The 53,931-nt window shown below is 70.8% G+C and carries 58 protein-coding genes (2 of these 58 running past the window's edge); 37 read left to right on the top strand and 21 right to left on the bottom strand.

Going from position 1 to position 53,931, the window contains the following annotated elements; genetic code table 11:
* Window positions 1-260, bottom strand: the start of a protein-coding gene (locus ACFHPP_RS18685; protein WP_437164740.1) for an exopolysaccharide biosynthesis polyprenyl glycosylphosphotransferase. 1,108 nt of this gene lie to the left of the window's left edge; 260 of the gene's 1,368 nt are visible here — the first part of the coding sequence; the start codon lies at window positions 258-260; the stop codon falls past the left edge of the window.
* Window positions 261-592: 332 nt separating this feature from the next.
* Here ACFHPP_RS18685 and ACFHPP_RS18680 point away from each other — a divergent pair, with 332 nt between their 5' ends.
* From ACFHPP_RS18680 to glf, 14 genes are all read left to right on the top strand, one after another.
* Window positions 593-1,219: an XrtA/PEP-CTERM system exopolysaccharide export protein gene (locus tag ACFHPP_RS18680; protein ID WP_437164739.1), complete on the top strand. Its 627-nt coding sequence runs from the start codon at window positions 593-595 to the stop codon at window positions 1,217-1,219.
* A 3-nt stretch (window positions 1,220-1,222) separates the two neighbouring features.
* Window positions 1,223-2,719, top strand: a complete 1,497-nt coding sequence (locus ACFHPP_RS18675) for an XrtA system polysaccharide chain length determinant (protein ID WP_437164738.1) — start codon at window positions 1,223-1,225, stop codon at window positions 2,717-2,719.
* The gene (locus ACFHPP_RS18670; RefSeq protein ID WP_437164737.1) at window positions 2,716-3,666 is read left to right on the top strand and encodes a hypothetical protein; all 951 of its coding nucleotides are present in this window, start codon (window positions 2,716-2,718) and stop codon (window positions 3,664-3,666) included. The genes ACFHPP_RS18675 and ACFHPP_RS18670 overlap by 4 nt, the downstream gene beginning before the upstream one ends.
* Entirely contained in the window at window positions 3,656-5,452 is a 1,797-nt protein-coding gene (locus ACFHPP_RS18665; protein ID WP_437164736.1) for a TIGR03016 family PEP-CTERM system-associated outer membrane protein, read from the top strand. The genes ACFHPP_RS18670 and ACFHPP_RS18665 overlap by 11 nt, the downstream gene beginning before the upstream one ends.
* A gap of 10 nt (window positions 5,453-5,462) precedes the next feature.
* Window positions 5,463-6,431 (top strand): AAA family ATPase, encoded by a 969-nt coding sequence (locus tag ACFHPP_RS18660; protein WP_437164735.1) that lies wholly within the window; start codon window positions 5,463-5,465, stop codon window positions 6,429-6,431.
* Window positions 6,428-7,342 (top strand): XrtA system polysaccharide deacetylase, encoded by a 915-nt coding sequence (locus tag ACFHPP_RS18655; RefSeq protein WP_437164734.1) that lies wholly within the window; start codon window positions 6,428-6,430, stop codon window positions 7,340-7,342. Before ACFHPP_RS18660 ends, ACFHPP_RS18655 begins: the two co-directional genes overlap by 4 nt.
* Window positions 7,343-7,346: 4 nt before the next feature.
* Window positions 7,347-8,378, top strand: a complete 1,032-nt coding sequence (locus ACFHPP_RS18650; protein ID WP_437164733.1) for a FemAB family XrtA/PEP-CTERM system-associated protein — start codon at window positions 7,347-7,349, stop codon at window positions 8,376-8,378.
* Window positions 8,378-9,616 (top strand): TIGR03087 family PEP-CTERM/XrtA system glycosyltransferase, encoded by a 1,239-nt coding sequence (locus tag ACFHPP_RS18645; RefSeq protein ID WP_437164732.1) that lies wholly within the window; start codon window positions 8,378-8,380, stop codon window positions 9,614-9,616. The genes ACFHPP_RS18650 and ACFHPP_RS18645 overlap by 1 nt, the downstream gene beginning before the upstream one ends.
* The gene (gene xrtA, locus ACFHPP_RS18640) at window positions 9,613-11,097 is read left to right on the top strand and encodes an exosortase A (protein WP_437164731.1); all 1,485 of its coding nucleotides are present in this window, start codon (window positions 9,613-9,615) and stop codon (window positions 11,095-11,097) included. Before ACFHPP_RS18645 ends, xrtA begins: the two co-directional genes overlap by 4 nt.
* Window positions 11,098-11,369: 272 nt before the next feature.
* A complete protein-coding gene (locus ACFHPP_RS18635) occupies window positions 11,370-11,903 on the top strand; it encodes a PEP-CTERM sorting domain-containing protein (protein WP_437164730.1) in 534 nt (177 codons plus the stop codon).
* 171 nt (window positions 11,904-12,074) lie between these two features.
* Window positions 12,075-13,235, top strand: coding sequence for a DegT/DnrJ/EryC1/StrS family aminotransferase (locus ACFHPP_RS18630; protein ID WP_437164729.1), 1,161 nt, complete (start codon window positions 12,075-12,077; stop codon window positions 13,233-13,235).
* A gap of 110 nt (window positions 13,236-13,345) precedes the next feature.
* A complete protein-coding gene (locus tag ACFHPP_RS18625) occupies window positions 13,346-14,071 on the top strand; it encodes a DUF1194 domain-containing protein (protein WP_437164728.1) in 726 nt (241 codons plus the stop codon).
* 161 nt (window positions 14,072-14,232) lie between these two features.
* On the top strand, window positions 14,233-15,435 hold the full coding sequence (locus tag ACFHPP_RS18620) for a glycosyltransferase (protein ID WP_437164727.1): 1,203 nt from the start codon (window positions 14,233-14,235) through the stop codon (window positions 15,433-15,435).
* Window positions 15,428-16,612, top strand: coding sequence for a UDP-galactopyranose mutase (glf, locus tag ACFHPP_RS18615; RefSeq protein ID WP_437164726.1), 1,185 nt, complete (start codon window positions 15,428-15,430; stop codon window positions 16,610-16,612). The genes ACFHPP_RS18620 and glf overlap by 8 nt, the downstream gene beginning before the upstream one ends.
* Window positions 16,613-16,634: 22 nt before the next feature.
* Here glf and ACFHPP_RS18610 read toward each other — a convergent pair whose 3' ends face one another.
* From ACFHPP_RS18610 to ACFHPP_RS18600, 3 genes are all read right to left on the bottom strand, one after another.
* Window positions 16,635-17,459, bottom strand: a complete 825-nt coding sequence (locus ACFHPP_RS18610; RefSeq protein WP_437164725.1) for a GNAT family N-acetyltransferase — start codon at window positions 17,457-17,459, stop codon at window positions 16,635-16,637.
* 57 nt (window positions 17,460-17,516) lie between these two features.
* Entirely contained in the window at window positions 17,517-18,026 is a 510-nt protein-coding gene (locus ACFHPP_RS18605; RefSeq protein WP_437164724.1) for a Fur family transcriptional regulator, read from the bottom strand.
* 138 nt (window positions 18,027-18,164) lie between these two features.
* Complete coding sequence (locus tag ACFHPP_RS18600) at window positions 18,165-18,611, bottom strand: MucR family transcriptional regulator (RefSeq protein WP_430668685.1); 447 nt, start codon at window positions 18,609-18,611, stop codon at window positions 18,165-18,167.
* A gap of 153 nt (window positions 18,612-18,764) precedes the next feature.
* Here ACFHPP_RS18600 and ACFHPP_RS18595 point away from each other — a divergent pair, with 153 nt between their 5' ends.
* The gene (locus tag ACFHPP_RS18595) at window positions 18,765-19,022 is read left to right on the top strand and encodes a sulfurtransferase TusA family protein (protein WP_437164723.1); all 258 of its coding nucleotides are present in this window, start codon (window positions 18,765-18,767) and stop codon (window positions 19,020-19,022) included.
* Here the strand turns inward: ACFHPP_RS18595 and ACFHPP_RS18590 are convergent.
* Together ACFHPP_RS18590 and tsaB are read right to left on the bottom strand one after the other, a co-directional pair.
* Window positions 19,019-19,426, bottom strand: a complete 408-nt coding sequence (locus ACFHPP_RS18590) for a GNAT family N-acetyltransferase (RefSeq protein ID WP_437164722.1) — start codon at window positions 19,424-19,426, stop codon at window positions 19,019-19,021. The genes ACFHPP_RS18595 and ACFHPP_RS18590 overlap by 4 nt on opposite strands.
* Window positions 19,426-20,085, bottom strand: a complete 660-nt coding sequence (tsaB, locus tag ACFHPP_RS18585) for a tRNA (adenosine(37)-N6)-threonylcarbamoyltransferase complex dimerization subunit type 1 TsaB (RefSeq protein ID WP_437164721.1) — start codon at window positions 20,083-20,085, stop codon at window positions 19,426-19,428. Before tsaB ends, ACFHPP_RS18590 begins: the two co-directional genes overlap by 1 nt.
* Window positions 20,086-20,145: 60 nt before the next feature.
* Between tsaB and ACFHPP_RS18580 the strand changes: the two genes are divergently transcribed.
* The 5 genes from ACFHPP_RS18580 (at window position 20,146) to ACFHPP_RS18560 (ending at window position 24,915) form a co-directional block, all read left to right on the top strand.
* A complete protein-coding gene (locus ACFHPP_RS18580; protein ID WP_437164720.1) occupies window positions 20,146-21,474 on the top strand; it encodes an aspartate aminotransferase family protein in 1,329 nt (442 codons plus the stop codon).
* A gap of 113 nt (window positions 21,475-21,587) precedes the next feature.
* A complete protein-coding gene (locus ACFHPP_RS18575; protein WP_437164719.1) occupies window positions 21,588-22,574 on the top strand; it encodes a CobW family GTP-binding protein in 987 nt (328 codons plus the stop codon).
* Window positions 22,574-23,581, top strand: coding sequence for a WD40 repeat domain-containing protein (locus ACFHPP_RS18570; RefSeq protein WP_437164718.1), 1,008 nt, complete (start codon window positions 22,574-22,576; stop codon window positions 23,579-23,581). Before ACFHPP_RS18575 ends, ACFHPP_RS18570 begins: the two co-directional genes overlap by 1 nt.
* Window positions 23,582-23,593: 12 nt before the next feature.
* Window positions 23,594-24,421: an aldo/keto reductase gene (locus tag ACFHPP_RS18565; protein ID WP_437164717.1), complete on the top strand. Its 828-nt coding sequence runs from the start codon at window positions 23,594-23,596 to the stop codon at window positions 24,419-24,421.
* 83 nt (window positions 24,422-24,504) lie between these two features.
* On the top strand, window positions 24,505-24,915 hold the full coding sequence (locus tag ACFHPP_RS18560) for a DUF3775 domain-containing protein (protein ID WP_437164716.1): 411 nt from the start codon (window positions 24,505-24,507) through the stop codon (window positions 24,913-24,915).
* A gap of 81 nt (window positions 24,916-24,996) precedes the next feature.
* Here the strand turns inward: ACFHPP_RS18560 and nth are convergent, their stop codons facing one another.
* On the bottom strand, window positions 24,997-25,644 hold the full coding sequence (gene nth, locus ACFHPP_RS18555; RefSeq protein ID WP_437164715.1) for an endonuclease III: 648 nt from the start codon (window positions 25,642-25,644) through the stop codon (window positions 24,997-24,999).
* 113 nt (window positions 25,645-25,757) lie between these two features.
* Here nth and ACFHPP_RS18550 point away from each other — a divergent pair, with 113 nt between their 5' ends.
* A complete protein-coding gene (locus tag ACFHPP_RS18550) occupies window positions 25,758-26,261 on the top strand; it encodes a DUF2244 domain-containing protein (RefSeq protein ID WP_437164714.1) in 504 nt (167 codons plus the stop codon).
* Between the two features lie 8 nt (window positions 26,262-26,269).
* On the opposite strand, the gene ACFHPP_RS18545 is transcribed toward ACFHPP_RS18550, so the two are convergent.
* The 7 genes from ACFHPP_RS18545 to ACFHPP_RS18515 all read right to left on the bottom strand — a co-directional run bounded on the left by ACFHPP_RS18545 (window position 26,270) and on the right by ACFHPP_RS18515 (window position 32,125).
* Complete coding sequence (locus ACFHPP_RS18545) at window positions 26,270-26,722, bottom strand: helix-turn-helix domain-containing protein (protein WP_437164767.1); 453 nt, start codon at window positions 26,720-26,722, stop codon at window positions 26,270-26,272.
* Between the two features lie 191 nt (window positions 26,723-26,913).
* Complete coding sequence (gene lnt, locus ACFHPP_RS18540; RefSeq protein ID WP_437164713.1) at window positions 26,914-28,491, bottom strand: apolipoprotein N-acyltransferase; 1,578 nt, start codon at window positions 28,489-28,491, stop codon at window positions 26,914-26,916.
* 47 nt (window positions 28,492-28,538) lie between these two features.
* Complete coding sequence (gene secB / locus ACFHPP_RS18535) at window positions 28,539-29,051, bottom strand: protein-export chaperone SecB (protein WP_437164712.1); 513 nt, start codon at window positions 29,049-29,051, stop codon at window positions 28,539-28,541.
* Between the two features lie 149 nt (window positions 29,052-29,200).
* Entirely contained in the window at window positions 29,201-29,971 is a 771-nt protein-coding gene (locus tag ACFHPP_RS18530; protein ID WP_437164711.1) for a (Fe-S)-binding protein, read from the bottom strand.
* 10 nt (window positions 29,972-29,981) lie between these two features.
* Complete coding sequence (dnaQ, locus tag ACFHPP_RS18525) at window positions 29,982-30,686, bottom strand: DNA polymerase III subunit epsilon (protein WP_437164710.1); 705 nt, start codon at window positions 30,684-30,686, stop codon at window positions 29,982-29,984.
* Window positions 30,687-30,689: 3 nt separating this feature from the next.
* Entirely contained in the window at window positions 30,690-31,274 is a 585-nt protein-coding gene (gene coaE, locus ACFHPP_RS18520) for a dephospho-CoA kinase (protein ID WP_437164709.1), read from the bottom strand.
* Window positions 31,271-32,125, bottom strand: coding sequence for a shikimate dehydrogenase (locus ACFHPP_RS18515; RefSeq protein WP_437164708.1), 855 nt, complete (start codon window positions 32,123-32,125; stop codon window positions 31,271-31,273). The genes coaE and ACFHPP_RS18515 overlap by 4 nt, the downstream gene beginning before the upstream one ends.
* Window positions 32,126-32,221: 96 nt before the next feature.
* Between ACFHPP_RS18515 and gshB the strand changes: the two genes are divergently transcribed.
* Both gshB and ACFHPP_RS18505 read left to right on the top strand, forming a co-directional pair.
* Window positions 32,222-33,172 (top strand): glutathione synthase, encoded by a 951-nt coding sequence (gshB, locus tag ACFHPP_RS18510; RefSeq protein ID WP_437164707.1) that lies wholly within the window; start codon window positions 32,222-32,224, stop codon window positions 33,170-33,172.
* A gap of 62 nt (window positions 33,173-33,234) precedes the next feature.
* Entirely contained in the window at window positions 33,235-33,822 is a 588-nt protein-coding gene (locus ACFHPP_RS18505; protein WP_437164706.1) for a D-Ala-D-Ala carboxypeptidase family metallohydrolase, read from the top strand.
* 25 nt (window positions 33,823-33,847) lie between these two features.
* Here the strand turns inward: ACFHPP_RS18505 and ACFHPP_RS18500 are convergent, their stop codons facing one another.
* Both ACFHPP_RS18500 and ACFHPP_RS18495 read right to left on the bottom strand, forming a co-directional pair.
* On the bottom strand, window positions 33,848-34,102 hold the full coding sequence (locus ACFHPP_RS18500; RefSeq protein WP_430668667.1) for a GlsB/YeaQ/YmgE family stress response membrane protein: 255 nt from the start codon (window positions 34,100-34,102) through the stop codon (window positions 33,848-33,850).
* Between the two features lie 58 nt (window positions 34,103-34,160).
* Window positions 34,161-34,790, bottom strand: coding sequence for a hypothetical protein (locus tag ACFHPP_RS18495; protein ID WP_437164705.1), 630 nt, complete (start codon window positions 34,788-34,790; stop codon window positions 34,161-34,163).
* Between the two features lie 396 nt (window positions 34,791-35,186).
* Here ACFHPP_RS18495 and hrcA point away from each other — a divergent pair, with 396 nt between their 5' ends.
* The 6 genes from hrcA to ACFHPP_RS18465 all read left to right on the top strand — a co-directional run bounded on the left by hrcA (window position 35,187) and on the right by ACFHPP_RS18465 (window position 39,793).
* Window positions 35,187-36,257 (top strand): heat-inducible transcriptional repressor HrcA, encoded by a 1,071-nt coding sequence (hrcA, locus tag ACFHPP_RS18490; protein WP_437164766.1) that lies wholly within the window; start codon window positions 35,187-35,189, stop codon window positions 36,255-36,257.
* Window positions 36,258-36,308: 51 nt separating this feature from the next.
* Window positions 36,309-37,745 carry a LutB/LldF family L-lactate oxidation iron-sulfur protein gene (locus ACFHPP_RS18485; RefSeq protein ID WP_437164704.1) on the top strand — a complete coding sequence of 479 codons (1,437 nt, stop codon included), beginning with the start codon at window positions 36,309-36,311 and terminating at the stop codon, window positions 37,743-37,745.
* Window positions 37,742-37,987, top strand: a complete 246-nt coding sequence (locus ACFHPP_RS18480) for a hypothetical protein (RefSeq protein ID WP_430668662.1) — start codon at window positions 37,742-37,744, stop codon at window positions 37,985-37,987. The genes ACFHPP_RS18485 and ACFHPP_RS18480 overlap by 4 nt, the downstream gene beginning before the upstream one ends.
* A complete protein-coding gene (locus tag ACFHPP_RS18475; protein WP_437164703.1) occupies window positions 37,984-38,751 on the top strand; it encodes a LutC/YkgG family protein in 768 nt (255 codons plus the stop codon). Before ACFHPP_RS18480 ends, ACFHPP_RS18475 begins: the two co-directional genes overlap by 4 nt.
* A 9-nt stretch (window positions 38,752-38,760) precedes the next feature.
* On the top strand, window positions 38,761-39,297 hold the full coding sequence (locus tag ACFHPP_RS18470) for a Smr/MutS family protein (RefSeq protein WP_437164702.1): 537 nt from the start codon (window positions 38,761-38,763) through the stop codon (window positions 39,295-39,297).
* A gap of 91 nt (window positions 39,298-39,388) precedes the next feature.
* Window positions 39,389-39,793, top strand: coding sequence for a helix-turn-helix domain-containing protein (locus tag ACFHPP_RS18465; RefSeq protein ID WP_437164701.1), 405 nt, complete (start codon window positions 39,389-39,391; stop codon window positions 39,791-39,793).
* Between the two features lie 99 nt (window positions 39,794-39,892).
* Here the strand turns inward: ACFHPP_RS18465 and ACFHPP_RS18460 are convergent, their stop codons facing one another.
* The gene (locus ACFHPP_RS18460) at window positions 39,893-40,945 is read right to left on the bottom strand and encodes an NAD/NADP octopine/nopaline dehydrogenase family protein (protein ID WP_437164700.1); all 1,053 of its coding nucleotides are present in this window, start codon (window positions 40,943-40,945) and stop codon (window positions 39,893-39,895) included.
* 214 nt (window positions 40,946-41,159) lie between these two features.
* Here ACFHPP_RS18460 and ACFHPP_RS18455 point away from each other — a divergent pair, with 214 nt between their 5' ends.
* From ACFHPP_RS18455 to ACFHPP_RS18430, 6 genes are all read left to right on the top strand, one after another.
* Complete coding sequence (locus ACFHPP_RS18455) at window positions 41,160-42,107, top strand: lysophospholipid acyltransferase family protein (RefSeq protein WP_437164699.1); 948 nt, start codon at window positions 41,160-41,162, stop codon at window positions 42,105-42,107.
* Window positions 42,108-42,275: 168 nt separating this feature from the next.
* Window positions 42,276-43,673, top strand: coding sequence for a tRNA (N6-isopentenyl adenosine(37)-C2)-methylthiotransferase MiaB (miaB, locus tag ACFHPP_RS18450; RefSeq protein WP_437164698.1), 1,398 nt, complete (start codon window positions 42,276-42,278; stop codon window positions 43,671-43,673).
* 71 nt (window positions 43,674-43,744) lie between these two features.
* The gene (locus ACFHPP_RS18445) at window positions 43,745-44,737 is read left to right on the top strand and encodes a PhoH family protein (protein WP_437164765.1); all 993 of its coding nucleotides are present in this window, start codon (window positions 43,745-43,747) and stop codon (window positions 44,735-44,737) included.
* A 51-nt stretch (window positions 44,738-44,788) separates the two neighbouring features.
* Window positions 44,789-45,316 (top strand): rRNA maturation RNase YbeY, encoded by a 528-nt coding sequence (gene ybeY, locus ACFHPP_RS18440; protein WP_437164697.1) that lies wholly within the window; start codon window positions 44,789-44,791, stop codon window positions 45,314-45,316.
* Window positions 45,313-46,242, top strand: a complete 930-nt coding sequence (locus ACFHPP_RS18435) for a hemolysin family protein (protein WP_437164696.1) — start codon at window positions 45,313-45,315, stop codon at window positions 46,240-46,242. Before ybeY ends, ACFHPP_RS18435 begins: the two co-directional genes overlap by 4 nt.
* Before the next feature lie 100 nt (window positions 46,243-46,342).
* A complete protein-coding gene (locus tag ACFHPP_RS18430) occupies window positions 46,343-46,960 on the top strand; it encodes an extensin-like domain-containing protein (RefSeq protein WP_437164695.1) in 618 nt (205 codons plus the stop codon).
* Between the two features lie 153 nt (window positions 46,961-47,113).
* Here the strand turns inward: ACFHPP_RS18430 and dnaN are convergent, their stop codons facing one another.
* The 3 genes from dnaN to ACFHPP_RS18415 all read right to left on the bottom strand — a co-directional run bounded on the left by dnaN (window position 47,114) and on the right by ACFHPP_RS18415 (window position 50,461).
* Window positions 47,114-48,241, bottom strand: coding sequence for a DNA polymerase III subunit beta (gene dnaN / locus ACFHPP_RS18425; protein ID WP_437164694.1), 1,128 nt, complete (start codon window positions 48,239-48,241; stop codon window positions 47,114-47,116).
* Window positions 48,242-48,365: 124 nt separating this feature from the next.
* Window positions 48,366-49,406 carry an agmatinase gene (gene speB / locus ACFHPP_RS18420; protein WP_437164693.1) on the bottom strand — a complete coding sequence of 347 codons (1,041 nt, stop codon included), beginning with the start codon at window positions 49,404-49,406 and terminating at the stop codon, window positions 48,366-48,368.
* Between the two features lie 251 nt (window positions 49,407-49,657).
* The gene (locus tag ACFHPP_RS18415; protein ID WP_437164764.1) at window positions 49,658-50,461 is read right to left on the bottom strand and encodes a gamma-glutamyl-gamma-aminobutyrate hydrolase family protein; all 804 of its coding nucleotides are present in this window, start codon (window positions 50,459-50,461) and stop codon (window positions 49,658-49,660) included.
* Between the two features lie 217 nt (window positions 50,462-50,678).
* On the opposite strand from ACFHPP_RS18415, the gene ACFHPP_RS18410 reads away from it, so the two are divergent.
* Both ACFHPP_RS18410 and ACFHPP_RS18405 read left to right on the top strand, forming a co-directional pair.
* A complete protein-coding gene (locus tag ACFHPP_RS18410; protein WP_437164692.1) occupies window positions 50,679-51,662 on the top strand; it encodes a Bug family tripartite tricarboxylate transporter substrate binding protein in 984 nt (327 codons plus the stop codon).
* Window positions 51,663-51,690: 28 nt separating this feature from the next.
* Window positions 51,691-52,440, top strand: coding sequence for an HAD family hydrolase (locus ACFHPP_RS18405; protein WP_437164691.1), 750 nt, complete (start codon window positions 51,691-51,693; stop codon window positions 52,438-52,440).
* Between the two features lie 12 nt (window positions 52,441-52,452).
* Here the strand turns inward: ACFHPP_RS18405 and ACFHPP_RS18400 are convergent, their stop codons facing one another.
* Window positions 52,453-53,931, bottom strand: partial view of a glycoside hydrolase family 65 protein gene (locus tag ACFHPP_RS18400; RefSeq protein ID WP_437164690.1) — the 3' portion only. 933 nt of this gene lie beyond the right edge of the window; only the last 1,479 of its 2,412 coding nucleotides appear in the window; its start codon lies off the right edge, out of view; the stop codon is at window positions 52,453-52,455.

Genomic DNA, 53,931 nt, shown 5'->3' with positions numbered 1-53,931 from the left:
GTGCCGGTCAGGCCGGCGACCAGCGTGGCGCGCAGCCCGGCCAGCGTTCCCGGCTCGTACAGGCCGACGGCGCCCGCCACCAGCATCACCACCGTCGCGGTGGTGGCCGCCAGCAGCGCAGCGGCGGCCAGGCCTTCGGAGGTGCCGAAAGGGCCGGCGCCGGCGAGCAGCGCGAAGACCGCCAGGAACACGGCACCTGCCTCCCAGAGGCACAGCGCAAGGATTTCAGATCGAACCGAATGGCCAAACAGATTTGTCATGGGGAGATGTCCTCGTCGGGAAGCATAATGCGGCAAACGCGGACATCATGTGATCCGAATAATAATCACAAAAGATTGTAAATGAGATGATTTAGGCATAAATTGGACAAAATTTCGCTCTGCAAAAATGTGCCCCGTTTTTCGACCCCGGAATTTGCCTGGATTGCTTCAGGTGTATTTGAATTGATCTAAGCGTGAAATCCTGTACTTGAATTTTAGGTGGCGTTGCGCCGCAGCGTTTTGTATCGATCCCGCTGTCATGTGGCGCGTACCGTCGGGGAAACCTTCCGGATTGACGTGTCCGCAGTTCACTCCAGCCAAGGGCATCCGGCATGAACAGTATCCGCTTCGCAGGGATCGCGGCCTTGTCGCTTCTCGCGACTGGTCTCGCGGCATGCACGGCGCCCGCGCCGAGCCTGCCGCCGCCCGAGGCGGCGCAGCCGACCTCCGGCTACCAGATCGGTGCCGGCGACACGCTTTCGGTCTTCGTCTACCGGGCACCGGAGCTGAGCGCGCCGAACCTGCCCGTCCGTCCGGATGGCCGCATCTCGCTGCCGCTGGTGCCCGACATGCAGGCCGCCGGCCGCACGCCCACCGAACTCGCCCGCGCCATCGAGGGCCAGCTCCGTGAATTCGTGCGGGAGCCGAATGTCACCGTCATGGTGCAGTCCTTCGTCGGCCAGCCCAACCGCCAGATCCGCGTGATCGGCGAGGCGACGCAGCCGCTGGCGATCCCGTATCGGGAAGGCCTCAGCGTGCTCGACGTCATGATCAATGCCCGCGGCCTGACCCGCTTCGCCGCCGGCAACCGCGCCGAGATCGTTCGCCGCCCGCCCGGTGGCGGTGACGCGCAGGTGATCCCGGTGCGCCTCGACGACCTGCTGCGTGGCGGCGACATCAGCCAGGATGTCGCCATGCAACCGGGCGACACCCTCGTCATCCCACAAGGCTGGTTCTGAACCATGAACCTGAATGCGCTTCTGCGCCGCACCCTCGCCGCTGGCGCGCGGCATCGCTGGAAGGCCCTGGCACTCGCCTGGGTGGTGTGTCTGGCCGGCTGGGCGGGGGTCGCGACGATCCCCAACCAGTACGCCTCGACCACCCGCATCTATGCCGACGCGGATGCGATCCTCGGCCTGCTGCTGCGTGGCATCGCCATCGACAGCTCCCCGGCCGGGCAGGTGGAGACCTTGCAGCGCACGCTGCTCAGCCGTCCGAACCTGGAGAAGATCATCGACCGCACGGGCCTCGAGGCCCGCGCACGCACGGTGGAAGCCCGTGAACAGCTGCTGACCAACCTGGCGCGCGACATCCAGATGCGGACCCAGACGCGCAACCTGTTCAGCATCGAATACCGCGACCAGAACCCGCAGATCGCGCATGACGTGGTGCTGACCGCGCTGAACCTGTTCATGGAAGCGGCGACGGTCACCGATCGCCAGCAGATGGACAACGCGCGCGAATTCGTGAACCAGCAGATCGCCTCCTACGAGGTGCAGCTGCGCCAGGCGGAACGACGCCGCGCCGAGTTCCAGACCCAGTACATGGACATCCTGCCCAACGCGGCGCTCGGCGGCATCTCACGGCTCGAGACGGCGCGCGCCCGGGTGGCGCAGGTGCAGGGCCAGCTGGAGGATGCGCGCCGGCGGCGGGAGCTGACGCAGTTGCAGCTCGATACCGCAGCGGCACAGCCGGCCCCGGTCGGCGGCGGCGGCGGCAATCCGCGGCTCCAGGAAGCCCAGCGCGTGCTGGCCGACCTGCAGCTGCGCTTCACCGATGCGCACCCGGATGTCCGCGCGGCGCAGAGCCTGGTGGCCTCGATCCGCGCAACCGGTGGTGGTGGTGGTGGCGGCGCAGTCCGTGCCGCCCCGCGCGAGAGCCAGGCGCTGGAGCTGATGCGGCTGCGGCTGGTCGATGCCGATGCCGAGATCGCCTCGCTCGAGAGGCAGGAGCGCGAGGGCCTGGTCCAGGTGGAACGCCTGGATGACATCGCCCGCAGCGCGCCGCAGGTGCAGGCGCAGTTCCTGAACCTCGACCGTGACTACACGGTGCTGCGCAACAACTACGAGGAACTGCTGACCCGTCGCGAGTCCCTCCAGATCGCCGGCGCGGCCCGCGACAATTCCGAGCGCGTGCGGCTCGAGGTGGTGGACCCGCCGACGGTGCCGACGCAGCCGGTGGCGCCGAACCGCCTGCTGTTCTCGGCCGGCGTGCTGGTGGTGGGCCTCGGCGCCGGCGTCGGCCTGGTGCTTCTGCTGATGCAGTTCGACCGCAGCTTCTACACGGTGGCCGACCTGCGCCGCATCGGCCTGCCGGTGCTAGGTGCCATCACCGCGCCACGTCGCCGCATGGCGGCGCTGTCCGGTCTCGGCTTCGCCGGTGGCGTGGCCATGCTGTTCCTCGCCTTCGGCGCGGTTCTCGCGGGTGCGCCCCGCCTCATCGCAAGGATGTTGGCATGACCGGCCTGACTGCACCCCGAAGCCACCTCGCGGAACGCGCGGTGGCGGCGATGGGGCCGCTGCGTGGCGGCGATACCCTGGCGCCGGATGCGTTCGCGCCCGGCGCCCCCGGCACCCTGGCGCCGAACGGCGGGACGGCGGATTTCACCCTGCCGCCGCGGCCGAACACGGACGCCTTCGGCATCCCGCCGGTGGCGTCGCCCTCCAGCGCGCCGCCGGCCATCGGGATGGACGCGCTGCACAACGCCGGGCTGTCCTTCAACCCGGGCGCGGAGACACGCTCGCGTCTGGCGGAGGAGCTGCTGCTCATCCAGAACCAGGTGCTGCGCGCCATCCCGCCGCTCGAGACGGTGCGCAACAGCGCCGCCTGCCGCCAGCTGGTGATGGTGACCAGCGCGCGTCCGGAGGAAGGCAAGAGCTTCATCGGCCTCAACCTGGCCTGCAGCATCGCCTCGAGCACCGGGCAGGCCGTGGTGCTGGTGGATGTCGACGGCAGCAGCGATGCGCTGACGGACCGTCTCGGCATCGGTGGGGAGGCCGGCCTGCGTTCGCTGGCACAGGACCCGACGCAGCCCATCTCCCTGCTGCTGCGCAGCACGGCGATCCCGGGCCTGTCGGTGCTGCCGCATGGTGCGCGGCTGGCGGGCCAGGGCGCGCCGAGCGGCACCGCGCTGGCCGCGGCCCTGCGCGCCGTGGCGCTGGCCCTGCCGCGGCACGTGGTCGTGCTGGACACGCCCGCGGCCCTTGCTTCCTCCTACGCGCCGACGCTGGCCGCGATGGTCGGCCAGGTGCTGCTGGTGGTGCAGGCGGAGGAAACCCAACGCGACGCGGTGGAAGCCGCGCTCGATGTGCTGGAGGCCTGCCCGGTCCTGCAGCTTGTGCTGAACCGCAGCCGGATCAGCAGCGATGACAGCTTCGGTGAGACCACGGCGGCCAATGATGCGTAACTCCCAGCGCGGCCGCGGGGCCGCACGTGTGTCGCCGGACGGCGCCGCACTGATCCGCTTCGGCCGCGGCGCGAGCCGCCGCGACATCCCGCCGCACACGCCAGGCTACACGCTCGGCCCGCGCAGCTTCATGGCGGTGGCGCTGGCGCTGTCCCTGGCCCCGATGACCGGCGATGCCGCGACGCCGCCGCTGCCGGGCGATACCGGCGTGGGATCGCTGCCTTCGGCGCGCGCCGCCGCCCTGCCGCGTGGCGAGGATGGCCTGCCGCTGGCCCCGGCCGATACCGCGCCGCAGATCCGGCTGGGCAATTTCGGCTTCCCGATCACCGGCGAGCAGCCGACGCTGACGGAACCGGGGTCCGGCCGCGCCTTCACCATCACGCCGAGCATCGAGGTGCAGGCGCTGGCGACGGACAATGTGTTCAACAGCCCCAACCGGAAATCCTCGGACGTCATCACCACGGTGACGCCCGGCGTGGTGATCTCCGCCGACACCGCCCGCCTGCAGGGCGTGCTGAACTACCGCCCGAGCGCGCGCTTCTATGCGAACAACTCGGACGAGAACAGCATCGACCACAACTTCAACGGCGCGGCGCTGGTCACGCTGGTGCCGGGCTTCGCCTACCTGGATCTGCGCGGGCAATCCGCCGTCCGCAGCTCGAGCGGCGGCCGGGCGCCGGAATCCGGCCTGGTGACGGATGACGACGACCGGCTGCAGACCACCAGCTTCCAGGTCTCGCCCTACATCGTGCATCGTTTCGGTGACACCGCGACGATCCAGATCGGCTACGCCTACCTGAACGTCGACCAGTCCGGCAATTCGCTGGTGCAGGGGCCGGACGGGCAGGTCTTCAACGTCGGCCAGTCCTACGAGGCGCACCAGGGCTATGCCGTGGTCCGCACCGGCCCGGCCTTCGGGCGGCTCGCCATGGAAGGCCGGCTGGAGGCGACGGAGTACGTCGGCGACGGCGTGCTGGACGAAGCCTATCGCCGCATCGGCACGGTGGAGGCGCGCTACGCCATCCTGCGCGGCCTGTATGTGCTGGGCGAGGTCGGCTACGAGCAGCAGCGCTACGGCGGCAATCCCGGCGTCGACATCGACGAACCGGTGTGGTCCGTCGGCGTTCGCGTCGATGTCACCGACCGTGGCACCGTCACGGTGCGCTACGGCCGGCGCAACGGCTTCAACTCCGCGTCGCTCGATGCCGCGGTGCAGGTCGGGGTCCGCACGCGGGTTTCGGCCCGCTACAGCGAGGGGCTGAGCAATTCGGCGCTGGAGGCCGGCGACCTGCTGACCACCACGACGCTGGACCAGTTCGGCAACCCCGTCGACCTCGCCACCGGCCTGCCGGCGACGCGGCCGCTGACGGGGTCGTTCCTGGGATCGGAGAACAGCCTGAACCGCGTCAAGACCGCCTCCGCCACCCTGTCCCAGGCCTGGCCCCGCGACCGCTTCGCGCTGACCGTGCGGCGGGAGGAGCGCACGCCGATCTCGGTCGCGGTCGGTGGCAGCAACTTCGCCCAGACCGGCACCTCCGGCAGCATCACCTGGGCCCGCAGCCTGTCGGAAAGCACGGAGGCGGTGGCCTTCGTGCAGTACGGACGCACCAGCAGCGACGTGTTCGGCGATGGCACCGTCTCCAGCATCGGCCTGACCTTCGTTCAACAACTTCGCGAGCGTCTGACCGGCCAGCTTCAATTCGGCCGCAATACCCGGGACAACTCCGGCACCGGCGGCCGCTCGACACAGAACTTCGTGCTCATCGGACTACGCCAGACATTCTAGGAGGCCCGCGATGCTAGACGAGATCTACGGCTTTCGCGCGCATCCCTTCCAGATGACGCCGGACGCCAGGCTGTTCTACGAAAGCTCCGTCCACGCCCGTGCCTACGCCCACCTGCTGTATGGCATCGCGCAGCGCGAAGGCTTCGTGGTGGTGACGGGCGAGGTCGGCGCCGGCAAGACCACGCTGGTCGAGCGCCTGTGCGGGCAGCTCGACCCCACCGGCTTCGCCGTCGCCCGCGTCAGCACCACGCAGGTGGCGGGCGACGACCTGCTGCGCCTGGTGGCGGATGCCTTCGGCGCGGAACCCGAAGGCAACAAGGCCGCCGTGCTGCGCAGCATCAGCGCGGCGCTGCGACATGGCGGGCGGCGCTTCCTGCTCATTGTCGACGAGGCGCAGGCGCTGGCGCCGGCGGCGCTGGAGGAGCTGCGCATGCTGTCCAACGTGACGGAAGGCGGCGCGGCGCCGATGCAGACCATCCTGCTCGGCCAGCCGCAGCTCCGCCGCACGCTGGCGAGCCCGGACCTGGACCAGCTGCGCCAGCGCGTGCTGGCCTGCTACCACCTGGGCGCGCTGTCGCGCGAGGAAACCCACGCCTACATCGAACACCGCATGCGCGCGGTGGGCTGGCAGGACAACCCGCAATGGGACACCGGTGCGCTCGACGTGGTGCACCGGCACAGCGAGGGGATTCCCCGCCGCATCAACCGCCTGTGCTCCCGCGTGCTGCTCGGCGCCGCGCTGGAACGCGCGACGCTGCTGACCGTGCCGCTGGTGGAGGCGACCGCGATCGAGCTGGAGGAGGACCTGGGCGGCGGCATGGCCAACGCCTTCTTCGGCGACACCGGCGCGGAGTCCGGCGTGGTGCTGCGTGATATCGAGAACCGGATCGAGGCGCTGGAGAACCTGACCGCCCGCCGCGAACGGGTGTTCCAGCAGATGGCGGAACTGTTCGGTGGCGGGCGGAGGATGCACCGGTGACAGTCCAGGAACTCGGCCTGCCGCCGCCCAAATCGCGGCTGCGCAATGCCATGACGGTGGATGTCGAGGACTGGTTCCAGGTCCAGGCCTTCGCCGATGCGATCCCGCGCGAGGAATGGGACTGGCTGTCCTGCCGGGTCGAGGCGAACACCGAACAGGTGCTGGAACGCTTCGCCGAGGCCGGCGTGCGCGGCACCTTCTTCACGCTCGGATGGGTGGCGCAGCGCTACCCGGCGCTGGTGCGGCGCATCGTCGCGGCCGGCCACGAACTGGCCAGCCACGGCCATGGCCACGAGCTGGTCAGCCGGATCGGCGCGGAGGCGTTCCGCGCCGACATCCGCCGCGCCCGCGCGCTGCTGGAGGATGCCGGCGGCGTCGCCGTGCATGGCTACCGCGCGCCGACCTTCTCAATCGGCCCGCGCACGCCCTGGGCGCATGCGATCCTGGCCGAGGAAGGCTACCACTACTCCTCCTCCATCTTCCCGGTGCGCCACGACCTGTACGGCGCGCCGGATGCGCCGCGCGGGCCCTACCGCCCGCATCCGGATGGGGTCGTCGAATTGCCGATGACGACGGTGCGCGCCTTCCGCCGCACGCTGCCCTGCTCGGGTGGCGGCTGGTTCCGCCTGGTGCCCTATGCGCTGTTCCGCGCAGGGCTGCAGCGCGTGAACGCGGAGGAAGGCCGGCCCGGCATCTTCTACTTCCACCCGTGGGAGGTGGACCCGGACCAGCCGCGCGTCTTCCAGGCCCGCGCCCTGTCGCGCTTCCGCCACTACACCGGCCTTGCCAGCATGGGCGCCCGGCTCGACCGGCTGCTGCGCGATTTCGCCTGGGGCCGCATGGCGGATGTCTATGCCGCGGAGATCGTGCAGCCGGCCCAGCTTGCCCCGCTGCGCGCGATGGCGAGCTGAGCCCATGCTGCGGATCCGTGAACTCGACGCCGGCGCCGAGCCGGCCTGGGATGCCTTCGTGCAGGCGACGCCGGAGGCCACCTTCTTCCACCTGGCGCCCTGGCGCCACGTCATCGAACGCGCCTTCGGCCATCGCACGCACTACGCCTATGCGGAACAGGATGGCGCCATCGTCGGCGTGCTGCCGCTGGCGCGGATGAAGACGCTGCTGTTCGGCGATGCGCTGATCTCGACCCCCTTCTGCGTCTATGGCGGCCCCGTCGCCGCCACGCCCGAAGCAGCCCAGCTTCTTGAATCGCATGCCCGCGACCTGATGCGCCGCACCGGCGTGCCCAGCCTGGAATTCCGCCGCCGCGACGCCGCCGACGAAGGCTGGGACGAACGGCCGGCGCTGCACTACACCTTCCGCCGCGCCATCACCGGCGATGCCGATGCCGACATGAAGGCGATCCCGCGCAAGCAGCGCGCCATGGTGCGCAAGGGCATCGCCAACGGCCTGACCAGCGTGTCGGACCGTGACACGCGGCGGCTGCACCACGTCTATGCCCGCATGGTGCACGCGCTTGGCACGCCGGTCTTCTCCGAGAAGTATTTTCGGCTGCTGGGCGAGGCATTTCCCGACGCGCATGACGTCACGACGGTGCTGCACGAGGACAAGCCGGTCGCCGCCGTGCTGAACTTCCACTTCCGGGAGGAAGTGCTGCCCTACTACGGCGGCGGAACGCCGGAAGCGCGCGGCCTGGCCGGCAACGATTTCCTGTACTGGGAAGTCATGCGCCGCGCCGGCGCGGAACGTGGCGCGCGGCTGTTCGACTTCGGCCGCAGCAAGGCCAACACCGGCGCCTTCGACTTCAAGCGCAACTGGGGGTTCGAGGCGCAGCCGCTGCACTACTGCTACCAGCTGCGCGAAGGCGCGAAGCTGTCGGAGAACAACCCGTCCAACCCGAAGTTCAAGCTGATGATCGCGGCCTGGCGCAAGCTGCCGCTGCAACTGGCCAACGTCATCGGGCCGCGCATCGTGCGGGGTCTCGGCTGATGGCAAAACGTCTGCTGTTCCTGTGCCACCGCATCCCGTACCCGCCCGACAAGGGCGACAAGATCCGCGCCTGGCACATGCTGGACCGCCTGGCGCAGGATTGGGAGATCGATCTCGGCTGCCTGGTGGATGATCCGGCGGATCTCGACCACCTGCCCACGCTGCGCACGCGCTGCGCCAGCGTCGAGGCGCGGCGCACCGGCACACGGCGCCAGGCCGCGCTGCGCGCCATCCTGCGCTGCCGCCCGGGCCAGCCGCTCAGCCTCGGCTGGTTCCGCGAGGCCGGGCTGTGGGACTGGACGCAGGCGCATCTGGCGGCCGGCACGCATGACGCGGTGTTCGTCTATTCCTCCGCCATGGCGCCCTACGTCATGACGCCGGCCGCCCAGCGCCCCGGCCTGCGCCGGGTGCTCGACATGGTCGACGTGGATTCGGAGAAGTGGCGCGCCTATGCCGCCGACGCGAAGCCGCCGATGCGCCAGGTGTGGGCGCGGGAGGCGCGGACCCTGCTCGCCTTCGAACGCCGCGCCGCCGCCGCCTTCGACCGCACGCTGTTCGTCTCCGCCGCCGAGGCCGCGCAGTTCCGCGCCATGGCGCCGGAAGCCGCCTCGCGCATCGACCATGTCGACAACGGCGTCGATCTTTCCGCCTACGACCCGCAGCAGCCGGGCTCCAGCCCCTACGCGGCCGGCACCCTGCCCATCGTCTTCACCGGCACCATGGACTACCGCCCGAACATCGAGGCCGTCGCCTGGTTCGCGCAGGAGGTGATGCCGCTGCTGCGCGACGCCGCGCCGCAGGCCGAGTTCCACATCGTCGGCGCCAACCCCACCCCGGCCGTCCGCGCGCTGGCGGCGCTGCCCGGCGTGCACGTGTCCGGCGGCGTGCCGCGCATCCAGCCCTGGATCGCCCATGGCGCGGTTTCCGTCGCGCCGCTGCGCATCGCCCGTGGCATCCAGAACAAGGTGCTGGAGGCGATGGCCCTGGCGCGCCCCGTCGTCGCCTCCCCGGAGGCCTTCGAGGGCGTCCGCGCCCTGCCAGGCCGCGACATCCTGGTGGCCGAAGGCGCTGCCGCGATGGCCGACAACGTGCTGGACGTGCTGGCTGGCCGCCACCCCGGCCTCGGCGCCCGTGCCCGCGCGGCGGTGACGGAGGCGCATGACTGGCGCGCCACGCTGCGCCGCCTGGATGCGGTGATGGCGCCGGATGCGGCCGCACCGAGGCGGGCCTTCGCATGAACATGATGCTGCGCAGCCCCAACCGCCCGGCGGTGGCCGCGCAGGGGGCCTGGACGCTGCCGCTGGCCGGCCTCGCGCTGGGCCTGCTCGCGCTCGGCCTGCTGTTCCAGACGGAAGTCACCGCGGCGGTCGCGACCTGGGACCGGTCCGCCGCCTACACGCATTGCTGGCTGGTGCTGCCCATCGCCGCCTGGCTGGCGTGGTCGCGGCGCGAGCGTTTGGCAACGCTGCGACCGCGGCCCAGCCTGCTGCTGGCGCTGCCGGCGCTGGGCGGGGCCGTGGCCTGGCTGGTGGCGGAACGCCTCGGCATCATGGAAGGCCGGCAGCTGGTCCTCATCGGGCTGGTCTGGGTGCTGGTGCTCGCGACCCTCGGCTGGCGCATCGCACTGGCGATGGCCGGGCCGCTCGCCTACCTGGTTTTCCTGGTGCCGTTCGGCGAATTCCTGACCCCGATGCTGCAGGACCTGACCCTGCGGATGATCGAGGTGGGCCTGCGGGTCACCGGCATCCCCCACTACATCGACGGGCTGATCATCGAGATCCCCTCCGGCACCTTCCTGGTGGCCGAGGCCTGCGCCGGGCTGCGCTTCCTGATCGCGGCGCTGGCCTTCGGCGCGCTGTACGCGCTGGTGATGTTCCGCAGCCCCGGCCGGCGGGCCATCGTCATGGTCCTGGCACTGGTGGTGCCGGTGCTGGCGAACGGCCTGCGGGCCCTCGGCATCGTGCTTTACGGCCACTACCTCGGCAGCGCCGAAGCGGCGGCGGCCGATCACCTGGTCTATGGCTGGGGCTTCTTCTCCGTCGTGCTGCTGCTGCTGGTCCTGGCCGGCCTGCCGTTCCGCGAGGACGCCGGCGAGCCGGCCCGTGATACGGATGCGCTGGCTCCGCTGCGGCCCGCGCCGCGCGCCACCGGCGGCGGCGTGGCGGCCGCGGTGGTGGTGGCCGGGCTGGCCGGCATTGGCCCTCTGGCCGCCGCGCAGCTGGATGCCGCCGTCACCGCGCCGCGCGTCATCCCCACCACGCTCGGCGCCGCGGAAGGCTGCACGGCCGAGGGGCTGGCACTGCGCTGCGCGGAGGGCACGGCAACGGCGCGTCTTGTGGTATTCGATCCTGCCGCCAACTGGGGCGTGATCGCCGCCGCCCGGCGTGCCGCGCTGGATGCGGTGGACGATGCGGCGCTGGCCTTCAACGTCAACGCGCCGGGCATGGCCTGGCAGGCGCGGCAGGAACCCGGCCGCCCGGCCCTCACCGCGGTCGCCGCCTGGCGCGACGGCCAACCGGCCGGGGACGGGCTGCGCTCACGCCTCGCCCAGGCGCTGTCCAGCCTGCGCGGCGGCAGTGCGGCGCCGGTGCTCGCGGTTGTCGAGTTCCTGCCCGCCGCTGAAGCCGGCACACCGCCCAGCCAGGCCCTGCGCCGCGTGCTGGCCGCCCAGGCCGAAGGCCTCGCGATGGAAGCGGCAGGACTGTCCAAGGGTCGTTGAAGTCACCGATGCGTAATGGTTGCATCGGTCCACGGAATGTCCACCTCCGCGATCACGACAAGCCTTCATTGCAGTATCAGCGCGCGTCGCGGACCGGTCGGACAATCTTACACGGACTGGAGTATCCTCAGGCAACAGTCTGTTTTTTCGTTTGAAATCAATAGCTTGGTTGCCTGGCACGCCCCTTGCTAAGTTAGGACAGCACCGCCCGATCCCTGTGGCGGCCAAATGGATAAGGACTTACGACCACGAAGAAGGCTCTCCTCGGCGCCGTGGCAGCCGTCGCACTCGCGGCAGCACCCGCCCTCGCCGGGCCGATCGCGCCGGGCAGCACGCTGTCCATCGTTGGCGTCAACACCGTCACCCCGACCTCGATCAGCTTTCCCTCGAACGGCTCCCTGTTCGTCAGCACCGGCACCTTCTCTGGTCTCGGCACCTGCTTCGGCTGCGTGGAACTCAGCAACATCACCCTCGCCCCGACGGTGTCGTCCGGCCAGGTCTTCACGGTCAGCAATGCCGGCCTGACCTCCACCTTCACGCTCAACCCGGGCGCCACGGCGACCACCGTCGGCAGCACGCCCGGCGCGGTTGACATCATCGGCACCGGCACCGTGACGCTGACCGGCTATGACCCGACGCAGGCGAACTTCGTGTTCTCCACCCAGACCGGCTTCTCGTCGCCGGTGACTTCGTTCTCGGCGACGGTCGATGCCGTCGCGGTGCCGGAGCCGGCGTCCCTGGCGCTGTTCGGTGCCGGCCTGCTGGGCCTTGGCCTGGTGCGCCGCGCGCGGGCCAAGAAGGCCTGACCTTCGGCCCCTGGCTGACGTGACTTCAGGGACGCGCGTCCGGCACATCGCCGGGCGCGCGTTTCGCGTTCTGGCGGATCGCGTCCCGGCAAAGCGGCGAAACGCCCGGTGATTGGCCGTGGCCGCGGGCCAGGGCTAAGGAAGGCGCCACGGCACGAACGACGGACCTCCATGAACACCATCTCCCCCGCCAGCCCGCCCATCGCCCTGTTCGACATGAAGGCGCAGCAGGCGCTGATCCGCGCCGAGATCGACCGGCGCCTGGCCTCGGTGCTGGATGGCGGCCGCTTCATCAACGGCCCGGAGGTGGTGGAGCTGGAGCAGAAGCTCGCCGACTTCGCCGGCTGCGCCCATGCCGTCGGCGTCTCCTCCGGCACCGATGCGCTGCAGATCGCCATGATGGGGCAGGGGATCGGACGCGGCGACGCGGTGTTCCTGCCCGCCTTCACCTACACCGCCACCGCGGAGGTGCCGCTGGTGCTGGGGGCCACGCCCATCTTCGTCGATGTCGACCCGCTGAGCTTCAACATCGACCTCGCCGACCTGGCGCGCCGCATCGCGCTGGTCGAGGCCGAGGGAAGGCTGCGGCCGCGCGCCGTCATCGGCGTCGACCTGTTCGGCCTGCCGGCGGATTGGCCGGCGATCGAGGCGCTGTGCGCCACGAAGGGCCTGTTCGCGCTGGACGATGCCGCCCAGGCCTTCGGCGCCTCGCTGGATGGCAAGCGGCTCGGCCGCTGGGGCCACGCCACGGCGCTCAGCTTCTATCCGACCAAGACGCTGGGCTGCTACGGCGATGGCGGCGCGCTGCTGACGGACGACGCCGACCGCGCCGAGCTGTGGCGCAGCCTGCGCACCCATGGCGAGGGCCGCACCCGCTACGAGGTGGAACGCACCGGCATGAACGGGCGGCTCGACACCATGCAGGCCGCCATCCTGCTGGCCAAGCTGCCGCTGCTGGCGGATGAGCTGGCCGCCCGCACCCGCATCGCCGCGCAGTACCACGCCGGTCTCGCCGCACGGGTGCAGGTGCCGGCGATGGAGCCGGGCCATGCCTTTGGCCTGTACTCCATCCTGCTGCCCGACGAGGCCGCCCGCGGCCGGGTGCAGGCGGCCTGCAAGGCGGCCGGGGTGCCGACCGCGATCTACTATCCGAAGTCCCTGCACCGCCAGCCGGCCTATGCCGCCGCGCATGCCGAGGGCATCGCGGCCGGCGCGCCGGGGCTGCCAGTGTCGGAAGCGCTGTGCCAGCGCATCCTGTCGCTGCCCATGCACCCCTACCTGACCGAGGCCGAGGTCGCGCGGGTGGTCGACGCCGTGGCCGGCGCCGCCTGACTGGCCGCCGGGCCAGGCCGGCAAGACCTCGCGCAGATATATTTCTTGGTGCTTGAACCGGGGCTGCACGGTGCGGTTGCATGGTCCGGTCAAGCAGCCGGGAGATCGCGATGCGCCGCAGGTCCCTTCTCGCCGCGGCCGGTGCCGCGGCGGCCTTCCATCCCACCGGCCGCGCCAGGGCCGAGGATCCGGTCGATGTCGCGCTGGTCCTCGCGGTCGATGTCAGCCGCTCCGTCGACGCCGACGAGGCGCGGCTGCAACGCCTGGGCTACCGCACCGCGCTGACCGACGCCCAACTGATCCAGGCGATCCGCGGCGGCATGACGGGCTCCATCGCGCTCGCCTATGTCGAATGGGCCGGCATCGAATACCAGCGCCTGGTGCTGCCCTGGACCCGCATCGGCACGCAGCAGGCGGCCGAAGCCTGGGCCACGGCGCTGGACGAGGCGCCCTTCGCCTCGCTGTCCTGGACCTCCATCTCGGGCGCCATCGACTTCTCCCGCCGCATGCTGGATGGCTGCCCCTACGAGGCGACGCGCAAGGTCATCGACGTCTCCGGTGACGGCGTGAACAACAGCGGCCCGCCGGCGGAGGAAGCCCGCGACCGCGCGGTGGCGGAGGGCATCACCATCAACGGCCTGCCGATCCTGAACGACCGCCCCACCTTCGGCCGCCGGCCGCCCATCCCGCTCGACATCTACTTCCGGGAAAGCGTGATCGGCGGCCCCGGCGCCTTCATGATCGCCGCCGAGGATTTCGGCGATTTCGGCCAGGCTGTCCGCCGCAAGCTGATCCGCGAAATTGCCGGCCTGCCGCAGCAACCCCTGCGCGTATAAGGCAGGAATAAGGCATTACCTGCCGTTCCGCGGGCGGCTGCAACTGCACCGCAGCATACCGCGTTTGGTCTCCATCAGGATTTCCAGCAGGACACGGGCAGCGGCGGATCAGGCCGCGCGACACTGGTCGTTTGCCCGGATGCTGGTCACAGGAGACCAGAATGAAGACGGCTGCACCCCCCACGCGTTCCAGCGGGCGTGATTCCCGGCCCGTGCTGCTCTGCCTGTCCCATCTGCGCTGGGATTTCGTCTTCCAGCGCCCGCAGCACCTGATGACCCGCGCGGCCCGCGACCACGAGGTCATCTTCTTCGAGGAACCGCTGGAGCGTGACGTCGAGGTGCCGCGCCTCGAACTGTCCGCCGAAACCGGCGGCGTGACCCGCGCCATCCCGATCCTGCCGCGCGGCACCGACGCCGTGGCCGCGCAGCGCGCGCTGCTGGACGACCTGCTGGAGGAACGCGCCGGCCGCCGCCTGGTCGCCTGGTTCTACACGCCGATGGCGCTGGCCTTCGCCGACGACCTGCGCCCGGACGTCACGGTCTATGACTGCATGGACGAGCTTTCCGCCTTCCGCGGCGCGCCGCCCGCCATGCTCGACATGGAGCGCCGGCTGCTGGAGCGCGCCGACCTGGTCTTCACCGGCGGCCGCAGCCTGTACGAGGCGAAGCGGGACCGCCACCCGCGCGTCAGCTGCTTCCCCTCCTCGATCGACACGGCGCATTTCGCCCGGGCCCGTGGCGGGATGGCGGAGCCGGAGTCGATGGCCGGCATCGCCCGCCCGCGCATGGGCTTCTTCGGCGTGATCGACGAGCGCATGGACCTCGGCCTGGTCGCCGGCCTGGCGGCGCTGCGGCCCGACCTGCAGCTCGTCATGCTCGGCCCGGTGGTGAAGATCGACCCGGCGAGCCTGCCGCAGGCGCCGAACCTGCACTGGCTCGGTGGCCGTCGCTACGACGAGCTGCCGGCCTACCTGGCGCATTGGGACCTCGGCTTCATGCCCTTCGCCTTGAACGAGAGCACCCGCTTCATCAGCCCGACCAAGACGCCGGAATTCCTGGCGGCCGGCCTGCCGGTGGTCTCCACCCCCGTGGTCGACGTGGTGCGGGACTATGGCGAGGCCGGGCTGGTGGAGGTGGTGTCCTCCGCCGCCGAGATGGCCGAGCAGGCCGACCGCCTGCTGCGCGCGGCCTCCCCCGCCTGGCTGGCGCGCGTCGATGCGCAGCTCGCCACCAATTCCTGGGACCTCACCTGGACCCGCATGGCGGCGCTGATCCGCGGCCAGCGCGTGACGCAACCGGCCGCCTTTCCCGGCGCCGGCGCCGTGCCCGCCACAACCCTGGCTGCCGGAGCCCCGCATGTCTGAACGCATCACCTATGACTGGCTGGTTGTCGGCGCCGGCTTCGCCGGGTCCATCCTGGCGGAACGCCTGGCGGCGGAGCGCGGCGACCGCGTGCTGGTCATCGACCGGCGCGACCACATCGCCGGCAATGCCTTCGACCACCTGGACGAGGCGGGCGTGCTGATCCACCGCTACGGCCCGCACATCTTCCACACCAACAGCGAGGCGGTCTTCGCCCACCTGTCGAAGTTCACCGAATGGCGCCCCTATGAGCACCGCGTGCTGGCGGAGGTGGTCAGACCCACCACCGGCGAGACCATCCAGGTGCCGATGCCGATCAACCTCGACACCATCAACCGCCTGTATGGCCTGGACCTGTCCGAGGACGAGCTGGAGGCCTGGTTCGCCGCCCGCGCCGAGACGGTGCAGCAGGTCCGAACCAGCGAGGATGTGGTGGTCGGCAAGGTCGGCCGCGAATTGTACGAGATGTTCTTCCGTGGCTACACGCGGAAACAGTGGGCGCTGGACCCGAGCGAGCTCGACAAATCCGTCACCGCCCGCGTACCCACGCGCACCAACCGCGACGATCGTTACTTCACCGACAGGTTCCAGGCGATGCCGCTGCAGGGCTATACCGCCATGTTCGCCCGGATGCTCGACCACCCGCTGATCGATGTCCGCACCGGGATGGAATTCGCCGAGGCCCGGCGGCGCTTCAGCTTCCGGCGGGTCATCTGGACCGGCCCGGTGGACGAGTATTTCGGCTTCCGCCACGGCCGCCTGCCCTACCGGTCCCTGCGCTTCCGGCACGAGACCCTGGACCAGGAATGGGCGCTGCCGACCGGCACGGTGAATCACCCGGCGGAGGCGACGCCCTTCACCCGCGTCTCGGAATACAAGCACCTGACCGGGCAGGCGCACCCGAAGACCAGCGTGACCTACGAGTTCCCCGCCGCCGAGGGCGACCCCTACTACCCGATCCCCCGCCCGGAGAACCAGGCGCTGTACAAGCGCTACGAGGCGCTGGCAGATGGCGAGCGCGACACTTGGTTCGTCGGCCGGCTGGCCACCTACCGCTACTACAACATGGACCAGGTGGTCGGGCAGGCGCTCGCGACCTTCGAGCGGATCCAGAAGTCCGTGCTGCCGGCGGCAGCCAACGATGCCGTGGCGGCCGGCCGGGTGGCGGCCGGCGACTGATGCGCCTTCCGGGTGCCGGGGCCTACCCCGGCCCCGCCGTCCTCTCGTAGTGCCGGAAGTATTTGTCGGTCACCAAATCGGTCTTCACCACGATGCAGACATCCGTGGTGTTGAACTGCCGGTCGATCACCGCCCCGTCGCCCACGAACCCGCCGAGCCGCAGATACCCCTTCACCAGCGGCGGCAGGGAGGCGAGAGCCGCGCGCATGTTCAGCGCCGAGGCCGGCAGCCGGTCCATCGCCACGTAGCGGTCCGGCACCGCCCGCGGCCGCAGCGCCGGCGGCGCCAGGTGGTTGCCGTGCAGGTAGCTGAGCTGGGGCGCCAGCGCGTCCAGGTCGGTGCCGGGCAGGGAGGCACAGCCGAACATCAGGTCGATGCGGTGGCGGAAGACGAAGGCGGCGATGCCGCGCCACAGCAATTGCAGCGTGCCCCGGGTGCGATAGGCGCCGGCGACGCAGGACCGTCCAAGCTCCATCACCTCCCCATCGAAGGCCAGCAGCGGGGCGATGTCGTATTCCGCCGCGGAATAGAACCCGCCGATGCGGTCCGCGGCCCGGCGCCGGATCAGCCGGTAGGTGCCCACCACCGCCTCCGGCCCCTGCCCCAGGTCGTGGTCCAGCACCAGCAGATGGTCGGCCACCGCGTCGAAGGCATCGCGATCGCGCATGCCCGCGCGGGTCGCGGCATCGGCGTGGGCGCCCATCTCCTCGTAGAAGACGCGGTAGCGCAGCGCCTGCGCGGCGTCGATCTCCGCCTCCGTCTCCGCCAGGCGCAGGCCGAGATTGCCGGCGCGCAGCTCCTCGAACCCGTCGGCGAGCGGTGCGGCGCGTGGCGGTTCGGTCGGCAACGGGGCGTCTTCCGGCAGGGGTCCGTCCACGCTCATCGGTCGAAGACCCGGGAGGACTCAGCCGCGCGACTTGCCGCCGCGGGGGGTGGGCCCGGGTGGGCGCGACGCCGGCTCCGCGGGCGCGCGGCGGCCGAACAGCTCCAGCCGCTGGCCGACCAGGGTGAAACCCAGCCGGCGGGCGATGGCCTGTGCCAGCTTCTCATGCTCCGGATCCTCGAACTCCATCACGCTGCCGGTGTCGACGTCGATCAGGTGGTGGTGGTGGCCGCGGTCGGTGGGGTCGTAGCGGGCGCGCCCGCCGCCGAAGTCACGACGCTCGACGATGCCCTTTTCCTCGAGCAGCCGGACCGTGCGGTAGACGGTGGCGACGGAGATGCGGGCGTCGAGCGTCACCGCGCGACGATACAGTTCCTCGACATCAGGGTGGTCCTCGGCCTCGCTGAGCACGCGCGCGATCAGCCGGCGCTGGCCCGTCATCTTCAGGCCGCGCTCGATACAGAGCCGCTCGATCCGCGAGGGATCAGGGCGGTCCGCCTCAGTGCGTGTCGGGGCGTGGGAACTCTGCATGCGTCGGCGCGGCACCCTCCGGCGGTCCGGCCCAATGCGGCCGGCCCGCTATCCATAGCCCCGACCGCGCCGGCCCACCACCCATCTGCGCAGAACGGCCTCGCCAGGCGACCTGGACGTCCCGCGCTGCCGCGCGCCTCAGGCTTCCCGCGCTGCCGCGCGAGGCCGCCCCACCGGCCGGGCGCGCGGCTTGGTGCCGAGGCCGATCCTCTTGGCCAGCGTGGAACGGTGCTTGGTGTAGTTCGGCGCAACCATGGGATAGTCGGACGGCAGGCCCCAACGCTCCCGGTACTGGTCGGGCGTCAGGTTGAAGGACGTCTTCAGGTGGCGCTTCAGCATCTTCAGCTTCTTGCCGTCTTCCAGGCAGATCAGATACTCCGGCGTCACCGACTTCTTCACCGGCACCGCCGGCTGCGGCCGCTCCGCCACCTCCACCACAGGCTGGCCCATGCCGGACAGGGTGCGGTACACCTCCTGGATCAGGTTCGGCAGATCGGCCACCGCGACGGAATTGTTGGAGACGTGCGCCGAAACGATCTCCGCGGTAAGGCCAAGAATGTCTGCATTTGCCGAGGTATCGGACATCGATCTGCTCTCATTCGCGTCGTTCGGCCGCCTGTGCCGAATACTCCGCGGACAACCGGACGCTATGTCCTGTGCCGTGACGCTTCCCGCCATCATATTGCCTTGAATCGGCGCATTGCAACAACGATTGGCAAAGAAAAGAGGAATTCCATCATGAACTCCTTGCCCACCGAAGAAGAGACCCACGACAGCGCCCTCGATATCACTACAGAGACTTGTCCGATGACCTTCGTCCGCACCCGCCTGGCGCTGGACCGCATGGCGCCGGGCCAGGTGCTCCGCCTCGCGCTCAAGGGCGATGAGCCGCGCCGCAACGTGCCACGCACGGCCACGGAGCAAGGTCACATCGTGCTTTCGGCGACCGAGGCGGCGGATGGCGTGCAGATGTTACTGATCCGGAAGAAACCCTAGCCGGACAGCGCGCGCCGCAGCACCAGCGCGTCCGTGCCATCGCTGTAGTAGCGGCGGCGCCGGCCGACCTCGGCAAATCCGGCCGCCCCGTACAGCGCCTGCGCCGCCCGGTTCGCTTCCGAAACTTCCAGGAACATCGTGCCCGCGCCGCGCAGCACCGCCGCCGCCATCGCCTCCGCCAGCAGCGCGCCGCCGAGCCCGGCCCGGCGCGCCTCCGGCACCACGGCCAGGGTCAGGATCTCGGCCTCGTCGGCCGCCACCCGCGCCAGCACGAAGCCGGCACCGGGCCGCAGGATGCCGAAGCAGCCGGGCATCTCCAGCATCAGCGTGATGGCCTGCACCCCCCATGCCTCGCCCGGCGGGAAGGCCCGTGCGTGCAGCGCGGCAGCGGCGGCGGCATCCATCACCCGGGCGCCCGCACCGCCGGCGGCTCGACATACAGCGGCGTCGCATCGCGCGGCGGCACCAGGCCCCGCAGCCGCCGCAGCGCCACCTGCCCCGCCGCGGAAGCCAGCGGCAGCAGGGAGTTCGTCAGCACCACATCGGCGCCGCGCCCCACCAGCAACGCCGCGGCCGGCGCGGCCGCATCGCCGACCAGCGCCACCGGCCCGTCCGGCTGCGGCAGATCCTCCAGCGCCATCGGCCGCGGCACGCCAGCGTGCCAGGCGCCGGCGTCCAGGCATTCCTGCACCAGGCGGCCGCGCTTCGTATCCACCGCCGACCACACGGCGCGGGCCTGGCGCAATTCGGCCGGCAGCGCGGCGGCCAGCGCCTCCCCGGTCGTCACCCCCACCAGGCGGGCGCCGGCGCCCAGCGCCAGGCCCTCCGCCAGGGCGATCGCGGCGCGCAGCCCGGTGAAGCCGCCGGGGCCCACCACCACCGCCACCGCATCCAGCCGGCCCCCCGGGAGCAACAGCCGGGCCAGCATGCGCGCGGCCATCGGCGGCAGCGCGGTCGGCTGCGTCCGCGCGCCCTCCGCCACTTCCTCCGCCAGCAGCACGCCATCAGCGAAGGCCGCCACGGAACAGCGCGCCAGCGCGCCGTCGAGCACCAGAAGATTCATGCGGAAGCTTGCCCCCGCGCGCGCCGCTTGCTTGGATTGCCGCGCAAAAGGACCCCACCCATGAACGAGATCAACATTCCACGCCGGAACAACCTCGACGCGTTCTGGATGCCCTATAGCGACAACAAGTATTTCAAATCCACCCCGCGCATGCTCGCGCGCGCCGAGGGCATGTCCTATTTCACCCAGGACGGGCAGGAGATCCTGGACGGCACCGCCGGCCTCTGGTGCTGCAATGCCGGGCATGGGCGGCGGGAGATCGTCGAGGCGATCCAGAAGCAGGCCGCCATCATGGATTTCGCGCCGACCTTCCAGCTCGGCCACCCCATCGCCTTCGAGGCGGCGGCCCGCGTGGCGGAGATGACGCCGGAGGGCATGGACCGCGTCTTCTTCGTCAACTCCGGGTCGGAGGCCGCGGATACCGCGCTGAAGATCGCGCTGGCCTACCACAAGGCGCGCGGCGAGTCGCAGCGGGTGCGGCTGGTCGGGCGGGAGCGCGGCTACCACGGCGTCGGCTTCGGCGGCATGTCGGTGGGCGGCATCGGCCCGAACCGCAAGCAGTTCGGCGCCCAGCTTCCCTATGTGGACCACCTGCCGCACACCCACCTGCCGGCCCAGAACGCTTTTGCGAAGGGCCAGCCGGAGCACGGCGCGCACCTGGCCGATACGCTGGAGAACCTGGTGGCGCTGCATGGCGACACCATCGCCGCCGTCATGGTCGAACCCCTGGCGGGCTCCACCGGCGTCCTGGTGCCGCCGAAGGGCTACCTCGAAAAGCTGCGGCAGCTTTGCACCAAGCACGGCATTCTGCTGATCTTCGACGAGGTCATCACCGGCTTCGGCCGCATCGGCGCCAATTTCGGCGCGGAACGGCTGGGCGTGACGCCGGACATCATGACCATGGCCAAGGGCCTGACCAACGCCGCCGTGCCGATGGGCGCGGTTGCCACCAGCAACGAGGTCTACAGCACCATCGTGGACGGCATGCCGGCCGGGATCGAGCTGTTCCACGGCTACACCTATTCCGGCCATCCGCTCGCCTCGGCGGCGGCCATCGCCACGCTGGACCTGCACCGCGCCGAGGACCTGCCCGGCCGGTCGCGCGCCATGGAGCCGTATTTCGAGGACGCCGCGCATGCCATGCGCGATACCCCTGGCGTGATCGACGTGCGCAGCATGGGCCTGGTCGCCGGGGTGGAGCTGGAACCCCGCGCCGGCAAGCCCGGTGCCCGCGCCATGGAAGTCTTCCGGACCTGCTTCGACCGCGGCGTGCTGGTGCGCGTCACCGGCGACATCGTGGCGCTTTCGCCGCCGCTGATCATCGAGCGGCCGCATGTGGACCGCCTGTTCGGCACGCTGGCGGAGGCGATCGAGGCCGTCCCGGCCTGAAAAGCCCTCTCCCCCATGAAGAATGGGGGCGCGGGCTTTCGGGCTGCCATGGGGCGGGTAGCGGGCGGGCGCGATCCCATATATGCGCCCAACCGCTCCCGGAGTTTTTCGTGATGTCCGATGCCGCTGTTTCCCCTGGCCCCGTCCCCGTCACCGTCCTCACCGGCTACCTCGGCGCCGGCAAGACCACGCTGCTGAACCGCATCCTGTCGGAGAACCACGGCAAGAAATTCGCCGTCGTGATCAACGAGTTCGGCGAGTTGGGCGTGGACAACGACCTCGTGGTGGATGCCGACGAGGAAGTCTTCGAGATGAACAACGGCTGCATCTGCTGCACCGTGCGCGGCGACCTGATCCGCATCATCGGCGGGCTGATGAAGCGCCGCGGACGCTTCGACGGCATCATCGTGGAGACCACCGGCCTCGCCGACCCCGCCCCCGTCGCGCAGACCTTCTTCGCGGACGAGGATGTGAAGCGCGCCACCAGGCTCGACGCCATCGTCACCGTGGTCGACGCCAAGCACCTGTTCGCCCGCCTCGATGACAGCAAGGAGGCGCAGGAACAGGTCGCCTTCGCCGACATCATCGTGCTGAACAAGATGGACCTGGTAACGGCCGAGGAAGCCGATGCGGTGGAACGCCGCATCCGCGGCATCAACCCCTATGCCGAGATCCGCCGCGCGACGAAGTCGGACGTGCCGATCGAGGCGGTGATCGGCCGCGACGCCTTCAACCTGGAGCGCATCCTGGAGCGCGACCCGGAGTTCCTGTCCGGCGAGGACGACCACACCCATGACGACGCGGTGATGAGCCTGTCCTTCGAAGCCACCCGCCCGCTGGACCCGGAAAAATTCAATGCCTGGATCAGCGAGCTGCTGCAGAAGAAGGGCCAGGACCTGCTGCGCACCAAGGGCATCCTGGCCTACGCGAACGATGACCGGCGCTTCGCCTTCCAGGCGGTGCACATGATCGCGGATGGCGACTACATCGGGAACTGGAAGGAGGGCGATCCGCGCCGCTCCAAGATCGTCTTCATCGGCCGCGACCTGAACCGCCCGCAACTGCGCCGCGGTTTCGAAGGCTGCCAGGTGCCGGCTTGATGGCGGAAGTCTCCGAGGCCGATTTCCTCCTCGCCGCGCGGGGCGAGTCGCAGGAGCTTGGCGGCTGGGTCGTGGCGGCGATCTTCGACCGCCAGGGCCAGCTCGGCTTCGCGCTCGCCGATGGCACGCTCCGCATCGGTGACCGGACGGTGGAGGCGCATGACGGCGCGATCCTTTCGGCCTGCGCCGACGCCAAGGGCGGCTTCCTGACCGGCGGCGACGACGGATGCGTGCAGCACACTGACCCGGACGGCACCGTCACGACGCTCCAGAAGTTCGGCAGCAAGTGGGTCGACCACGTCGCCGCCCATGAGTCCGGCCTCCGTGCCGCCTCCGTCGGCAAGGTCGCGCATGTGTTGGATGCGACCGGGAAGGTCCTGAAATCGCTGCCGCATCCGTCCTCGGTCGGTGGCCTCGCCTTCGACACCAAGGGCAAGCGCCTGGCGGCCAGCCATTATGGCGGCGCCTCGCTGTGGTTCGTGGCGGCGAAGGAGGACAAGCCGAAGCTGCTGGAATGGAAGGGCAGCCACCACGCCATCGCCTTCAGCCCAGACGGCACCCATGTGGTCACCGCCATGCAGGAAACCGCGTTGCATGGCTGGCGGCTGGCGGATGGCCAGCACATGCGGATGTCCGGCTACCCGTCCAAGACCCACTCCATCGCCTTCACCTCCCGCGGCCGCTGGCTCGCCACCAGCGGCGCCGAATCCGTGGTGCTGTGGCCCTTCTTCGGCGGCGGTCCGATGGGCAAGGCGCCGACCGAACTGGCCGGCGGGGACGAGGTGCTGTGCAGCGCGGTGGCCTGCCATCCGCAGCACGAGGTCATCGCCGCCGGCTTCGGCGACGGGCTGGTGCTGATGGCGGAGGTCTCCTCCGGCAAGGTCGTGCCGGTGGCGCCGCCGCGCGGCAGCGCCGTGACCAGCCTGGCCTGGAACGCAACCGGCACGCGCCTCGCCTTCGGCACCGAGGCCGGTTTCGCCGGCTCCGTCGACCTGACCAAGCGCTGAGGATTTTCGCGAATGACCATGCCGATCATCGAGACATCGCATCTTCGCATGCCGCGCCTCGGCCTCGGCACCTGGCCGATGACGGGGGCGGCGTGCAGCGCGGCGGTGGAAAGCGCCATCGCGCTCGGCTACCGCCACATCGACACGGCGGAAATGTATGGCAACGAGGATGCGGTCGGCGCCGGCCTCGCCGCCTCGGGCCTCCCGCGTGCGGAGATCTTCCTGACCACGAAGATCTGGAACGACAAGCCGGAGGGGGACAGCATCCGCCGCGCCTTCGACGCCAGCCTGAAGCGCCTGGCGACGCCCTATGTCGACCTGCTGCTGATCCACTGGCCAAGCCCGGAGCTGAACCTGCCGGACGCGCTGGCCGGCCTCGCCGCGATCCGGGCAGAGGGCACGGCGCGCGCCATCGGCGTTTCCAACTTCCCGCCGAAGCTGCTCGCCCGCGCCATCGCGGAGGGTGTCGGGCTGGCCGCGCTGCAGGTCGAGTTCCACGTGATGCTCGACCAGTCCCGGCTGCTGGAGATCTGCCGCGCCAACGACATGGCGCTGACCGCCTATTCGCCCCTCGCCAAGGGTGGCGCCTCCTCCGACCCGGTGCTGGAGGGCATCGCCCGCAGGCATGGCGCGACGGCGGCGCAGGTTGCGCTCGCCTGGCTGCTGGCGCAGCCCGGCGTCGCCATGGTGCCCAAGGCCGCCAGCCGGGCGCGGCAGGCGGAGAACCTGGGCGCGCTCGACCTGAAGCTGGACGCGGCCGACCTGGCCGCCATCGCCGGCCTGCCCAAGGACCGCCGCTTCGTGAACCCGGCCATGGCGCCGGATTGGATCGACGGCTGAAGGAATTTTGGCGGACGGGGCTTGGAACCTTCGGCCGCCCATCGTTCTAATCAGCCGAGACGACGCAAAAGGAATCAGGGCCCATGGCGGAGCCTTCGGAAGACGACCCCGACCTCGGCATCAGCCTGGAGACGGTGGCCACGATCGTGGACCATGCCCGCGCCGTGCAGGGCACCGAGATCCCGGACCTGGATGCCGAGGAAGGCCCGGACGCGGCCGAATCGGCCGAGATCGAGGATGAGTTCGACGAGGACAGCCTGCGCGCCGCCATCCTGGCGCTGAACGAGGACGAACAGACGGCGCTGATCGCCCTCGCCATGGTCGGCCGGGGCGACTTTACGTCCGAGGAGTGGGACGAGGCGCTGGCCCAGGCGGCGGAGCGCGAAGGCGGCACGGATGCCGCCGAGATCCTGCTGGCGATGGACAATTTCGGCGACCTGCTGGCCGAGGGCGTCGCCGATTTCGGCCTGTCGATCGAGGATGTGGATCGGTAGCCTTGCCAAAGAACCCTCTCCCCCCTTGGGGGGGAGAGGGCAGGCTGAGGGGGGCAGTGCCGCCCTTGAAAGCCTCGACCCCTACCTGACCGGCGGCGCCAGCACCTTCTCCAGGTAGTTGCAATGCGCGATCGCCGGGCAGCGCCAGCATTCCGGCGCCCGCGCCTTGCAGCAGTAGCGGCCATGCAGGATCAGCCAGTGATGCGCGTCCCGCAGCATCTCCGGCGGGCAGCGCTTCACCAGCCCATCCTCCACCTGCCGCGGCGTCCTGCCCGGCGCCAGGCCGGTGCGGTTGCCCAGCCGGAAGATGTGGGTATCCACCGCCATGGTGTCCTGCCCGAAGGCGACGTTCAGCACCACGTTGGCGGTCTTGCGGCCGACGCCGGGCAGCGCTTCCAGCGCTGCGCGATCGTTCGGCACCTCGCCGCCATGCCGGTCCAGCAGCAGTTGCGACAGCGCCACAACGTTGCGCGCCTTGCCCTGCCACAGGCCGATGCGCCGGATATGCGCAGCGACCCCCTCCACCCCCAGCGCCACCATGGCGGCCGGCGTGGCGGCGGCCGCGAACAGGGTCGCGGTCGCCTTGTTCACCGCCACATCCGTGGTCTGCGCGGACAGCGCCACCGCCACCAGCAGGGTATAGGCGTCACGGAAGTGCAGTTCCGTCTCCGGCGCCGGGTTCGCCGCGGCCAGGGCGCGCAGGAAAAGCTGCGCCTGCGCCACGGACATGCGCCGGGCCCGGCGCGGCGCGCGGGTCCGCGGCGTTCGAGAGGCCGGAACGGGCGCGGGGGTGATATTTTCTGGCATGGCGGATTGCCGCTGCTACACCATAGTGAGGAGAGATGTCAGCCGCCGCGGAACCGATCCTGTTCGAAGCCGTCAGCACGCCGTCGCAGAGCCTCTCGGCGCGCGGCATGCGGCTGCTGTGCGTGCTGTCGGCGGCCGGCGCGGCGGTGCCGGGCGGGTTCTTCCTGGTGCTCGGGGCCTGGCCCGTGCTCGGCTTCCTGGGGCTCGAGGTGATCGGCGTGCTGACCCTGGTCGCGCTGCATCGCCGCTGGAGCGCCGCGGCGTGGGAGGCCGTGCGACTGACGGAGGGTGCGCTGCGGGTCACCACGGCCAACGGCCGCGGCGGGCGGCGGGAGACGGTGCTGGAGCCCTACTGGACGCGGGTGGTGGTGCAGGAGGTGGCCGGCGGCGTGGCCCGGCTGTTCCTGGTGCAGCGCAACCGCCAGGTGGAGCTGGGCTGCTTCCTCTCGGATCCTGAGAAACGTGACCTGGGCGAGGCACTTGAAGCCGCGCTGCGGCGCTATCGCGTACCGGAATTCGACAACCCCCAGTTGCGCTGAGGGTTAATTCACTCGGTGGGCGTGAGGCTCTTGATCAGGTCGAAAACGCGCTTGCGGACCGATGCATCGGTGATGCGGTAGTAGGCCCGCACCAGCTCCAGCGTCTCCCGCCGGTGCAGCGTATCGTCCTCGAAGCCTTCCTGCTGTTCCTGGAAGCCACCGAAGCGACGGTTGCCCTGGCTGCCGCCGACCTCGGGCGGCATGTCGTCGAAAAAGAAGCCGATCGGCACGTCCAGCACGCGGGAGATGTCGAACAGCCGGCTGGCGCCGATGCGGTTCACACCGCGCTCATACTTCTGAACCTGTTGAAATGTCAGGCCAAGTGCCTCGCCAAGCTTCTCCTGGCTCATGCCGAGCAGGGTGCGCCGCAGCCGCACGCGGCTGCCGACATGCACGTCGATGGGGCTGGGGCGGTGCTCTTTTTCCACGCGCTCAACAACGTCTTCGCTTGGGATGGCCAACACGCGCACTCCACTCCAGGAAAGACAGGGCCGCCCGTTCGAAGGGGGCCATCCTGGCCCGGGCGGGGCCGACTAAGGGCAGGAACGCGCCGCGCCGAAGGCCGAGGCAATCCGTATTCGTCCGGTCATCATTTGTCAACTCTTTTGAGAAATCTCAATAAAGCTGCCCTACCCCCCGCTGTGTCGCGACCTTAAGACGCTTCTTCGCCGCGCGGATCAATTCTCGTTCTGGAGCCAACCAGAACACCGGCAGATACCAAGCCTAGCAAAAGAAGCGGTACCCACAACCCGAGATAGGCAAAGGGCGTCGCGGCTCCCGCTTTCGGCAAGGGGGCGACCACCACGCCTGTTTCCGCCAGGCCCATCCGCGCCACGGTGCGGCCGCGGCTGTCGAACACGGCGGAGATCCCGGTCTGCGCCGCCCGGACCAGCGGCAGCCCTTCCTCCACCGCGCGCAGCCGGGCGCTGGCCAAATGCTGGTGCGGCCCGGCGGAGACACCGAACCAGGCATCGTTGGTGATGTTCAGCAGGAATCCGGGCCGATCCGCCGGGGTCACCGCGCCGGGGAAGATCACCTCGTAGCAGATCAGCCCGCCGAAGGCCGGCAGGCCGGGCAGCCGGATGTTGCGCAGCCCCGGCCCGGCCGAGAAATCCAGCGCCGAGACCACCAGCCGGATCGGCAGCAGGCCGCGCAGCGGCGTGTATTCGCCGAAGGGCACCAGGTGCACCTTGTCATAGGCATCCAGCACGGTGCCCTGGGCGTCCAGCGCCACCAGGCTGTTCCAGACCCGCGTGGCGCGGCCATCGGCGCCGAATTCGGCCCGCACGCTGCCGGCCAGCAGCAGCGCATCGGGCGGCAGCGGCGCGGTGGCCATCTCCGCCGCGCGCGGGTCGCTGGCCAGCAGGAAGGGGCTGGCGGTTTCCGGCCAGACCACGACGATGCGGCTATCCGGCGCCTCCTGCCGCGCGGTGCGGACGCCGCCGGCGGACAGGTCGATGTAGCGCTGGAAGATCGGGATGCGGGTGTCCTCCCGCCACTTCGCCTCCTGCGCCACATTGCCCTGCACCAGGACCAGGGCGACCTTCTCCGGCTCCGGCTCCGCCGGCCACAGCCGCGCCAGGCCGATGCCGGCGAAGACCAGCAGGGCGGCGCCCATGCCGAGCCAGCCGCGCCGCCCGGCCAGCGGCGCCAGCGCCAGCAGCACGGTCGCCAGCGACAGGCCATGCACGCCGATCCAGGCCGCCGCCTGGACCGGCAGGCTGGCGAAGGCCCAGACGGTGCCGAGCAGGTTCCAGGGAAAGCCGGTGAACACCACGCCGCGCAGCATCTCGGCCGCCAGCCAGGCGCCGGCGAAGGCCAGCCCCTGCGGCCAGCCGGGCCGCGCCAGGCGGGCGGCCAGCGCCGGCAGGATGGTGAAGGCGCCCAGCGGCAGGGCCAGCGCCGGCACCGCGATGGGCACCAGCCACCAGAAGCGCTCGACTTCCGTCAGGATGGCGTTGGTCAGCCAGTGCAGCCCGGCGACATGGAAGCCCCAGCCCCAGGCGAGGCCGATCCAGGCCGCGCGCCGCGCCGTCGGCGCTGCTGTGACCATGATGAACAGGCCCGGCAGCGACAGCAGCAGCACCGGCAGCAGGTGCACCGGCGGCAGCGCCAGGGCTGCGATGGCGCCGAGGCCGAAGGCGGTGGCCAGGGCCCGCCAGAAGCCGGGCCCCTCCAGCCGCCGCACCAGCGCTCCGCGCCAGCGCCCCGGCGCCACCAGCCCGCGCATGACGCCGGCGCGCGGCTGCGCCCCCGGAGTCTTCGGCTTGGGAGTCTTCAGGCGGTGCCGACCTGGGGAGTCGCGGCCTGCACGCCGGGGCCGCGGCGGCTCTGCCACAGCGCCACGAAGTCGATCGGCGCCAGCATCACCGGCGGGAAGCCGCCGTCACGGGTGATGTCGGCCAGGATGTTGCGGGCGAAGGGGAACAGCAGGCGCGGGCATTCCACCAGCAGCACCGCTTCCAGGTGCTGCTGTTCCACGTTGATGGTGAAGACACCGCAATAGACGAGCTCGGCGATGAAGCAGGGGGTGTCGCCCACCTTGGCGTCGGCGCGGATCTGCAGCGAGACCTCGAACACGTTCTGGCCCTGCTCGATCGGCCGCGCCTGCACGTCCAGCGCCAGGTCGACGCGCGGCTGCTCGCGCAGCGTCACGTAGATCTCGGGGGCGCCGGGAACCTCGAAGGACAGGTCCTTGGTGTACTGGATGTTCAGTTGCAGCGGCGGGGCCGGCTGACCGGCCGGGGCGCCGTTCGGGATGGGCGAAGAGGGGGCGTTCACGTCGGACATGGGGCGTTCCAGCTCATCGGGACTTCGGCAGCCGCCCGGCTACCACGCTCCGCGGCGCCCGGCTACCGCCGCTCCGCGGCGCGGGGCTACCGCCGCTCCGCGGCACGGGGCTACCGCCGCTCCGCGGCACGGGGCTACCACGCCCCGCCTCAGCGTGGCGCCATCCCGATCGGCGCCACCTCCTCCGTCACACCCGCCAGCACTTCCGCCACGTGGCGCACCTGCACGGGCGATCCTTCGCGGGCCAGCTTGCCGGCCATGTTCAGCAGGCAGCCGAGGTCGCCGGCCAGCAGCGTGTCGGCGCCAGTCGCCTTGATATCCCTGGTCTTGTCCTCGACCATCCGGGTCGAGATCTCGGGGTACTTCACGCAGAAGGTCCCGCCGAAGCCGCAGCACAGCTCGCTGTCGCCCATCTCCCGCAGCGCCAGCCCGGCGACGCTGCCGAGCAGTTTTCGCGGCTGCGCCTTCACCTTCAGCTCGCGCAGGCCCGAACAACTGTCGTGGTAGGTCACCACCCCGTCATACTGGGCGGCCACGCCCTGCATGCCGCGCACATCCGCCAGGAAGGACACCAGTTCGTGCGTCTTCGCCGCCAGCGCCTCCGCCTTGCCGCGGTAATGCGGGTCGTCGGCGAACAGGGCCGGGAAGTGGTGGCTGATCATCCCGGCGCAGGACCCGGACGGCGCCACGGTGTAGTCATAGGGCAGGAAGTCGTCGACGATCGCCCGCGCCAGTTCGGTCGCGGTGGCGCGGTCGCCGGAATTGTAGGCGGGCTGGCCGCAGCAGGTCTGCCGGTCCGGCACCACCACCTCGCACCCCGCCGCCTCCAGCAGCTTGATGGCGGCGAAGCCGACGGTGGGCCGGTACAAATCCACCAGGCAGGTGACGAACAGCGCGACGCGCGGGCGGGTCTGGGACATTCTTGACTGTCTACTGCAAGCCCGCGGGCGCGGCGAGGGTGGGCCAGAGGGGGTCCTTCAGCTTCTTCGCGACGAAGCCCTCGTGCGCCGCGATCTCGGCTGTGCTGGGGATGATCGGGCGCGGCGTGCGGGCCACGGGGGCCACCACCACGTCGCCCACCAGCACCGGCCGGGCCGGCCGCGCCGCCAGCTCGAAGCCCGGCTGCTTGCCGCCCATGAGCTCGAGGTACACCTCGGCCAGCAGCTTCACGTCGAGCAGCGCGTTGTGGCTGGTCCGCATGGAGTTATCGACGCCGAGCCGCCGGCACAGCGAATCCAGGCTGTTTGGCAGGCCGGGATAGCGCCGCTTGGCGATCGCCAGGCTGTCCACCATCCGGGTGCGGTCCAGCCGCCTGTGGCCGGCGCGCACCAGCTCCGCATCCAGGAAGCCGAAATCGAAGGGCGCGTTGTGGGCGATGATCTCGGCCTCGCCCAGGAAGTCCAGCATCGGCCCGGCGATGTCGCGGAACAGCGGCTTGCCGCGCAGCATCTCCGCCGTCATGCCGTGGATGCGCGTCGCGTCCTCCGGGATGTCACGCTCCGGGTCCACCAGCTGGTGGAAGGTCGCCCCCGTGGGCATGAAGTTGAAGATCTCGATGGCCGCGACCTCGATGACCCGGTCGCCGGAGGCGGGGTCGAGGCCAGTGGTCTCGGTGTCCAGCACGATCTGCCGCATGGTCTAGCGAAGCTCCTGCACCAGCCGCCGGATCCGGCGCTGCGCATGATGCCGCGACAGGCCGGTCGGCACCACGATATCGGCCCGGCGCCGCTTTTCCGCATCGGGCAATTGCCGCGCCAGGATGGCGGCCAGGCGGTCCGGCGTCATCCCGCCGCGCCCGAGCACGCGCGCGCGCTGCACCCGGGCGGGGGCGGAGACCACCAGCACCAGGTCCACCCGGTCCTCGCCCTCGGTTTCCAGCAGCAGGGGAATATCCAGCACCGCCAGACGCTCGCCCCGCCGGCGGCAGGCCTTCAGGAAGGCTTCCTCCGCACGGCGGACCAGCGGGTGGACGATCCGTTCCAGCCGCCGCAGCGCCGCCGGGTCGCCCAGCACCCGGCTGCGCAGCGCCTCCCGGTCCACCCGCCCCGCGCGCGTCGTGCCGGGAAACGCGGCCTCGATCGGCGCGACCGCCGCGCCGCCGCGGCCCTGCAGGGCATGCACGGCGGCATCCGCGTCGAAGACCGGCACGCGCAGGCGGCGGAAGGTGTTCGCGGCGGTGGACTTGCCCATGCCGATGCTGCCGGTCAGGCCGATGATCCTCATTTCGGCAGCAGGTCATGCGCCACGAAGGCGCGCAGCTCCGCATCCACCCGGGGCGCCACACCGAACCATTCGGTGAAGCCGGGCCGCGCCTGGTGCAGCAGCATGCCGAGGCCGTCCACCGCCCGCAGCCCAAGCGCGCGGGCCTGCGCCAGCAGCGGGGTCTCCAGCGGCACATAGACCATGTCCGCCACCACCGCGCCCAAGGGACCCCGATCGGCCAGCGGCGCCAGGTCGATCTCCAGCGGCGGCTCCCCCTGCATGCCCATGGAAGTGCCGTTCACCAGCAGCGCCGCATCCCGCAGCAAAGGCTGGTCGCTGACCGCGACCGCCCCCCCGAGATCCCGCGCCAGCGCCTCCGCCCGCGCCACCGTCCGGTTGACCAGCACCAGTTTCGGGCAGCCGGCATCGAGCAGCGCCGCGGCGACGGACCGCACCGCACCACCCGCGCCGAGGATGACTGCCGGCCCGTCCGAGGCCCGCCAGCCCGGTGCCTGTTCCCGGATGGATTCGAGGAAGCCGTAGCCATCCGTGCTGGTGCCCTCGATCCGGCCGTCAGTTCGGAAGAACAGCGTGTTCACCGACCCCGCCCGCTGCCCGACCGCATCCACCGCGTCGCACAGCGCATAGGCCGCTTCCTTGTGCGGGATCGTCACATTGACCCCGGCGAAGCCAAGCCGGGACAGGGCGCGCACGGCTTCGGCAAAATGCTCCGGCCGCACAGGCAGCGGCAGGTAGGCGCCGTCGATGCCGTGCCGGTCCAGCCAGAAGCCGTGCAGGCGGGGGGATCGCGAATGCGCCACCGGCCAGCCGAGCACGCCGGCCTTCAACGCTTTGCCGCTCAAGATCTGCATCGGGCGAAGTGACTCCGGCCGCGGGCCGCCGTCAACGCCCCCCTTCCAAGCAGGCGCCGGCAATGCGACAGGAGGGGCAATCAGGAGAACCCGACCATGGTGCGCAGCCTCAAGGTGGCGGTCCAGATGGACCCGATCGCCTCGGTCAACATCGACGCCGACAGCACCTTCACCATGATGATGGAGGCGCAGTCGCGCGGCCATGCCCTGTGGCACTACCATGTCCGCGACCTGGCGCTGCTCGGCGGGCGGGTGCTGGCGCAGGCGGAGACGGTGGAGGTGCGGCGGGAGAAGGGCCGCCACTTCACCCTCGGCCCGAAGCAGGAGATCGACCTGGGCCAGGTGGACGTGGTGCTGATGCGCCAGGACCCGCCCTTCGACATGGCCTACATCACCGCGACCCACATCCTGGAGCACATCCACCCGAAGACCCTGGTGGTGAACGACCCGGCCAGCGTCCGCAACGCGCCGGAGAAGCTCTACGTCACCCACTTCCCCGATCTGATGCCCGAAACCCTGGTGACGGCCGATGTCGGGCAGATCCGGAAATTCCGGCAGAAGCACGGCGACATCATCATCAAGCCGCTGTTCGGCAATGGCGGCGCCGGCGTCTTCCACCTGCGCCCCGAAGACCCCAACATGAACGCCCTGGTCGAGATGTTCACCGAGCGGTCGCGGGAGCCGCTGGTGATCCAGAAATACGTCCCCGCGGTGCGGGAGGGTGACAAGCGCATCATCCTGGTGGACGGCGTCGCCATGGGCGCCATCAACCGCGTGCCGGCGGCCGGCGAGGCGCGCAGCAACATGCATGTCGGCGGCACGCCCATGCAGACCACGCTGACCGACCGCGAGCGCGAGATCTGCGCGGCCATCGGGCCGGAGTTGCGGGCGCGCGGCATGATCTTCGTCGGCATCGACGTGATCGGCGGCTACCTGACCGAGATCAACGTGACCTCCCCCACCGGCCTGCAGGAGATCGCCCGCTTCGACGGCATCCACCTGGAACGCGCCCTGTGGGACGCCATCGAGGCCAAGGTCGGCGCCTGAAACGTCCTGAAACCGCGGTGACGCGGACCCGGCCGTAGCCTCCCTGCCGGGAGGATACGGAGATGGGCGACTACAGGACGGATTTCGACGCGCGCATCGGCGGGCTGGGGCTGAAGTATTTCAGCCCCGGCGAATTGCTGGCGCGGACCTCGGCCAAGAACAAGTTCGGCACGGCGAACAGCAAGCCGCCGGAGCGGCTGTGGGACAACATCATCCCCACCATCCTGATACTGGATGCGCTGCGGGAGCATCTCGGCAAGTCGATCAACCTGGTCAGCATCTACCGCAGCGAAGCCTACAACCAGGCCTCCAGCGACAAATCCACCGGCTACACCGGCCGCGCCAGGACCAGCCAGCACATGGCCTTCAGCGCCATCGACTTCAAAGTCGCCGGCATGCCCTGCACCGATGTCGAGAAGATCCTGAAGGAATGGAGCAACAGCGGGAGGATGTTCCACTCCCCTGTGATGTTCGAACGGAAGGCGGAGAAGGTGAAGGCCGGCACCATCCCGTTCGGAGAACTGCCCCGCACCTGGCGGGTCTGGCCGCTCGGCGTGTGGTTCGCCTTCAAGGGCTACATCCACGCCTATCCCAGCGAAAACTTCACCCACATCGACACGCGCGGGCAGACCAGCAAGATGTCGGAGTGACTGCTGGTCTGCCCCACGGCGTGCCTCAGGTGGCGCGGCGGCCGATGACCATGCGGTAGATCGCCAGCACGATCACCGCGCCGACCACGGCGCCGATGAAGCCCGCGCCCTCCCCGGCACGATACCAGCCCACAGCCTGGCCGAGCCAGGTCGCCACCACGGCCCCGACGATCCCGAGCAGGATGGTGATGATGAACCCGCCGGGATCGCGCCCCGGCATGAGGAACTTCGCGAGCGCGCCCGCGAGGAAGCCGATGATGATCGTCCAGATGAAACCCACGTGCACTCTCCCTGCCCCAATGGCAATGTAAGCGCCGAAAACCCTCGCGGTTCCCGATCTATCTGCCGCAGACCATTCGCGGCCGCGCGCCCGCCCCCGGCGGGATCACCAGCCGCGCCCGGCGCCCCGGCGGGCACAGCCCCGCCACCGTCCGCGCCGGCAGGGCGGCGCCGCGGGCGACGCGGACCTTGGCGTGGTAGGCGAGCCCGCGCCCGGGCTCCATCGAATGATACTGCGCCACCGCCTCCGCCCAACTGCCGGTCCGCCCGCGCAGCTCCCGCAGGAAGCGCACGGCGTAGGCGACGTTGACCGGCGGGTCGAAGGCGCTAGCAAGGTCCGGGAAGGCCTCCGGGTGGTACACCAGGTTCACCTGCATGCAGCCGACATCGATGGACCGCCGGCCGGCCGTCCGCAGGGCCTGCACGGTCTCCACCGCCTCCGCCGCGGTTTCGGGGAAGATGCCCTCGCCGCCGGCGTTCAGCGCGAAGGGCCAGGGGGCGGTGCCGCCGCGTGGGCTGGCGCGGCCGCTTTCGACGCGGGCGATGGCCAGCAGCAGGCCGTCCGGGATGCCGCTGCGCGCCTCCGCCGCCGCGATGGCGCGGGCGCAGGCGGTCCAGGGGTCCGGTTGCGCGCGCGCGGCGAAGGGCCACAGCAGCAGGCACAGGACAATCAGGCGAAGCAGGGCCATGCCGCCACCTGCCGGGGCCATGCCGGTTGCGTCAACCTCGGATCGGGGTCGCCACCTGGGTCGTGAAGACGGCCAGCGCCTCCGGTGGCCCGGCCAGCAGCAGGGCTTCCCGATTTTCCGCCGGTACCTGCCCCTGGCCGATCATCCCCGCCCTCCCTGTTCGCCAGGCACATCAGACCGGGGGCGTTCCAACCACCGCATGGCAGGACCGTGTCGAAACCTTGCCGCAACGTGAAGCCACTTGATCTTGCAGGTCGGGCCGCCCGGCATGACCTATCGGTGGTCGCAAGGTTGACCCGCACCATCGCGGGCCCCTAGCGTCGCAATGAAATCTTCACGGACCGGATCACCATGGGTCCCATCACCAAGCCGCCGCGCCCCACGGGGGTGCCCAGCATGACCTTCGCCCACACGGCCATTCCCCTGCCGCCGGGGCTCGACGAGCGCAGTGCCGCGGTGCTGCGGGAGCTGGTGGAGACCTATGTCCAGACCGGCGAGCCGGTCGGCTCCCGCACCCTGTCGCGCCGCCTGCCGCATTCGCTGTCGCCTGCCACCATCCGCAACGTCATGGCGGACCTGGAGGAAGCCGGGCTGCTGTTCGCCCCGCACACCTCCGCCGGGCGACTGCCGACGGAACGCGGGCTGCGCCTGTTCGTCGACGGCCTGCTGCAATTCGGCGCGCTGCCGGAGGAGGAGCGCGACGCGATCGCCGCGCGCTGCGCCGCCGGCGGCCGGTCCTTGCAGGAGACGCTCGGCGAGGCCAGCCAGATGCTGTCCGGCCTGGCGGGCGCCGCGGGCCTGGTGGTGGCGCCGAAGCGGGAAGCCCCGGTGCGGCACATCGAGTTCGTGGCACTCGGCACCGGCCGCGCCCTGGTGGTGCTGGTCACCGCCGATGGCCAGGTTGAGAATCGCGTCATCGAGGTGCCGCTCGGCCTGCCGCCTTCCGCCCTGCAACAGGCCAGCAACTACCTGAACGCCCGCCTGTCCGGCCGCACGCTGGAAGAAACCCGCGGCACGGTGGCGGAGGAAATCTCCGCCAACCGCACCGCGCTGGACGCCCTGACCAACCAGGTGATCGAGGCCGGGCTCGGCACCTGGTCCGGCGGCGCGGGCGGGTCGCTGATCCTGCGTGGCCAGGCCAAGCTGTTGCAGAACCTCGGCCAGAACCTGGACTACGCCCAGCGCGTGCAGGAAATCCAGGCGCTGTTCGAACGCCTGGAGGCGCAGGAGACCATGCTGCGGCTGCTCGACCTGGCGCAGCGCGGGGAGGGGGTGCAGATCTTCATCGGCGCCGAGAGCGGGCTGTTCGACAGCGCCGGGCTTTCGATGGTGGTCTCGCCCTTCCGCAACGGGGCGGAACAGATCGTCGGCGCCATCGGGGTGATCGGGCCGACGCGGATCAACTACGGGCGGATCATCCCGGTGGTGGATTACACGGCGCGCGTGATCGGGCGGCTACTAGGCTAGGCTGCACGGCGCCGCCTTCCACGCTATATCAGCGGGAAGCAGGAGCACCCCGTGGTCCACATCACCTCCCCCGCCTTCAAGGCGAACGCCTCCCGCGCCCTGGCCGATGTTGGCCTGCAGAAGGCGCTTGACCGCAGCAAGGGCACCTCGCACGCCAAGCGGGCGGCGGCGGTGGCGGCGCTGCCGGAGTTCGAGCGGCTGCGCGACATCGGCCGGGACATCAAGAACCACACCCTGGCCAACCTGGACTTCTACCTGGAAGCCTATGCGGCGAAGGTGGAACGCGCCGGCGGCACCGTGCATTGGTGCTCCACCGCCGATGACGCCCGCGCCACCGTCCTGAAGATCTGCCGCGACAAGGGCGCTCGCACGGTCACCAAGGGCAAGTCGATGATCTCCGAGGAACTCGGCATCAACGACCACCTGGAAGCGCATGGCATCGAGCCGGTGGAAACCGACCTCGGTGAATACATCCTGCAGATTCGCAAGGAGCCGCCGAGCCACATCATCGGCCCGGCCTTCCATCTCAATCGCGAGGATTGGGAAAAGACATTCCGGGAGATCCACACGGAACTGCCGAAGGACCGTGTGTTCCATGAGCGCAGCGACATCATGGCGGAGGCCCGCACCAAGCTGCGTTCCCGCTTCCTCGCCGCCGATGTCGGCATCACCGGCGCCAACTTCCTGATCGCCGAGACCGGCAGCAACGTCATCGTCACCAACGAGGGCAATGGCGACCTGACGCAGACCCTGCCGAAGACGCACATCGTGCTCGCCAGCATCGAGAAGGTGGTGCCGACGCTGGAGGATGCGACCAGCCTTCTGCGGCTGCTCGCCCGTTCCGCCACCGGCCAGGATTTCTCCGTCTACACCACCTTCTCCACCGGCATCCGGCGCGAGGGCGACCTGGATGGGCCGGAGGACTACCACGTGGTCCTGATCGACAATGGCCGGTCCAACATGATCGGCACCGACTTCCAGGAAATGCTGCGCTGCATCCGCTGCGCCGCCTGCATGAACCACTGCCCGGTCTATGGCGTCGCCGGCGGGCATGCCTATGGCTGGGTCTATCCCGGCCCGATGGGCAGCGTGCTGACGCCGACGCTGATCGGCATCGACAAGGCCGGCAACCTGCCGAATGCCAGTACCTTCTGCGGCAAGTGCGAAAGCGTCTGTCCGGTGAAGATCCCGCTGCCGAAGCTGATGCGCCATTGGCGGGAACGCGAGTTCGAGCGGCACCTCTCGCCGCAATCCGTGCGCTCCGGCCTCGCCTTCTGGGCCTGGTTCGCGAAGCGGCCGGGGATGTACCGGATGGCCACGAAGCTCGGCATCGGCGCGCTGTCGCTGCTCGGCCGCGGCAAGGGCGCGTTCAGGTCGCTGCCGCTGGCCGGCGGCTGGACGGCGGGGCGGGACCTGCCGGCACCGGAACCCGGCGGCACCTTCATGGCCCGCTACCGCACCACCCGGCACGGGGCACGCCGCCGATGAACCGCCCACCCTACGAGCCCGCCGGCGACGAGGCCGAGCGCGTCCGCGGCTACCCCTTCCCGGACCAGCGCGCGCCGGACCGTGTGGCACCCCGCCCGACCGGGACGCTGGAGGAAATCTACGCGCGGATCGACGCCACCACACCCGCCGCCCGGCTGAACGAGGATCTCGACCGCATCGAGACCGCGCTCGCGCGGCTGGAACAGGCAGTGCGCGAAGCGCTGGAGCAGGATCGCCAATGACCAGGGACGCCATCCTCGGCGCCATCCGCCGCGGCCTGAAGCGCGGGCCGCTGCCGGCCGACCAGGCGGCGATGCTGGAAGGGCGGCTCGCCACCCATCCGCGCCACCTGATCCCGGCGCGGTCCCGCCTGCCGCGCGCCGAGCAGATCGCGCTGTTCATCCGCAACGCCGAGAAGGAATTTTCCACGGTCGAGCGGGTGCCGGATGCTGCCGCCATCCCGGCCGCGGTGGCGGATTATCTCGCGGCGCAGAACCTGCCTTCCCGCCTCGTGATGGCGCCGCATCCGGACCTGCTGGGCATCGACTGGTCGACCCGCCCGATGCTGGAACGCGAGGCCCGCCGCGCGCAGGATGGCGATGCGGTCTCCCTGCAACACGCCTGGGCCGGCATCGCCGAGACCGGCACGCTGGTGCTGCCCTCCGGTCCCGAGCGCCCGACCACGCTGAACCTGCTGCCGGATACCGAGATCGCGGTGCTGCGCGCCTCCGACGTGGTCGGCGCCTATGAGGAAGCCTGGGACCGGCTGCGGGCCGGGCAGGCGGATGCGCTGACCGGTGGCTTCATGCCGCGCAACATCATGCTGGTCACCGGGCCGTCGCGGTCCGCCGATATCGAGCAGACGCTGGAGCTCGGCGCGCATGGCCCGCGCCGGCTGCACATCCTGCTGATCGAGGACGAGCCGGCGCCGCGGATGGAAAGCCCGGCGGAGGCCCGGGCCGAGGCGGTGGCGCAGCCCGGCACCGCTGCCGTCCCGGGCGACTGAGCCACCGCCATGCGCGCCAAGCGGCTGAGCCCGGCCGACCTCGCGCTGTGGCGCGCCTTCACCGCCGAAATCCTTCCGCTGAATGGGCATGAGCGGCCCCCTGCGCCACCCGAGCCACCGGCGGCCGCGACCGCGCCGCCGGTGCAGGTGGCGCCGACGCCCTCGAAGCCTGCGCGCCCGGCCCCACCGCCGGAAATCCGGGTGGGGGAGGTGCCGGGCGGGCTCGACCGCAAGCGCTGGGCGGCGCTGCGCCGCGGCGACATGCGGGCGGAACGCACGCTGGACCTGCATGGGCGGCGCGCCGCGGAGGCGCACCTGGTGTTCCGCGCCTTCCTGCACCGCGCGGCGGAGGAGGGCATCCGCACCGTCACCGTGGTCACCGGCAAGGGTCCGCAGCCGGAAGGCGGCATCCTGCAGCGCGAATTGCCGCATTGGCTGAACGACCCGGACATGCGCCCCCTCGTGCTCGGCGCCGCGCACCCGCACCCGACGAATTCCGGCGCGGTGAACCTGCTGCTGCGGCGGCGGCGGACCAACCGGGGGTGACCCCGGTCCTGACCGGCCTGCGCGAGCCGCCCTCACCCAACCCTCTCCCCCCCGGGGGGGAGAGGGCTGCGAAGGCCGGCAAGGATCAGCGATGACGCCCTTCGGCGCCCGCCTGCGGATGCTGCGGCGCCAGCGGCGGCTGACGCTGAAGGCGCTGGCGACGCACCTCCAGGTCTCCTCCGCCTACCTCTCCGCGCTGGAACACGGCCATCGCGGCCGGCCCTCAGCCGGGCTGGTGCACCAGGTGAACGAGTTCTTCGGCCTGATCTGGGACGAGGCGGAGGAGCTTTCGAACCTCGCCAAGCTGTCCCACCCCAAGGTCTCGCTGGATACCGGTGGCCTGACGCCGGAGGCGACGGCGCTGGCCAACCGGCTGGCGGAGTCGATCCACCGCCTCAGCCCGCAGACGGTCGCCGCCATGCACGGCCTGCTGGATCGGGACGTCCCCGGGGAGGTGCCGGGCGAGAAACCCCGGCTGCGCCGCCCCGCGCGTTAGGGCCGTTTCACCTGCGCCGTGCACAGGTGAAACGGCCCTAGCTGTTGATTTGGCGCATTTTCCGAGCCGTCAGGCGTATCCGCCTGACTTGAAAATGCTCTAATCCCTGGGATGCCCATCCCGCAGCAACTGCCGCAGGCGGGAGAAATCCAGCCCCTCCAGCAGGTCATCGGCGGATAGCGAGGCCCCCCACATCGCCTCCAGCACCGCCATCGCCGCCCCGGTCAGCGGCATCGGCACGCCGCGCGCCGCCGCCAGCCGCAGCCACAGCGCCAGGCCGTAGGTGACGCTCTGCGCCAGCTGCGTCGCATCCAGCCCGCGCAGCCCCGGCGCCGGGCGAAGGGCCGCCAGGGCGCGCGCCATCACCGGAAGCGGCCCGACCGGCACGTTGGCCATGCGGTGCAGCCCGGCCGCCAGGCTCGGCACCGCATGGCCATAGGCCTCGGCCAGCGCCAGGCGCTCGGCATCCAGCCGCTCCGCCAGCCGGCAGATGGCGGGCGTCATCTGGCGGTGCTGGTCCCAGGCCTCGCCGGCCTCGATCCGGGTCACGTTGCCGAGGATCAGCGCCGATTGCAGTACCGGCTCATGCGCCGCCAGTGCCGCCCCCAGCGCGTCGGACAGGTGCACGAAGGCCATGCCGAACAGGTCCGAGCACAGCCGCGCCAGGGCCTCGGAGGAGGCCGCCGGCACCGTCGCGATCTCCACCGCCTCCGGCAGCGCCAGGATGCGCACCTCGTCGCCGGCCAGGCGCTCGGCCACCACCGGCGGCACCGCCAGCGCCGCCACCGGCACGCGCAGCCCGCGCCGCGCCAGCAGCCGGTCCAGCAGCAGGGGGGCGAGGGAATGGCTCGGCGCCAGCAGCACCGGCACGCCTTCGGCCAGCATCGGCGCGATGCGGCGCAGCAAGGGGCCGAGTGCATGCGGCGGCACGCTGACCAGCACGGCGGAGGCGCGGTCCAGCGCGCGCGCCACATCCACCGCGACGGAGACCCGCGCGGTGCCGGACAGCACGCCCTGCACGCTCAGGCTGCTGCCAATGCCATGCGTGCCGCCGCCGCGCGGCGACCAGATCGCGGCCTCGTGCCCGCGGCTGACGGCGAGCGCGGCCGCCCCCGGCCCGACGGCACCGGCACCCAGGACGGCCAGGCGCATCGGCTCAGGCCCCCGTCGAGGCATGGCGGGTGGTGGGACAGGATCGGTGCGGGAACAGGGTCATCCGGCAAGCTTACAGCCCCGCATCAAGCTCCGCACCCCACCCCGCGAGCCTGCCATCGTCGGAACCGCGCAGGGAGTTCAGCACCGACTTCATGCGAACGTCGCGAGGGATTCATTGCCCTGCCTTGAAACGCGGTATTAATGCGGTGTCATGCAGGCAACCGCTCGACTGACCGCTCCGGATGCCCTGCGCCCGCGCAAGCGGCGCAAGGCCATCCAGTTCTCCGCCTCGGACCCGGAAGGGCTGTGGGGGGATGTGCTCGGCTTCCGCCCGCATGGCGGGCGGATCCGGGCGGTACGGCGGCTGGTCACGCTGCTGCTGTGGACGATCCTTGCCATCCCGATCCAGGCGCTGCTGCTGGTGCTGCCGGGGCGGGGGCACATCGCCTTCGCCCGCATCTACCACCGCACCCTGTGCGCGCTGATGGGGCTGCGGCTTCAGGTGGTGGGCCAGGCCGCGCCGGGGGCACCGGTGCTGTATGTCTCGAACCATTCCTCCTGGCTCGACGTGCTGGCACTGGGCGCGACGTTGCAGGCCGCCTTCGTCGCCAAGTCGGAGATCGATGGCTGGCCACTGATCAACATGGTGGCGCGCCTCGGCCGCACCGTCTTCGTCAGCCGCCGCCGCACCGGCACGAAGGGGGAGGCGGATGCGATCCGCACGCGGCTCGCGGCCGGCGACAACCTGATCCTGTTCCCCGAAGGCACCACCAGCGATGGCGGCCGGGTGCTGCCCTTCCGCAGCGCCTTCCTGTCGGTCGCGGACCGGGCGCAGGTGGTGCAGCCGGTGTCCGTGGTGTTCGACCGGCTCGGCGGGCTGCCGGCCTGCCGGCGCGACCGGCCGCTATTCGCCTGGTATGGCGACACCGACATCCTGACGCATTTCTGGCGCATCGCCCGGCGGTCCAACAGCCGCGCCACCATCATCCTGCACGCACCGCTGGACCCGGCGGACTTCCCGGACCGCAAGGCGCTGGCCGCGGCCTGTGCCGGGGTGGTGGCGGATTCCTGCGCGACGCTGCGCCAGAACCGCCCCGCCGCCCCGTTGCAGGCGCCGATCCCCCTCAAGGTCCCGCGGGCGGAGACGCTTCCCGCTTGACCCGACACGGCGCCATCCCGCAGCCTGTCCGGGTGCCGAACCCCGCCTGGCCCGCAGGGCCAAACCCCCCTGGACCGTTGGGCCGCGCTTGACCCCGGCGCGCGGCCTGCGCAAATCCCCCGCTTTCCCCTGCCTCGGTTTGGGCGGGGCGGCGGAGCACGGTCCGGCATGAGTTCCGACAAGAAGAAGCTGTTCATCCGCAGCTGGGGCTGCCAGATGAACGTCTATGACAGCGGCCGCATGGCGGATGTGCTGGCCCCGCTCGGCTATGCCCCGGCCACCGGGCCGGACGACGCCGACATGATCGTGCTGAACACCTGCCACATCCGGGAGAAAGCCAGCGAGAAGCTGTTCTCCGAGCTTGGCCGGCTGCGGGTGCTGAAGCAGGCGCGCGAACAGGACGGCGGGCGGCTGATCCTGGCGGTCGCCGGCTGCGTCGCGCAGGCGGAGGGCGCTGAAATCACCGCCCGCGCACCCTATGTGGACCTCGTGTTGGGACCGCAGAGCTATCACCGCCTGCCCGAGATGGTGACGCGGATCAGCCGCGCCGCCGGCGCGGTGATCGAGACCGACTTTCCGACCGAGCAGAAATTCGACTTCCTGCCGGATTCGACCACGCCGCAGGGCGTCACGGCCTTCCTGACCATCCAGGAAGGCTGCGACAAGTTCTGCTCCTTCTGCGTCGTGCCCTACACCCGCGGCAGCGAGTTTTCGCGATCTGCCGCCGCCGTGCTGGCGGAGGCCCGGCACCTGGTCGGGCAGGGCGCGCGCGAGATCACGTTGCTCGGGCAGAACGTGAACGCCTGGCATGGCGAGGGCCTGTCCGGCGGCGCCTGGAGCCTGGACCGGCTGCTGCTGGAACTGGCGGAAATCCCCGGCCTCGCCCGGCTGCGCTACACCACCAGCCACCCGCGCGACATGGACGATGCGCTGATCGCGGCGCACGGGACGATCCCGCAGTTGATGCCGTTCCTGCACCTGCCGGTGCAGTCGGGGTCCGACCGGATGCTGGCTGCGATGAATCGCGGCCACAAGGCGGACGACTATTTCCGCATCGTGGACAAGCTGCGGCAGGCGCGGCCGGATATCGCGCTGTCGTCGGACTTCATCGCCGGCCATCCGGGCGAGACCGAGGCCGACCACCAGGCGACGCTGCGGCTGATCGAGCGGGTCGGCTTCGCGCTGGCCTATTCGTTCAAATACTCCTCCCGCCCCGGCACGCCGGCCGCCACCGCGCAACTCCAGGTGACGGAGGTGGAAAAGGACCGCCGGCTGCAGGAAATCCAGGCCCTGCTGCGGGAACAGCAGGATGCCTTCAACCGTTCCTGCGTCGGCCGTGCCTGCGATATCCTGGTGACCGGCCCGGGGCGGCATCCCGGGCAGTTCGCCGGGCGTTCCCCCTGGCTGCAGCCGACACATGGCGAGGGCTCCCCCGACCTCGCCGGCCAGGTGCTTCCGGCGGTGGTCACCGCCGCGATGCCCAATTCGCTCACCGTGCGCCTCGAGGGGAATGAGGCGCTCGGTCCTCCCGCACAAACGCCCCGTCAGGAGAAGGCCGCCGCTTGAACACACCCCCCGCCACGATCAGCCTGCGTCCCGCCGCTCGCCCGCCCGCCACCCTGGCGGGCAACCCCAACATGCAGCGCGTCGTCACCATGCAGTTCGACGACAACGCCCTGCTGCCGCTGCTGTATGGCGAGCATGACCGCAACCTGGCCCGCATGGAGGTCCGCCTCGGCGTCCGCCTCGGCAGCCGGGGCAACCGGTTGACCATCACCGGCGCGCCCGAGCGGACCGATGTGGCGGAAGCGGCGTTGATGGCGTTGTGGCGAAGATTGCAGAAGAACGAGCCGGTGGGCAGCGCGGAGGTCGAGGCGGCGATGCGGATGGCGGAAGGCGTGCAGGAAGCGGATCCGCGCCTGCCCCTGCAGGATTTGCCGGCGATCCGCACCCGCAAGGGCGCCATCGCGCCGCGCACCCCGGCGCAGGCCGCCTATATCGACGCGCTGGCGCGGCACGAGATGGTGTTCGGCGTCGGCCCGGCCGGCACCGGCAAGACCTACCTGGCCGTCGCCCAGGGCGTCGCGCTGCTGCAGGCCGGGCGGGTCGATCGCATCGTTCTGTCGCGTCCGGCGGTGGAGGCCGGCGAAAAGCTCGGCTACCTGCCGGGCGACCTGAAGGAGAAGGTCGACCCCTATCTGCGGCCGCTGTACGACGCGCTGCACGACATGATGCCGGCCGAGCAGCTCACCCGCCGGATGACCGCCGGCGAGATCGAGGTGGCACCCCTGGCCTTCATGCGCGGCCGCACCCTCGCCCATTGCTACGCCATCCTGGACGAGGCGCAGAACACCACAGCGGCCCAGATGAAGATGTTCCTGACCCGGATGGGCGAGGGCAGCCGCATGGTCATCACCGGCGACCCGACCCAGGTGGACCTGCCCAACGGCCAGAAATCCGGCCTCGCCGAGGCGCTCTCGATCCTGGAGGGGGTCGAGGGCATCACGGTGGCGCGATTTGCAGAAACGGATGTGGTAAGGCATCCCCTCGTGCAACGCATCGTCGCGGCCTATGGCCGGATGGACCAGTCGGCTTCGGGCCGGAGTGACCCGGCACCGCGCGGGCGTTGAGGGATTTGCGGCACGGGGCCATTGTCCCGCGCCGGAGGCAGTTGGAGAGCGATGGAACCGTTAAGTAGTCATCCCGACCCCGGCAGGCTTGCCGGGGCCGGGATGCAGGAGGGGGAGGCGGGCATCACCGTCGTCCTCGCCACCCAGAAGTGGCGCGCCGCCGTAGCCCGGCCGGACGCGCTGGCCCGCCGTGCCGTGGCCGCGGCGCTGCGGGATGCCGGCGCCGAGGGCGCCGTCACCGTGCTGCTGACCGACGATGCCGAGGTCAAGCGGCTGAACACCGGCCATCGCGACAAGGCGAAGCCCACCAACGTGCTGTCCTTCCCCGGCGGCATGCCCGGCCACCTGGGCGACATCGCCCTGGCGCTCGGCGTGGTGCGGCGCGAAGCGCGGGAGGCCGGGCGCAGCGCCGCGGACCACCTGGCGCATCTGCTGGCGCATGGCGCCCTGCACCTGGCCGGCCACGACCACCTGCTGGCCGGCGAGGCGCGGCGCATGGAACAGGCGGAGGCGCGCATCATGCGCCGCCTCGGCCGCCCCAACCCCTGGAAGGAGGGCCGGGGACGGCCTGCATCATGAGCGGCAACGGAGAAGACGGCACACCCGTCGAAAAGCGCAACACCCTGCTCTGGCGCATCCAGGGCCTGCTGCGGCGCCGCACGGCCGATACGGTGCGCGACCAGGTCGAGGAACTGCTGGAAGGCCGGCAGGAGGAAGGCGCGCCGCGAACGCCGGACGGCTTTGGCGGCGGGCTCGACCCGAATGAGCGCGCGCTGCTCGGCAACGTGCTGCGGCTGCGCGACAAGGCGGCCTACGACGTGATGGTGCCGCGCGCCGACATCCTGGCGATGTCGGAGGATCTGACGCTCGACCAGGCCATCCGCCTGATCCAGCGCGAGGGCCACAGCCGCTTTCCGGTGTACCGGGAGAACCTCGACGACATCGTCGGCATGGTCCACATCAAGGACGTCTTCGCCGCCGTCGGCCGCGACCCGGCCAGCTTTTCATTGAAGGCGATCCTGCGCCGGCCGCTGTTCGTGGTCCCGACCATCCCGGTGCTCGACATGCTGCTGCAGATGCGCGCCGCGCGCATCCACATGGCGCTGGTGGTGGATGAATATGGCGGCATCGACGGCCTGGTGACGATCGAGGATCTGGTCGAGACCATCGTCGGCGACATCTCGGACGAGCATGACGAGGTGGCGCCGGTGACGATCCTGGACCGGCCGGACGGCACCGTCGAACTCGACGCCCGCACCACGGTGGAGGCCTTCGAGCAAAAATTCGGCGCCGTGCTGACGGAGGAGGAGCGCAGCGCGGACATCGATACCGTGGGCGGGCTGATCTTCACCCTGGCCGGCCGCGTGCCGGCGCGGGGGGAGCTGATCTCGCACCCATCTGGCCTGGAATTCCGGGTGCTGGACGCCGACCCGCGCCGCATCCGCCGGCTGCGGGTGCGGCGGCCGGGCTCGACGGGGGAGCCGGCACGCCAGGCGGCGGAGTGATCGGTGGCGGGGTGATCGGGCGCTGACCCTGCGCCGGGCGCTGGCCTGGCTGGCGGCGCTGGGGCTGCTCGGCGCGGCCGGCTTCTTCGGGCTGCGCCATGTGCCGCCGGAATGGGACCCGCGCCAGCCGCTCGACCTGACGGCGGAGCCCAACCTGGTCACCGGCCTGAAGCTGCGGCGGCTGGCGATGCATCCGGAAAGCTGCTTCGCGGCGCTGGAGACCAGCGGGCTCGGCATTTCCCGCATCGCCGACCGCGACTCCGACATCGGCTGCGAGATCCGCGATGCGGTGCGGCTGCCCTCGGCCGCGCGGGTGGTGCCGGCCGGCCCGGTCGCCACCTGCCGCGTCGCCGCAAGCTGGCTGTTGTTCGAGCGCCACGTCATGCAACCGGCGGCGCGGCGGCACCTGGGGTCGGAGGTGACCAGCGTGCGCCACCTCGGCACCCGGGCCTGCCGCAACGTGAATCATGCCGCGACCGGCCGGCGCAGCCAGCACGCCACCGCCAACGCCATCGACATCGCCGGCTTCACGCTGCGCGACGGGCGGCAGGTGACCCTGCTGCGCCACTGGGAGGCGGGCGGCGCGGAGGCCGCATTCCTGCGGGCGCTGCGGGACGGCGCCTGCGACTGGTTCCGCGCCGTGCTCGGCCCGGACTATAACGCGGCGCATCGCGACCATTTCCACTTCGACATGGGGCCGTGGCGGGCGTGCCGGTGAGGTGCGCCAGGGAACCCTCTCCCCCTTGTGGGGTTCGACGCATGCGTTGAACGGTAGGGTGAGGGGGTCAGCGCAGAATTATGAACGCAGCCGCCCGATGGCACGCCCCCCTCACCCAACCCTCTCCCCCCGAAGTGGGGGGAGAGGGCTTCCTCACACCCGCATCGGCATCAGCACGTACAGCGCTTCCGGCTTCGCGCTGTCGGTCACGATGGTCGGCGCCGATCCGTCGGAGAAGCGGAATTCCACCGTGTCCGCGATCTGGTCGGTGATGTCGTTCAGGTAGCGGGCCTGGAAGCCGATCTCGAGCGGGCCGGATTCGTAGCTCACCACATCGCCGTCCAGCTCCTCCTGCGCCTGGCCCAGCTCGGCGCTGGCCGCCGACAGCAGCAGGTGGTTGCGGTCCACCGAGAGCTTCACCGGCCGCGACCGCTCGCTGCTGATGCCCGCGACGCGGCCGACCGCTTCGGAAAAGTCCTTCTTCTGGACCCGCAGAATCTTGTCGTTGCCGCGCGGGATCACCCGCTCGTATTCCGGGAAGGTGCCGTCGATCAGCTTGGAGGTGAGCTGCACGGTGCCCAGGGTGAAGCGGATCTTGGTGTCGGACAGCGCCACCGCGACCTCGTCCTGCACTTCCTCCACCAGCTTGCGCAGCTCGTTCACCGTCTTGCGCGGGATGATGACGCCCGGCATGCCGGCGGCACCGTCCGGCAAGGCTTCCTCAACCCGGGCCAGCCGGTGCCCATCGGTCGCCACCGCCCGCAGAACCTTGGTGCCGCCGGATTCGGTGGCGTGGATGTAGATGCCGTTCAGGTAGTAGCGCGTCTCCTCGGTGGAGATCGCGAAGCGCGTGCTGTCGATCAGCCCGCGCAGCATGGCGGCACCGATGGCGAATTTATGCGGCAGCTTGCCTTCGGTCATGGAGGGGAAATCCTCCACCGGCAGCACCGAGAGCTTGGCGTCGAAGCGCCCGGCCCGCAGCGTCATCTGCGCATCGCCGCCGGGGTGGTCCAATTCGAGCTTGGCGCTGTCCGGCAGCTTGCGGACCAGTTCGAACAGGGTCGCGGCCGGTGCGGTGGTGCGGCCGGCGCGGGTGACGCTGACGCCGGGCACGTCCTCCACCACCGCGATCTCCATGTCCGTCGCGGTCAGCCGCAGGCCACCCTCGCGGGCTTCCAGCAGGATGTTGGCAAGGATGGGGATGGTGTTGCGACGTTCGACCACGCTCTGCACATGCGCGAGCGCCTTGAGCATCACCGCCCGGTCCACCGTGAATTTCATGGTCCCTGGATTCCCGAAATGGCGGCGACCGGCCGACCTCATGCCCGCCCCGCGCGGGTTGCCACTCTAACAGGCCGGAATCGCCAGTAGAAGGGCGCCCGGCCGGCGATTCAGGTGCGGAAGGTCAGCATCTGAAGGAGGGGGCCCGCACCAGCAGGCACAGGATCTGGAACATCATCTGCGCGCCGATCTGCGCCGTGGCGGTGCCGGCATCGTATTGCGGCGCCACCTCCACCACGTCGCCGCCGACCACGTCGAGCCCCGCCAGGCCGCGCAGCAGTTCCAGCACCTGCAACGGCGCCAGGCCGCCGACCTCCGGCGTGCCGGTGCCCGGCGCGAAGCCGGGGTCGACGGCGTCGATATCGAAGGAGACGTAGACCGGCCCCGTCGCCACCCGCCGGGCCCGTTCCAGCACGGCCGGGATGCCCGCCTGGGACACTTCGTGCATCGGGATCAGCGTCATGCCGCTGGCGGTGGAGAACTCCCACAGGTAGCCGGCGCCGCCACGGATGCCGATCTGGATGGTGCGGTCCGGGTCCAGCACGCCTTCCAGCACCGCCTGGCGGAACGGACCGCCATGGTGGAAGCGGGTGCCCTCGTACTCGCCGCCGGTGTCGGCATGCGCGTCGATATGGACCATGCCCAGTTTTTCGCCGGGCGGACGCCCATCCCCCAGCGCCTTCAGGATCGGCAGGCTGATCGAATGGTCGCCGCCGGCGGCCACGGTGCGGATGCCGGCCGCGCGCAGCGCCCGGAAATGCGCCTCGATATCCGCGTGGCAGGATTCCAGGGAGAAGCGGGAGGCCATGGGCACGTCACCGATATCGGCGACCCGCGCCTCGGTCAGCGGCGCCATGTGCAAAGCGGGCTCATAGGGTCCGATGCGCTCCACGGCGCGGATCGCGCGCGGGCCGAGCCGGGCGCCAGCCCGGTTGGTCACGCCGAGGTCCATCGGCACGCCCACCAGGCCGATGTCGGGCGGGTTGGCGAAGGCATCCGGCTGGAAGGTGGCACCGCAGAAGGTGGCGAGGCCGGAAAACGGCCAGGCGCGGCGGTCCCCGGTGAACTGGCTGGCGATGATGCGGCGGAACAGCGGGTCTTCGGTCTCCGTGCCGCCGGTGGCCGCGAAACGCGCCCGCAGCGCCGCCAGTCGCTCCGCATCCATCCGTGAACAACCTCCCGCAAACGCAAAGCGCCCGGTCAGGGGGGTGACCGGGCGCCACGCTATAATCACTTCCGATCGGAGTGGTCGGGCGAGCCGGCAGGGGAACCGGGCATCGCTCACCGGCGGTAGTAGGCCGGTCAGGCCAGTGTAGCGCGCCCCAGGGTTGCGATGCAAAAGGCAAATGGACCGCAAACGGGCATGCAAGCCCATTCAAGCGCCGGATCGCGCGGGCTTGAAGGGTCGTTACGCCGTCAGGCGGCAGCCAGTCGTCCCGCGCCCGGGCGCCGCCCCGCCGCCCAGGCCGCCGCGGCGGCGCCGAAGGCTTCGAAGATGGCGCGGGACCGCGCATCCTGTTCCCAGTCGTATTCCGGGTGCCATTGCACGCCGAGCACGAAGCCCGGCGCATCGGCCACCCGCACCGCCTCCACCGTGCCATCCGGCGCCCAGGCTTCCGCCACCAGGCGCGGCGCCAGACGGCAGATGCCCTGGTTGTGCAGCGAGTTCACCGGCACGGCCTCCGGCCGGATTCGCACCCCGGCGGCAGCCCAGAGCCGCGCGAGGTCGCCATCGGGTACCACCCGCACCGCATGCGCCTTGCCGGTGCGGACACCGGGCAGCCGCTGGTCCGACGGCGTCGAATGGTCCATCCGGCCCGGCAGGTCCTGGATGCGCTGGTCGAGCGACCCGCCGAGCGCCACATTCAGTTCCTGGAAGCCACGGCAGATCGCCAGGACAGGAAGCCCCGCCGCGATGGCGGCGCGGATCAGCGGCAGGGTGGTGGAATCCCGCTGCGGGTCTTCCGGCGTGCCCTCGGCGTGCGCGGGACCGTCATAGTGGTTCGGATGCACGTTGGACCGGCTGCCGGTCAGCATCAGGCCATCGAGGCGCGGCAGGATATCCGGCACCAGCGCCTCCCCGGCCGCGGGCAGCAGCACCGGCACGGCGCCGATGGGGCCGAGCGAGACGCGGACGTAACTGTCCGAGGCCGCATGGTTCGGCGTGCCGAACAGGCCGAAGGCTTTGACACAGCAGGAGATACCGACCATCGCGCGCATGTCCATAAATCTCGACCCTGTCCATGGCAGGATCAAGACAATCTTCGCCGGAATCGCCGCGCGTGGCGCGCATGGCAGCATGGTGTTGCCGCCCTGCGCGCCGCCGCCTGCCGCTTTTTCCGGCGAAGCGGCGCCAGCCAGGCTCCGGCGCGCATGGTTGCTGTTGCATGCGGCGCAACAGGCCGCACAATGCGCAGCGGATCGAGGGAGGCGTGGGATGGTCGGGCGGCGCGGGGTGCTGGCAGGATTTTCGATGGCGGCACTGGCCGCGGCGCCGGGCGCGCGGGCCCAGGGCCAGGCCCCCTCCTGGCCGGACCGGCCGATGCGCTGGATCGTGGGGTATCCGCCCGGTGGCGCCTCCGACGCCTTCGCCCGCCTGATCGCGGCGCAGATGACGCCGCGGCTCGGCCAGAACGTGGTGGTGGAGAACCGCCCGGGCGGCGGCGCCGTGCTGGCCAGCGACCTGGTGGCGCGCAGCGCGGCGGACGGCAACACCTGGATGCATGTCGACAACGGCATCCTGGTCTACAACCCGGCGCTGTACGCCCGCCTGCCCTACGATCCGGACCGCGACTTCACCGGCGTCGGCTTCATCGGGCAGTTCCCGCTGTACATCGTGGTGCGGCCCAACGACCCGGTGCGCGATTTCGCCGGGCTGGTCGCGGCATCCCGCACCCGCGCGCCGACCTATGGCACGCCGGCCGTCGCATCGCCGCACCACCTGGCGATGGAGCTGGTCAAGCGCCGCACCGGGCTTGCCGCGGAACACGTGCCCTATCGCGGCGGCCCGGCGGCGATGCAGGACCTGCTGGCCGGCAACGTCGACGTCGTGGTGATCGACACCGCCACCGGCACGCCCTTCATCCGCGATGGCCGCGTCCGCGCGCTGTGCGTGATGAGCGAGGCGCGCAGTGCGCTGTTCCCGGATGTGCCGACGCTGGTCGAGCTCGGCCATGCCGGTACGGTGGCCTATGGCTGGCAGGGCATGAGCGTGCCGCGCGGCACCCCCGCGCCGGTGATCGACCGCCTGGCGCAGGAGATGGTGCGCGCCATGACCTCCCCCGACATCGCGCGCCGGCTGGCGGACCTCGGCATCGAGTACCAGCCCTGGTCCCCGGCCGAATTTTCCGATTTCGTGCAGCGCGAGAACGCGCTGTGGCGGCCGCTGATCCGGGAGCTGGGCATCAGGCTGGACGGGTAGCGGGGGCCGGCCGGCCGGCGTGCCCGCGATGGATGAGGCTTCAGCACCCCTGGTCCTGGCACGGCGGGATTGGGACGCGGTGCTGTTCGACCTCGACGGTGTGCTGACGGACACGGCGCGGATCCACGCCGTGGCGTGGCAGGTGCTGTTCGACGAGGTGCTGCACCGCCAGCACGCCAACCTTCGCCCCTTCGACCCGGAAGGCGACTACCTGGCGCATGTCGATGGCCGGAAGCGGGAGGATGGCGTGCGCGGCTTCCTCGCCTCCCGCGGCCTGGTGCTGCCGGAGGGCTCGGCGGCAGACCCTCCGGATGCCTTGACGGTCGCCGCCGTCGCCCGCCGCAAGCAGGCGCTGTTCGAGGACCTGCTGCGCCGCCAGGGCGTTGCGCCGTTGCCGGGGGCCGCCGCGCTGCTGCGGGCCCTGCGGGCGCGCGGCATGCCCATCGCGGTGGTCTCCGCCAGCCGCAACTGCGCGGCGGTCCTGGAAGCCGCCGGGCTGGAAGCGCTGGTCGACACAAGGGTGGATGGGGTGGAGGCGGCGCGGCTCGGCCTGCCCGGCAAACCGGCGCCCGACACCTTCCTGGAAGCCGCCCGCCGCCTCGGCGCGGCCCCGGCGCGCTGCGTGGTGGTGGAGGATGCGCAGGCCGGCGTCGAGGCCGGACAGCGCGGTGGCTTCGGCCTGGTGATCGGCATCGACCGCCACGGGCAGGCGGAGGCGCTGCGCCAGCACGGCGCGCACCGCGTGGTGCGCGACCTGACGCGGCTTTCGGCCGCCTGATCCGACCCCAGCCTATCCCGCAGGCATCGCCGCCGGCGGAAACTCGGGCACCGGCTCCGGCCGCGCCGCCGGCGTGTCGCGGATCGCGAGCGGCTCGGCGGCGGTCAGCACCACCTCGGCGCCGGCGTGGAAAACGACCAGCTTCTCGCCGACCTCCAGCCGGTAGCTGGTGACGTCGTGCCGCACCTCCACCCGCAGGCGCTGGCCGCGGATGGTCAGCGGGAAGCGCAGGGATCGCCACGGGGCGGGCAGGCGCGGGTCGAAGCAGATCCGCCCGCCATGGTCTCGCAGCCCGCCGAAGCCGTGCACCAGCGCCATCCAGGTGCCGCCGATCGAGGCGATGTGCGCGCCATGCACCACGTTGCCGCCGAGGTCGGAGATGTCCATCGCCGCGGCGAATTCGAAATACTCCAGCGCCTTTGACAGGTAGCCGATCTCCGCCGCGACGATCGCCTGGATGCAGACGGACAGCGAGCTGTCATGCGTCGTCAGCGGGTCGTAGTAGTCGAAGTTCCGCTTGGTCTCGGCGTCGGTGAAGTGCTCGCCGAGCAGGAACAGCGCCAGCACCGTGTCGGCCTGCTTGATGACCTGGGCGCGGTACAGGTTCAGCGGGTGGTAGTGCAGCAGCAGCGGGTAGCGGTCCGCCGGCGTGTTGGCGAAATCCCACGGTTCCTTGTCGAGGAAGCTGTCATCCTGCGGGTGGATGCGCAGCCGCTCGTCCCAGGGCAGGTACATGCGCGCCGCGGCCTCCCGCCATCCGGCCGGCTCCTCCGGCGCCAGGCCGGTGCGGCGCACCAGCTCGGCGAAGGCCGCCGGCTGGTCCCGCGCCATCGCCTCGGCGGTGTCGGCGGCGTAGCGCAGGTTCTCGCGCGCCATCAGGTTGGTGAACAGGTTGTTGTCCACCACGGTGTTGTATTCGTCGGGCCCGGTGACGCCGTTGATGCAGAAGCGGCCCTCGTGGCGGGCGGAGAAGAAGCCGAGGTCGCGCCACAGCCGCGCCGTCTCCACCAGGATCTCGGCGCCGTGGTCGTACAGGAAGACGCTGTCGCCGGTCACCTCGACGTATTTGCGGATGGCGAAGGCGATGTCGGCGTTGATGTGGTACTGCGCGGTGCCGGCGGCGTAGTAGGCGGACGCCTCCCGCCCATCGATGGTGCGCCACGGGAAGCAGGCGCCGCGATGGCCAAGCTCCCGCGCCCGGTCGCGCGCCTTGTCCAGCATCCGGTAGCGGAACATCAGCACGCTGCGGGCCATCGGCGGGTTGCTGTAGACCAGGAAGGGCAGGACGTAGATTTCCGTGTCCCAGAAATAGTGCCCCTCGTAGCTGCGCCCGGTCAGGCCGCGCGCGCCGATGCCGTGGCCCTCCGCGTGCGCCGAGGCCTGCAGCAACTGGAACAGGTTCCAGCGGATCACCTGCTGGCGGTGCGGGCCAGAGTCCACCACCTCGATATCCGCGCGGTCCCAGAAGCTGGCGGCGTGCAGCCGCTGCCG

It is taken from the genome of Falsiroseomonas sp. E2-1-a20 (genome assembly GCF_051433195.1).
Lineage (GTDB): Bacteria > Pseudomonadota > Alphaproteobacteria > Acetobacterales > Acetobacteraceae > Falsiroseomonas.
Note: the sequence above shows the minus strand (reverse complement) of the source record. Positions and strands in the feature narration are given on the sequence as shown.

What these genes read in the sequence shown, in the direction of transcription:
- ACFHPP_RS18515 (WP_437164708.1), bottom strand. Translation starts at nt 32,125, where the DNA reads ATGCAGATCTTGAGCGGCAAAGCGTTGAAGGCCGGCGTGCTCGGCTGG.
- ACFHPP_RS18575 (WP_437164719.1), top strand. Translation starts at nt 21,588, where the DNA reads ATGTCCGATGCCGCTGTTTCCCCTGGCCCCGTCCCCGTCACCGTCCTC.
- ACFHPP_RS18470 (WP_437164702.1), top strand. Translation starts at nt 38,761, where the DNA reads ATGCGCGCCAAGCGGCTGAGCCCGGCCGACCTCGCGCTGTGGCGCGCC.
- dnaQ (WP_437164710.1), bottom strand. Translation starts at nt 30,686, where the DNA reads ATGCGGCAGATCGTGCTGGACACCGAGACCACTGGCCTCGACCCCGCC.
- ACFHPP_RS18505 (WP_437164706.1), top strand. Translation starts at nt 33,235, where the DNA reads ATGGGCGACTACAGGACGGATTTCGACGCGCGCATCGGCGGGCTGGGG.
- ACFHPP_RS18570 (WP_437164718.1), top strand. Translation starts at nt 22,574, where the DNA reads ATGGCGGAAGTCTCCGAGGCCGATTTCCTCCTCGCCGCGCGGGGCGAG.
- ACFHPP_RS18600 (WP_430668685.1), bottom strand. Translation starts at nt 18,611, where the DNA reads ATGTCCGATACCTCGGCAAATGCAGACATTCTTGGCCTTACCGCGGAG.
- glf (WP_437164726.1), top strand. Translation starts at nt 15,428, where the DNA reads ATGTCTGAACGCATCACCTATGACTGGCTGGTTGTCGGCGCCGGCTTC.
- ACFHPP_RS18435 (WP_437164696.1), top strand. Translation starts at nt 45,313, where the DNA reads ATGAGCGGCAACGGAGAAGACGGCACACCCGTCGAAAAGCGCAACACC.
- ACFHPP_RS18595 (WP_437164723.1), top strand. Translation starts at nt 18,765, where the DNA reads ATGAACTCCTTGCCCACCGAAGAAGAGACCCACGACAGCGCCCTCGAT.
- ACFHPP_RS18660 (WP_437164735.1), top strand. Translation starts at nt 5,463, where the DNA reads ATGCTAGACGAGATCTACGGCTTTCGCGCGCATCCCTTCCAGATGACG.
- ACFHPP_RS18590 (WP_437164722.1), bottom strand. Translation starts at nt 19,426, where the DNA reads ATGGATGCCGCCGCCGCTGCCGCGCTGCACGCACGGGCCTTCCCGCCG.
- ACFHPP_RS18630 (WP_437164729.1), top strand. Translation starts at nt 12,075, where the DNA reads ATGAACACCATCTCCCCCGCCAGCCCGCCCATCGCCCTGTTCGACATG.
- ACFHPP_RS18650 (WP_437164733.1), top strand. Translation starts at nt 7,347, where the DNA reads ATGCTGCGGATCCGTGAACTCGACGCCGGCGCCGAGCCGGCCTGGGAT.
- ACFHPP_RS18645 (WP_437164732.1), top strand. Translation starts at nt 8,378, where the DNA reads ATGGCAAAACGTCTGCTGTTCCTGTGCCACCGCATCCCGTACCCGCCC.
- ACFHPP_RS18560 (WP_437164716.1), top strand. Translation starts at nt 24,505, where the DNA reads ATGGCGGAGCCTTCGGAAGACGACCCCGACCTCGGCATCAGCCTGGAG.
- ACFHPP_RS18480 (WP_430668662.1), top strand. Translation starts at nt 37,742, where the DNA reads ATGAACCGCCCACCCTACGAGCCCGCCGGCGACGAGGCCGAGCGCGTC.
- secB (WP_437164712.1), bottom strand. Translation starts at nt 29,051, where the DNA reads ATGTCCGACGTGAACGCCCCCTCTTCGCCCATCCCGAACGGCGCCCCG.
- ACFHPP_RS18495 (WP_437164705.1), bottom strand. Translation starts at nt 34,790, where the DNA reads ATGGCCCTGCTTCGCCTGATTGTCCTGTGCCTGCTGCTGTGGCCCTTC.
- nth (WP_437164715.1), bottom strand. Translation starts at nt 25,644, where the DNA reads ATGTCCGTGGCGCAGGCGCAGCTTTTCCTGCGCGCCCTGGCCGCGGCG.
- tsaB (WP_437164721.1), bottom strand. Translation starts at nt 20,085, where the DNA reads ATGAATCTTCTGGTGCTCGACGGCGCGCTGGCGCGCTGTTCCGTGGCG.
- ACFHPP_RS18550 (WP_437164714.1), top strand. Translation starts at nt 25,758, where the DNA reads ATGTCAGCCGCCGCGGAACCGATCCTGTTCGAAGCCGTCAGCACGCCG.
- ACFHPP_RS18445 (WP_437164765.1), top strand. Translation starts at nt 43,745, where the DNA reads ATGCAGCGCGTCGTCACCATGCAGTTCGACGACAACGCCCTGCTGCCG.
- ACFHPP_RS18460 (WP_437164700.1), bottom strand. Translation starts at nt 40,945, where the DNA reads ATGCGCCTGGCCGTCCTGGGTGCCGGTGCCGTCGGGCCGGGGGCGGCC.
- ACFHPP_RS18415 (WP_437164764.1), bottom strand. Translation starts at nt 50,461, where the DNA reads ATGCGCGCGATGGTCGGTATCTCCTGCTGTGTCAAAGCCTTCGGCCTG.
- ACFHPP_RS18405 (WP_437164691.1), top strand. Translation starts at nt 51,691, where the DNA reads ATGGATGAGGCTTCAGCACCCCTGGTCCTGGCACGGCGGGATTGGGAC.
- ACFHPP_RS18580 (WP_437164720.1), top strand. Translation starts at nt 20,146, where the DNA reads ATGAACGAGATCAACATTCCACGCCGGAACAACCTCGACGCGTTCTGG.
- dnaN (WP_437164694.1), bottom strand. Translation starts at nt 48,241, where the DNA reads ATGAAATTCACGGTGGACCGGGCGGTGATGCTCAAGGCGCTCGCGCAT.
- ACFHPP_RS18665 (WP_437164736.1), top strand. Translation starts at nt 3,656, where the DNA reads ATGATGCGTAACTCCCAGCGCGGCCGCGGGGCCGCACGTGTGTCGCCG.
- hrcA (WP_437164766.1), top strand. Translation starts at nt 35,187, where the DNA reads ATGACCTTCGCCCACACGGCCATTCCCCTGCCGCCGGGGCTCGACGAG.
- ACFHPP_RS18605 (WP_437164724.1), bottom strand. Translation starts at nt 18,026, where the DNA reads ATGCAGAGTTCCCACGCCCCGACACGCACTGAGGCGGACCGCCCTGAT.
- xrtA (WP_437164731.1), top strand. Translation starts at nt 9,613, where the DNA reads ATGAACATGATGCTGCGCAGCCCCAACCGCCCGGCGGTGGCCGCGCAG.
- ybeY (WP_437164697.1), top strand. Translation starts at nt 44,789, where the DNA reads ATGGAACCGTTAAGTAGTCATCCCGACCCCGGCAGGCTTGCCGGGGCC.
- speB (WP_437164693.1), bottom strand. Translation starts at nt 49,406, where the DNA reads ATGGATGCGGAGCGACTGGCGGCGCTGCGGGCGCGTTTCGCGGCCACC.
- lnt (WP_437164713.1), bottom strand. Translation starts at nt 28,491, where the DNA reads ATGCGCGGGCTGGTGGCGCCGGGGCGCTGGCGCGGAGCGCTGGTGCGG.
- ACFHPP_RS18475 (WP_437164703.1), top strand. Translation starts at nt 37,984, where the DNA reads ATGACCAGGGACGCCATCCTCGGCGCCATCCGCCGCGGCCTGAAGCGC.
- ACFHPP_RS18530 (WP_437164711.1), bottom strand. Translation starts at nt 29,971, where the DNA reads ATGTCCCAGACCCGCCCGCGCGTCGCGCTGTTCGTCACCTGCCTGGTG.
- ACFHPP_RS18680 (WP_437164739.1), top strand. Translation starts at nt 593, where the DNA reads ATGAACAGTATCCGCTTCGCAGGGATCGCGGCCTTGTCGCTTCTCGCG.
- ACFHPP_RS18670 (WP_437164737.1), top strand. Translation starts at nt 2,716, where the DNA reads ATGACCGGCCTGACTGCACCCCGAAGCCACCTCGCGGAACGCGCGGTG.
- ACFHPP_RS18565 (WP_437164717.1), top strand. Translation starts at nt 23,594, where the DNA reads ATGACCATGCCGATCATCGAGACATCGCATCTTCGCATGCCGCGCCTC.
- miaB (WP_437164698.1), top strand. Translation starts at nt 42,276, where the DNA reads ATGAGTTCCGACAAGAAGAAGCTGTTCATCCGCAGCTGGGGCTGCCAG.
- ACFHPP_RS18455 (WP_437164699.1), top strand. Translation starts at nt 41,160, where the DNA reads ATGCAGGCAACCGCTCGACTGACCGCTCCGGATGCCCTGCGCCCGCGC.
- ACFHPP_RS18675 (WP_437164738.1), top strand. Translation starts at nt 1,223, where the DNA reads ATGAACCTGAATGCGCTTCTGCGCCGCACCCTCGCCGCTGGCGCGCGG.
- ACFHPP_RS18620 (WP_437164727.1), top strand. Translation starts at nt 14,233, where the DNA reads ATGAAGACGGCTGCACCCCCCACGCGTTCCAGCGGGCGTGATTCCCGG.
- coaE (WP_437164709.1), bottom strand. Translation starts at nt 31,274, where the DNA reads ATGAGGATCATCGGCCTGACCGGCAGCATCGGCATGGGCAAGTCCACC.
- ACFHPP_RS18625 (WP_437164728.1), top strand. Translation starts at nt 13,346, where the DNA reads ATGCGCCGCAGGTCCCTTCTCGCCGCGGCCGGTGCCGCGGCGGCCTTC.
- ACFHPP_RS18465 (WP_437164701.1), top strand. Translation starts at nt 39,389, where the DNA reads ATGACGCCCTTCGGCGCCCGCCTGCGGATGCTGCGGCGCCAGCGGCGG.
- gshB (WP_437164707.1), top strand. Translation starts at nt 32,222, where the DNA reads ATGGTGCGCAGCCTCAAGGTGGCGGTCCAGATGGACCCGATCGCCTCG.
- ACFHPP_RS18410 (WP_437164692.1), top strand. Translation starts at nt 50,679, where the DNA reads ATGGTCGGGCGGCGCGGGGTGCTGGCAGGATTTTCGATGGCGGCACTG.